The organism is Streptomyces monashensis (assembly GCF_001866665.1).
Taxonomy (GTDB): domain Bacteria; phylum Actinomycetota; class Actinomycetes; order Streptomycetales; family Streptomycetaceae; genus Streptomyces; species Streptomyces monashensis.
This window is the reverse complement of the sequence record NZ_MLYO01000093.1, coordinates 1-41,679: the sequence shown is the minus strand read 5'-3', so window position 1 is coordinate 41,679 and position 41,679 is coordinate 1. Positions and strand designations below refer to the sequence as shown.

The following is a 41,679-nucleotide window of genomic DNA, read 5'->3' as shown; positions in this document are numbered from 1 at the left end:
GGGTGGGGGCGAGCCCGTCGGCCAGGGCGGGGACGGCGGGGGTCTGTTCGTGGGCCGTGGTGACGGGGGTCCGGGCGGCGGGGGTGGCGGCGGCGGGGACGGCGAGGCCCGCCGTGCACAGCAGTCCGGCGCCGAGGGCCCCGAGCAGTCTTCGGCGGGCGGTGCGGGTCGTGCGGGTGTGAGGGTGACGCATCGTGGACGTTCCTCCGACTCGCGAACGGTGGCTGACGGCCGGGCGACGCCCGGCCGTCAGTGTGGGTCAGCCATGCGCGTTTACGGTAGGACCTGTCGGAGTGTGTTGGAAGAGGCGAGCCTGGACTGTTCGATATCCCGTCAAAAGCCTTGACAGCTGGGCTGCTTCACCCTGTGAGCCCGCTGAGTGTTCGGATGTGTTGGCTTCGCTCGGCTCATGCGTCGTCGCCGACGCGGCCCCAGCCGGGCAGCGGAGGCTGGGGCCAGGCGGGCGGCCGGGGCAGGAGGTGCGCCGGTGCGCCGGCGGTCGAGGTGTCGGCGATCAGAGCGTCGATGGGCAGGGCGTCGGCGGGCAGAGTGCCGGTGGTCAGGGCTTCGGCGGGCAGCCGTCCGGCGAGCCAGCCGAGAATCCGGTGTCCGGCCGTCGTGACCGAGGGCCCCTCGGCCGCCAGGGTCCAGCGCCGGCCCAGATCCGCGGCCTCCACCGAGGCGAGCGCGAAGCCCTGCGCCCGCAGTGTGCCGAGGGTGTCGTCCAGCGCCCAGGAGACGTACGCGCGGGGCCACTGCTCGGTGCCGTAGCCGGTGCCGAGGTCCAGGTGGTGGGTCTCCAACTCCCGCAGGCAGCGCAGCAGCAGATACCAGGCCGGGTGCCGCCAGCCGGCCAGCGCGGCGACCAGGTGGTCCCAGGCGGGGGCGGGCATCGCGCGCGCCTGCGCCGTGAACCGGTCCAGGCTCTCCCGCAGCAGGGCCGTGAGCCGGCCGGCGGGCAGGGCCGCGTCCCGCTCCAGCGCGGCGGCCAGTGCCGCCCGGTCCGCGCGGGGGCCCGGTGCGTGGCCGGTGCGCGCGAGCCTGAGCAGCCGGACGTAGGCGTCGGCACTGTGGGCGACATGGGCGAGCACATGGCCGCGCGTCCACCCGGGCAGCTCGGACGGGGCACGCAGCGCGGCGTCGGAGAGCGCGCCTGCGGACCGTACGAGCCGGTCGGCCGAGCGCGCCACGAGGCCGAGGGGGTCGTCGTCGGAGCCGGTGGCCGGGAAACCGCTCACCTGCACGCGCATGCGACCTCGATCCGTCCGGTGGTGGGGTGTTGGGTCGAAGAAGGTGATCGTCGACGCTCCGGCCCGGAGGATATCCGGTTCATGATCGGCGGGGCCACGGAATTTTCCGGCCGGGGTGCCCACCCGGCCGGGACGCCCACGCACCGGACGGCGATCGGCCTGATGAACGGAAAGCGCGCGGTCCGCGTGACCCCCGGCCGCCTTTCCAGTTGGTCAGCGCATGAAGAAGCGCAGCATCCTCGCCCTCGCCACCCTGGCCACCGGATTCGTCGTGGCCGCCGTCACTCCGTCCCACGCGGCGGACAACGGGCCGCTCGACGAGCTCGGCATGCAGGACACCGCCCACTCGACCGGCGACCTCTTCAGCCAGGACGGTCTCGCCCCCAGCGGCAGGCAGTCCGGCGCCCAGGCCTTCGACCACGCCTTCGAACGGGTCCTCCCGCAGGAATCCGCGCAGGACATGGGACAGGGCCTCGGGCAGAACTAGGGGGTCTCGTCCGGATCACCCCCAGGGGCCGGCGGTCTCCGCGGGCGTGCCGGTGTTCCCCCGCAGGGGGCACCGGCGTTCCTGTGCGGGCGCCCTCACCGGGGCGGGGTTTCCGTGGCAGGGTGTTGCGGGCAAGCCACAGGGGGCCAACAGAAGAGGGGGAGTCCGTGACCGTCGTCTGGATCAACGGCGCGTTCGGTGCGGGGAAGACCACCACCGCACGGGAACTGATCGAGCTGATCCCGAACAGCACGCTCTTCGACCCCGAGGTCGTCGCCGGGTCGCTCACGCACCTGCTGCCGCCCAAGCGCCTCGCCGAGGTCGGTGACTTCCAGGACCTGCCGATCTGGCGCCGGCTGGTCGTCGACACGGCCGCCGCGATGCTCGCCGAGCTGGGCGGGACCCTGGTGGTGCCCATGACCCTGCTCCGCCAGGAGTACCGTGACGAGATCTTCGGCGGCCTCGCCACCCGCAGGATCCCCGTGCACCATCTGCTCCTCGCCCCGGCCGAAACGATCCTGCGCGAGCGGATAGCCGGCCGGGAGATCCCGCCGGACCTGCCCGACGGAGAGATACGGATACGGCAGTGGGCGTACGACCACATCGAGCCCTACCGCGCCGCCCTCGCCTCCTGGCTCACCGCCGACGCCCACCTCGTGGACACGGGCGACCTCACCCCGTACGAGACCGCCGCCCGCATCGCCGACGCCGTCTGCGGAGGGACCGCACCCCCCTGCGACATCGTGCAGACCCCCGAGCCGACCGCCGAGACGCTCGCCGCCGGGGTGCTGCTCTTCGACGAGCACGACCGGGTGCTGCTCGTCGACCCCACCTACAAGCCGGGCTGGGAGTTCCCCGGCGGGGTGGTCGAGCGCGGTGAGGCGCCGGCCCGCGCCGGGATGCGGGAGGTCGCCGAGGAGACCGGGATAGAGCTGCGGGAGGTGCCCCGGCTGCTCGTCGTGGACTGGGAGCGGCCCGCACCGCCCGGCTTCGGCGGGCTGCGGCTGTTGTTCGACGGCGGCAGACTGGAGCCCGCCGAGGCGTCCCGCGTGCTGCTGCCGGGCCCGGAGCTGCGCGCCTGGCGCTTCGCCGGCGAGCAGGAGGCCGCAGCGATGCTCCCGCCGGTCCGCTACGAGCGACTGCGCTGGGCGCTGCGGGCCCGCGAACGGGGAACCGCACTGTATCTGGAGGGCGGAGTGCCGGTCGGCTGACCGCCGACTCGTGCGGACCGGTACCGGTCGGGGCCCGCACCGGTACCGATCGCCCGTACCCGCCGCCCTCCCTCCAGGCCGAGCAACCCGACCGACCACGGGCGCACCCCGCCGACCACCACCAGCCCGCACAAGTCGACCGCCCGAACCAGCCAACGGCCATGACCGCCTCACCCATGTGCCCGGCTGGGCCGGCCGGGCCGCGTCGGCCGACGGTGGGCGCGGGCCGTACCCCGTGCTCAGCGGGCGTCCACCACCCGGCGCAGCGCGGTGGCCGCGCCCCCGACGGCCGGGTCTCCATGGCCAAAACACATGACGTCCGCGTCCAGTTCGGCCAATCGGTCGAGGGAGCCGAGGAGTTGAGGGAGGTCGAGGTTGCCGACGCCCGGCATCACCGCGCCGTCGACGGGGGAGGCCGCCACCGTGTCCCCGGTGAACAGCACGCCCTCGGCGGGCAGGAACAGGGCGATGCTGCCGTCCGTGTGGCCGGGGACATGGACGACCTGAGCTCCACCGCCGAAGTCGAGCACATCCCCGTCGGACACCGTGCTGACCGAGGCCGGCGGCACCGGTTCGCCCGTGGGCAGGCGCTTGACGGCCTCGGCGTGGATCGGTAGCTCCCAGTCCTCGAACCGGGGCGGCGGGCCGGGGAGTTCACCCCGGATGACCGGGGCCTCCAGATGGTGCGCGAGCACCTCGGCACCGCTCAGCGCCGCGAACTCGCCCGCCCCGCCGACGTGATCCTCGTGGAAATGGGTCAGCACGATCCGCCGTACGTCCCGGGGTGCGTGGCCCAGGGACGTGATCGCGTCGGCGATCGTCCGGCCGGCGCCGAGCACGCCCGCGTCGACGAGTGTCAACGCGTCGTCGTCGCGCCAGAGATAGGCCTGGCCGACGGGAAAGCGCAGCATGTGCAGTCGGGGGAGCAGTTCGATGACGTCCATCTCCCGACCGTAGGCAGCGCCCCCGCCCGGAGGCGAGGGCGCTCTGCCACCGGCAGAAGGGGCGGACGGCAGGCCCCGAAGGGTCAGCCGGCGTAGTTGCGCAGGAACAGCGCCTCGGCGACCGACAGCCGCTCCAGCTCCTCGGGGGAGACGCTCTCGTTGACCGCGTGGATCTGCGCCTCCGGCTCGCTCAGGCCGATCAGCAGGATCTCCGCCTCGGGGTACAGCCCGGCCAGCGTGTTGCACAGCGGGATGGAGCCGCCCTGCCCGGCGTACTGCATGGACTCGCCGGGGTAGGCCACGGCCATCGCGTCGGCCATCGCCTGGTACGCCGGGCTGGTGGTGTCGGCGCGGAAGGGCTGGCCCTGGCCGATCTGCTCGATGCCGACCCGGGCGCCCCACGGGGTGTGCGCCTCGATGTGCGCCTGGAGCAGCTTGGTCGCCTCGGCGGCGTCCACGCCCGGCGGCACCCGCAGGCTGATCAGGGCCCGGGCCGTGGACTGCACCGAGGGGGTGGCGCCGACGACCGGCGGGCAGTCGATGCCGAGGACGCTGACCGCCGGGCGGGCCCACAGCCGGTCGGCGACGGCGCCGCCGCCGGTCAGTCCGACACCGTCGAGCACCCGGGCGTCGGAGCGGAACTGCTCCTCGGTGTACTCCAGGCCGTCCCACGTGGCCGAGGCGTCGAGACCGTCGACGGTGGTCGAGCCGTCCGCGGCGCGTAGCGAGTCCAGCACCCGGATCAGCGCGGCCAGCGCGTCCGGGGCGGCACCGCCGAACTGGCCCGAGTGCAGGTTGCCCTGCAGGGTGTCGATCTGCACCCGGACCAGGGTCATCCCGCGCAGGATGGTCGTCACGGTGGGCAGGCCGACCCGGAAGTTGCCCGCGTCGCCGATCACGATCGTGTCCGCCGTGAGCAGCTCGGGGTGCTGCTCGGCGTACCGCTCCAGGCCGCCGGTGCCCTGCTCCTCCGAGCCCTCGACGATCACCTTCACGTTCACCGGGACGCCGCCGTTCGCCTTCAGGGCGCGCAGCGCGAGCAGGTGCATGATGAAGCCGCCCTTGCAGTCGGCGCTCCCGCGGCCGTACCAGCGGCCGTCGCGCTCGGTCAGCTCGAACGGCGGGGTGGTCCAGCCGGCCTCGTCCAGCGGCGGCTGCACGTCGTAGTGGGCGTAGAGCAGAACCGTTTTCGCACCCTCGGGACCCGGCAGGTAGCCGTAGACCGACTGCGTGCCGTCCGGGGTGTCCAGCAGGGCCACGTCGACGAAGCCCTCGGCGGTGAGCGCCTCGGTGATCCAGCGCGCGGCGGCCTCGCTCTCGCTCTTCGGGAACTGCGCGAAGTCGGCCACCGACCGGAAGGCGACGAGCTCGGTCAGCTCCGCCCTCGCCCGGGGCATCAGCGAGGCGACGGTCTCGGCGACCGGATTCGACTTCATGGGCACGCTCCTCGTGGGTGCGACGTTGAACTGGGTGAGTACCCCGATACTCCCACAGTGGCCTGCGGCGACGACCGCCGTAGGATGCGGGGGAGACTACGGCAGCGGCTGGATCGGAGCAGTAGACCATCGTGAGCGGCGAGAACTCTTCGGCGGACGACGTGCAGCAGGTGTGGGACGTCGTCGTGGTGGGCGCGGGACCCGCGGGGGCCTCGGCCGCCTACGCGGCCGCGGTCGCGGGACGGCGCGTGCTGTTGCTGGAGAAAGCCGAGTTGCCGCGCTACAAAACCTGCGGCGGCGGCATCATCGGCCCCTCGCGCGACGCGCTGCCCCCCGGCTTCGAGCTGCCCCTCCGTGACCGGGTGCACGCGGTCACCTTCTCCCACAACGGCCGTTTCGCCCGCACCCGCCGTTCCAAGCAGATGCTGTTCGGCCTGATCAACCGCCCGGAGTTCGACCAGCAGCTGGTCGAGCACGCCCAGAAGGCGGGCGCCGAGCTGCGTACGGGCGTCACGGTGCAGCGCGTGGAGCAGCACGGCTCAGCGGTCCCCGACCGGCGCACGGTCGCCGTCCTGCTCCAGGGCGGCGAGACGGTGCTGGCCCGCGCGGTCGTCGGTGCCGACGGCAGCGCGAGCCGGATAGGGGCCCATGTCGGCGTGAAGCCGGCCCAGGTGGACCTCGGTCTGGAGGCGGAGATCCCGGTTCCGGAGTCCGTCGCCGAGGACTGGAAGGGCCGGGTCCTCATCGACTGGGGCCCGATGCCGGGCAGTTACGGCTGGGTGTTCCCGAAGGGCGACACCCTGACGGTCGGCGTGATCTCCGCACGCGGCGAAGGCGCCGCCACGAAGCGGTACTTGGAGGACTTCATCGCCCGGCTCGGCCTGGCCGGCTTCGAGCCGACCATCTCCTCCGGGCATCTGACCCGCTGCCGCGCGGACGACTCGCCGCTGTCCCGGGGCCGGGTGCTGGTCTGCGGTGACGCGGCCGGTCTGCTGGAGCCGTGGACGCGCGAGGGCATCTCGTTCGCGCTGCGCTCGGGCCGGCTCGCGGGGGAGTGGGCGGTGCGCATCGCCGAGGCGCACGACGCGGTCGACACCCGCCGCCAGGCCCTGAACTACGCGTTCGCGGTCAAGGCCGGACTCGGTGTCGAGATGAGCGTCGGCAAGCGGCTGCTGACCGCGTTCGAGAAGCGTCCCGGCCTCTTCCACGCGGCCCTCACCGGCTTCCGCCCCGCCTGGCGGGCGTTCCGGGAGATCACCCAGGGCAGGACCTCGGTCGCCGAGATCGTCCGCTCCCGTCCGATCGCCCAGCGCGCCCTGACCGCGCTGGACCGGGAGCAGAGCGCCCCGGCGGAGGATCCGGTCAGTTCGTGACCGTGATGCGGAAGACGGGGTGGTCGGGGGCGATACGGCGCAGGTCCTCGTCCGGGGAGTCGGGGCCGACGCCGTTGAAGAAGACCCCGACCTCCGCCTTCCAGCGCTTGAGGTAGGCGCGCAGCAGCGGGACCTTGTCGTCGTCCGCGACCTCGGTGGCGGTGAAGACGTCCACGCTGCTGCCGAGCCTCAGCTCGCCCCCGCCGGCCGCCCGCATGTTGCGGGTCCACTGGACATGGCCGCGCGGGGCGAGCAGGTACTGCTGCCCGTCCACCGTCAGCAGGTTCACCGGGGTCGTACGCCACTGCCCGCTCTTGCGTCCGCGCACCGCGAGGACCCGGGAACCCCAGATGCTGATGCCGCGCCCGGTGAGCCAGGCCACCGCCCGGTTGAAGACGTTGACGGTGAACCAGCCCGGCTTCTTGACGTGTGACGACATGGTGACCCCTACGGCTTGGGAGAGCGGTGCTCTCGCTTGACTTCAGTGTGGGCGAGGTCGACACGAGAATGCAAGAGCACTGCTCTCTTTTGTGTGCACTGCTCTCTCTCGTGGCAGACTGATGGCATGAGCACCCCACAGGGCGCCCGCGCACGGGCCAGGGCCGAGGTCACCGCCGCCATCAAGGAGGCGGCCCGCAGACAGCTCGCGGACGAGGGCGCGGCGAAGCTCTCGCTGCGGGCCGTCGCCCGCGAACTCGGCATGGTCTCCTCGGCCCTGTACCGCTACTTCCCCAGCCGCGACGAGCTGCTGACCGCCCTGATCATCGACGCCTACGACTCCCTCGGCGAGAACGCGGAGCGGGCGCGCGACGCGGCGCACGGTGCCGCGCCCGTGGCACGCTGGACCGCCGTGTGCGAGGCGGTACGCGGCTGGGCGCTCGCGCATCCGCACGAGTACGCGCTGATCTACGGCTCGCCCGTGCCCGGCTACGCCGCCCCCGAGACCACCGTCCCGGCCGCCTCCCGCGTCGGCCTGGTCCTCATCGGCATCATCCGCGCCGCCCACGAGGGCCCCGGCCTCGCCGGCCCGACCGTGCCCGCCTCCCTGCGCCCCGAGGCCGAGCGCATGGCCGCGGACCTCGCCCCCGACCTGCCCCCCGAGGTCGCCGTGGCGATGGTGGCGGCCTGGTCCCAGCTGTTCGGGCTGGTGAGCTTCGAGCTGTTCGGCCAGTTCCGCAACGTGGTCGAGGACCGGGAGGGCTTCTTCCGGCACACGGTCACGCAGCTGGCGCACGGGGTGGGGCTGCGGTAGGAGCCGTGCCCCGTGGTGATCACTCGTACTCCCCGGGGAGTACGAGTGATCACCACGCCCGGCTGACGTCCGGCACCGCCGCCGGCGTCTAGCGTGGCGGGCATGGAAGAGCAGCGCGCCCCCTCGCCGCGGTGGCGGTACGGGCCCCCGTGGTCGCGGTACGACCCTTCGTGGCGCGACGTCCCGGACGACCCGGAGCCGCACCGGGGTCGGGCCTGGCCCTGGCGCTCGACCGCGCTGTTCACCGTGTTCGTGCTGGTCGGCAGCAACTTCGCCGCGCACGGCCAGCCGCACCGGGTGCCGCTCGACCCCTACGCGCGCGTGCTGCTGCTCGCCGCCTCGCTCCTGCTGCTGTGGCGGCACCGCCACCCGGTGGCCGTGGCCTTCGGCACGGCGGCGGTGACCCTCGGCTATCTGGCCGCGGGCTACCCCTACGGGCCGGTCTATCTGACGGTCGCGGTGGCCTGCTTCAGCGCGGTCGTGGCCGGGCACCGGCGTGCCGCCTGGGCGTCCGTGGGGCTGCTGTGGGCCGGGCACGCCCTGGTCGCGCTCTGGCTCTACCGCTGGCTGCCGCCCCCGGGGGACAAGGGCGCGGGCGTCATCCAGGAGATCGGCATCGCCGCCTGGGTGCTGGCGGTCTTCGCCGTGGCCGAACTGGCCCGGGTACGGCGCGAACAGTGGGCCCGGGAGCGGGCGGACCGGGCGCAGGCGGCCCGACGGCGCGCGGACGAGGAACGGCTGCGCATCGCCCGCGAACTGCACGACGTCCTCGCGCACAGCATCTCCGTCATCAACGTCCAGGCCGGCATGGGCCTCGCGCTGCTCGACAGCGACCCCGAGCAGGCGCGGACCGCGCTCACCACCATCAAGGCCGCCAGCAAGGAGGCCCTCGGCGAGGTGCGCCAGGTGCTCGACACCCTGCGCGCCCCCGGCGCCGCCCCGCGCACGCCCGCCCCGGGCCTGGACCGGCTGCCGGAACTGGTGGAACAGGCGGCCGCGGCCGGGCTGACCGTCGAGGTCGAGGGCGCCCCGCCCCGGCTGCCGGCGGGGGCCGACCTGGCCGCCTTCCGCATCGTCCAGGAGGCGCTGACCAACGTCGTACGGCACTCCGGATCGCGGGACGCGCGCGTGGCGTTCGCCCATGACGGCGACGCGCTGCGGCTGCGGGTCGACGACGACGGACCCGCGACCGGCGCCGACGCCGGGGGCAGCGGGAACGGGCTGGCCGGCATGCGGGAGCGGGCGGCCGCGCTGGGTGGCACCATCGAGGCGGGCCCGCGCCCCGACGGCGGCTTCCGGGTGCTCGCCGTACTGCCGTCGCACCTCAGGGAGGACCAGTGATCCGGGTACTGCTCGCCGACGACCAGTCGCTCGTGCGGGCCGGCTTCAGAGCGCTGCTCGACGCGCAGCCCGACATCGAGGTGGCCGGCGAGGCGGCCGACGGCGAGGAGGCGCTGCGCCTGGTGCGCGAACGGGCGCCGGACGTCGTCCTGATGGACATCCGCATGCCCCGGCTCGACGGCCTGGCCGCGACCCGGCGCATCACCGGCGACGCGGATCTCAGGGACGTGAAGGTGGTCATGCTCACCACCTTCGAGCTCGACGAGTACGTCTTCGAGGCCATCCGCTGCGGTGCCTCCGGCTTCCTGGTGAAGGACACCGAACCGGACGAACTCGTGCGCGCCGTACGGGCGGTGGTCGACGGCGACGCGTTGCTGTCACCCGGTGTCACCCGGCGCCTGATCGCCGAGTTCGCGGCCCGCTCCAAGGAGCCCGCGGCGGCCGACGCCCTCGCCCGGCTCACCGAGCGGGAGCGGGAGGTGATGGCGCTGGTCGGCATCGGCCTGTCCAACGAGGAGATCGCCCGCCGGCTGGTGGTCAGCCCGCTGACGGCCAAGACCCATGTGAGCCGCGCGATGGTGAAGCTGGGCGCCCGCGACCGCGCCCAACTCGTCGTGCTGGCCTACGAGTCGGGGTTGGTACGGCCCGGCTGGCTGGGCTGAGCGCCCCGCCGGAAGCGCACCAGCACGCTCACCACGCGGGTCAGGAAGACCACGGGCGCGACCACGAGACCGGTCCACACCAGCGCCGTCCCGAACGCCCGGGGCAGATCGAAGAGCAGCGCCGGCCCCGCGACGGCCCCGAACAGCACCGCGGCCGCGAAGCCGGCGCTCACCAGCGCGTAGCCGATCTCGACCGTGGCCGCGTCCTGTTGGGCCTTGGTGCGGCGGCCCCGGTAGCTGTCCATCTGCCAAGTCTCATGGACCTGCACTCGGGGAGCAAACCAACTCCGGCCGGGTGAACGCCCCAAGGGGGTGCGGGGAACCGCGCGACCGGCCACGACGAAGCGGCCGGCGCCTGACGGACCCGTCCTGGCACCCCGCACAGCGCCCCCGTGGAGCGGTCAGTCACGGACCGCCACGCGCTCGGCTTCCGCCTCCCGCACAGCGGACGCGGACCGGGCGACCACGACGGACGGCCCGCTGCGACCGTCGCGCAGACCGGTGAGCGTGATCAGCAGGCCGGCCAGTGCGATGCCCATGACGACGAGGAAGCCGGGCCGGTAGCTGTCGAGGACGGCCTGCGGGGTGGCGTGTGCGGGGGCGCCCGCGGTGACCACGGCCGTCACCACCGCCAGGAACAGCGCGCCGCCCACCTGCACCGAGGTGTTGAGCAGACCGGAGACCATGCCCTGCTCGTGGTCCTCGACCCCGTTGGTGGCCTGGATGTTGAGCGAGGGGAAGACCAGCGCGCAGGCCGCGCCGATCAGCAGCATCGACGGCAGGACGACCGCCGCGTACACCGGGTCGAGATCGACGCGCAGGAACAGGGCGTACCCGAGGGCCATGAAGGCGAAGCCCAGCGCGATCAGCCGGGGCGTGCCGAACCGGTCGACGATCGCGCCGACCTTCGTGGACGACACCGCCACCAGCGCGCCGGCCGGCAGGAACGCGAGCGCGGTCTGCAGCGCGGACCAGCCGAGCAGGGACTGCATGTAGAGCGTCGTCAGGAACTGGAAGCCGACGTAGGAGCCGAAGAAGGCGATCGCGCCGAGCTGGGCGCGCACCTGGCTGCCCGAGCGCAGCACGCCCAGCCGGATCAGCGGACTCGGCGAGCGCCGCTCGACCAGGACGAACGCGATGAGCAGCACGGCGACGGCGAGGAAGGACAGCAGCGTACGGGCCGAGGCCCAGCCGGCCTCGGGGGCCTGGACGACGGTGTAGACCAGCAGCAGCATCGACGCGGTGCCGAGGACGGCGCCCGGGATGTCGTAGCCGGCGTGGTTCTCCTCGCGGGCGCTGCGCGGCAGCAGCTTGAGGCCCGCAGCCAGCGCGATCAGGGCGATCGGCGCGGGCAGCAGCATGGTGAAGCGCCAGCTGGCCTCGGTGAGCAGGCCGGAGAGCACCAGGCCCATGGAGAAGCCGGTGGCGGCGCAGGTGGTGTAGATGGACAGGGCCCGGTTGCGCAGCGGGCCCTCCGGGAATGTCGTGGTGATGATCGACAGTCCGGCCGGCGCGGTGAAGGCCGCGCTGAGGCCCTTGACGAAGCGGCTGGCGATCAGCAGCGGACCGGAGTCCACGAGCCCGCCGAGCAGCGAGGCGAGCGCGAAGACGCCGAGCGCGACGAGGAACACCTGGCGCCGGCCGAGCAGGTCGGCGGTGCGTCCGCCGAGGAGGAGCAGGCCCCCGTAGCCCAGGATGTAGCCGCTGACGATCCATTGCAGCGTCGACGTGGACAGATGCAGGTCGGAGCCGATGGACGGGAGCGCGACTCCGACCATCGACACGTCGAGCGCGTCGAGGAACATCGCCGCGCAGAGCACCAGCAGGGTGCCCCACAGACGAGGAGTCCAGCGGACGGCCGGGGACGGGGCCGCGGGGTGGGTGAGCGGAGAGGTCATGCCGAAACACTACATGCGCATGCATCGAATGCAAATGCATTTAATTACGGTGCAACAATCTTGATTCTCTGCTACGGTGCGCCCATGGCGGCGAACAAGGCCGAGCAGGCGCTCGTGGAGCAGTGGCGGGACATCCTGGCCCTGCATGCCCGCACCCAGTGCGAGCTGGACCGGACGCTGCACGAACACGGCCTGTGCGCCAGCGACTTCGAGGTGCTCGACCTGCTGGCCGAGGGGGTGGCGGCCGACGGCGGCTGCGCCTACCGCGTGCAGGAGATCTCCGAGCGGGTCCACCTCAGTCAGAGCGCGCTGTCCCGGCTGATCGGCCGCCTGGAGAAGGAGGGCCTGGTCGACCGCGCGATGTGCGCCGAGGACCGGCGCGGGGTCCGGGTGGCCCTGACGGGCAAGGGGCGCGCGCTGCACGGCCAGGTGCGGCCCGTGCAGCGCGCGGTGCTGGCCCGGATGCTCACCGACGCCGAATGACGTCGGGGCAGGGGGAGTCCAGGGTGTGTCAGACGCCGCCCTTCTCCCGCCACAGCTCGGCCAGCGCGTGATCGCCGCGCACACTCGGCACGGGCTTGCGGTTCCACAGGGCCAGGTACAACTCGTCGGCGGGTCCGGACAGTTCGGCTTCGGCCTCGCCGACCTCACCGGCCTCGTCCACTTCGCCGGCCGTGTTGCGCACGGTCACCGCCGGCTCGGCCGACAGCCGCATGGTCCACACGGTGTCCGCGCCGTCCGTCCCGTCCGCCCCCGCGTGCAGCGCGCGCACCCGCAGGACGCGCGGCTCCTCGGTGCGCAGCCGGCTCCGGGAGCGGGCGTGGAAGCCGCGCAGCAGCTCGTCGATGCCGTCGACCGCGAAGTCCCGGGCGACCGGGGAGGCCGTACCGCCGCGCGCCGCCTCCGCGTCGTACCGGTGGACGGTCGTCTCGTGTGCCTGCCGGCGGGCCCAGAACGCCAGCGGTGAGGGGCTGGGCGCCGGAAGGAACGTCCAGCACACCAGGTCGGCGGGTGCGGCGGCCAGGGCGTCGACCAGCAGGCGGTGGCTGTCCCGGTACCAGGCCACCAGCTCGGCGCCGTCCAGCTCCGGCAGGTCGCCGAACGGACGCCGTGCGTCGCCCCCTTCGGTGAGGTAGCCGGCGGCCCAGCGATGCACGGCGCCGGTGTGCCGCAGCAGGTCACGTACCTGCCACTCCGGGCAGGTGGGCACCTTGGCGTCGGTCCCCGCGGCGTCGGCGGCCGCGGCGAGCAGTCGGCCCTCGCGGTCCAGGGTCTGAAGGAATTCGGCAGTCTCCATGGGGCGAGTGTGCCGGATGGAGCCTGCTCGAAGGCCCGCCCCTTTTCGCTCTTCCGCCGGGTGGCCGAGGCGCGTCAGCGCCCCATGGTCCGCTGCGTCGTGACTCCGATGAGCGCGGCGACGGCGGCCAGCGCCGCCACGCTCGTGAGCGCGGTCGGCAGGGAGAACCAGTCGGCCATGAAGCCGATCGAGGGCGGTCCGAGCAGCATGCCGCCGTAGCCGAGCGTCGAGGCGACGGCGACCCCGGACGGACCGGTCAGCGCGCCCGCCCGTTCCACGGCGACCGGGAAGAGGTTGGCGAGCCCGAGCCCGGTGACGGCGAAGCCGATCAGCGCCGCCCCCACGGAGGGCGCGAGGGAGCCGAGCAGCATGCCCGCCGCCGCGACGGTGCCGCCGGCGATCACGGTACGCGCGCGGCCGAGACGTTCCAGCAGCGTGGTCCCGGTCGCCCGGCCGATGGTCATGGCCAGCGCGAAACACGAGTACCCCGCCGCCGCCACGCCCGACGAGGCCGCCAGGTCCTGGTGGAGATGGAGCGCGCCCCAGTCGGCCATGGCGCCCTCGCCGTAGGCCGTGCACAGCGCGATCAGCCCGAAGACGAGGACCAGGCCGCGGTGGCCGCCGCGCTGCGCACTGCCGGCCCGCGGCTTCTGGTGCGGCGCCGGGCCGGTCCGGGCCGGCGCGGCCGGCTCCTGCCGCAGCAGGGTCCGGCCGGCGAGGGCGGTGACGAGCAGCCCCGTGACGGTGAGGCCGAACAGATGCCGGGTGGGCGAGAGGGCACCGGCGAGCAGTCCGCCGAGGCCCGCGCCGATCATGCCGCCGAGGCTGAACGCGGCATGGAACGTGGGCATGATGGGCCGCCGCAGCGCGGTCACCAGATCGACGGCGGCGCTGTTGAAGGCAACGTTGATCCCGCCGTAGGCGGCGCCGAAGACCAGCAGTACGGCGCCGAGCGCGGGCGCGGAGTGGGTGAGCGGGGGCAGGGCGACGCTGAGGGAGAGCAGAACGGCGCAGCCCACGGTGACCGGATGGCTGCCGTAGCGCCGGCACAGGCGTCCGGTGAGGGTCATCGTGATCACCGCACCGGCGGAGACACCGAGGAGCGCCAGGCCCAGAGCACTGGCCGAGGCGTGGGTCTGCTCCTTGATGTCGGGAATCCGGACGACCCACCCGGCGAAGATGAAGCCGTCCAGTGCGAAGAAGGCGGTCAGAGCGATCCGGAGCCGGGTGAGACCGGTACTGCTGCCCGGCACCACGCTGTGCGATCGGGTTTTGTTTATTAGCGGCACAAAGTCAGGTTAGGGGGAGCGTGAGGGGAGAGGCAAGGCCGGTTCCGGTGCCCGTGCGGACCGACGGGCCGAGCGCATTCACATCCCGAGACAACCGGAAACGCGTCATCACCCGCCTCGGCGGCGAGGGCCTCCCCGTGCCGTACGGGCTGCCCCGGCCGCGTGTGACCGGATCCGGCCTGTGTGTGACGTGAACGATATGCCCCTGACCTGCGCCGACTTGTGTGCCCTCAGGTCGGCCGGTCCGTCAACCCCGCGCGCCGCGTGCCCCGTTCGGGGCGGCCGGAACCTTTCCTTGCGCGGCCCCCTGCTGGATACAGGTCGGTTAATGCTTGCTCACGAGCTGGTTGCCGAGGGGTGAGCGGTCCATGATGGGCCCATGACGTTGGCCTCGCGCGCGCTCGCGCAACTGGCGACCTGGCCCGACCTGAGCCAGGCGGTCCCGAGCTGCGGCCTGGGAGAGGCGGTGAGTTCGGTCCAGGGCGAGATCGCCCACTTCCACTCGGACCGTGATGTCGATCTACGGCTGACCGACCGGGCCATCCGGCGCTTCGCGAAGGACCTGAGGGACTCGGGGGCGATCAGGATCGTGCCCGGCTCTCAGTGGGTGACCCTGCGCCTCGACGCCGCGAGCGACGTCGACCTGCTGCTGACCCTGGTGAGCGTGGCCCTCCAGGCCCAGCAGGCCTGGCCCGACCCGGCCGACCGACCACCGACCGGGTGCAACGACCAGCGGGGGGCGGGGTTCGTGAAGGCCGACCTCGGTCGGTTCTGAGGCGGGCGGGTCCGACGCGGTCCGTTCTGGAGCGGTCGGTGCGGAAGTACCCGTCGGCACGGGAGCAGTTGCACGGAAGCGGCCGGATCCGAAGTGGTCGGACCCGAGGCGGTGGTGGCCGAAGGGGGCAGGCCTGAAGCAGCCGGTTCCGGTGCGGTGGTCTCGCAAGGGCCGGCTCCGAGGACGCCGGATCCGGCGCGGCCGTGCCGGCGGCCTCCCGAGGTGGCCGGTTCCGAGGCGGTCCGGTCCGGTGTGGCCGGATCCGGCGCGGGCGGAGCCGAGTCCGCTGGTGGCGGGCGCCGGTTGGGTACGGGCCGGCGGGGTGTGCCGGCCCGGTGTGGGCCGATGCCGTACGCGCGGGTGCTGCGCGGGGCGGGGTGGCGGCTGGGATCGGTGTGGGTCGTCGCGCGCGGGCCGGTCATGCCCGGGCCGGTCGGCCGTCGTGCCGACGGGGCGTCGGGCGGGCGTCACACCGCCAGGACCCGGACCCCCGCCTCCTCGAAGAGGCGTACCGTCTCCTGTGCTACCGCCGTGTCCGTCACGAGTGTGTGCACCAGCTCCGCTCCGCAGATCCGGGCGAAGGCGCGCCGGCCCAGTTTGCTGGAGTCGGCGGCGACCACCACCCGCTCCGCGCGCTCGCACAGCAGCCGGTTGATTGCGGCCTCCGCCTCGTCGTGCGCCGCCGCGCCGTGCGCGACGTCGAAGGCGACGACGCCGAGTACGGCCACGTCGAGCGTGATCTGTCCGAGCACCCCGTCCGCGAGCGGGCCGATGAGCTCGTACGACTGCGGGCGTGCGACCCCGCCCGTCACCACGATCTTGAACTGGGGCCGTACGGCGAGCTCGTTGGCGATGTTGAGCGCGTTGGTGACGACGGTCAGCGCCGGCGAGCCGCTGGACAGGTCGCCGCGCACGGCCAGGGCGCGGGCCACCTCCGTGGTGGTCGTGCCGCCCGTGAGCCCCACCGCCTCGCCCGGCGCCAGCAGATCGGCCACGGCCTTCGCGATGCGCTGCTTCTCGGAGGCGCGCCGGGCGGTCTTGTAGCGCAGCGGGAGCTCGTACGACACCCCGTGCACCACCGCTCCGCCCCGGGTGCGCACCAGCATCTGCTGCTCGGCGAGCTGGTCGAAGTCCCGGCGGATCGTCGCCGCCGACACCTCCAGCTCCGCCGCCGCCTCCTCGACCTCCAGCCGGCCGCGCTCCACGAGCAGTTCCAGCAGCGCCTTCCAGCGGGCGTCCCGGGACATCCGCAGCCTCCTTCTCCGTGTTCCCGGTGACCCTAGCGCACGGCCCTCTGAGCGTGGATGCTTGATCGTGCTCGAAAGTGCGCTATATCTTGCAGGAACAATCAGCGAGGGAAGGGTGTGGGCATGACCCATGTCGAGGACGAGCTGAACAGCCAGCCGGAGTGCTGGGCGCGGGCCGCCGAGGGGGCGCAGCGGTACAAGGCGGCGCTGCCGGAGTCCGGGGAGCGGGTCGCGATCGTGGGGTGCGGGACCTCGTACTTCATGGCGCAGGCGGTGGCCGGGCTGCGGGAGGGCGCCGGGCAGGGCGAGACCGACGCGTTCGCCGCCTCCGAGTTCCCGCACGGTCGGTCGTACGACCGGGTCGTCGCCCTCACCCGCTCCGGTACGACGACCGAAGTGCTGGAGCTGCTCGGTGCGTTGAAGGGGCGGACGCGGACCACCGCCGTCACCGCCGACCCCGCCACCCCCGTCATGTCCGCCGCCGACGACCTCGTCGTCCTGGACTTCGCCGACGAGCGCTCCGTCGTCCAGACCCGGTTCGCCACCACGGCCCTCACCCTCCTGCGCGCCCATCTCGGCCTGCACGCCGACTCCGTCGTCGCCGACGCGCGCACGGCCCTCACCACTCCTCTTCCCGAACAGCTCGTCGCCTGCACCCAGTTCACGTTCCTCGGGCGCGGCTGGACCGTCGGGCTCGCGAACGAGGCCGGGCTGAAGATGCGCGAGGCCTCGCTGTCCTGGACCGAGGCCTATCCGGCGATGGAGTACCGGCACGGCCCGATCAGCATCACCAGTGGGGGCAGAGCCGCCTGGATGCTCGGCGAGGCACCCGAGGGACTTGCCCGACAGGTCGGCGCCACCGGTGGGTTGTGGATCGAGGGCGAGCTCGACCCGCTGGCCGAACTCGTCCGGGTCCAGCGCCTCGCGGTCGCCGTCGCCGCCGCGCACGGCCTCGACCCCGACCGGCCGCGCCACCTCACCCGCTCGGTGATCCTCGCTCCCTGAGCGCCTGTCCGACGCCCGGCCGGCCCGCGCACTCTTCCCGCAGTCCCCCCTCGACCACCGGCTGATCCCGGGCCGGGACCCGCCGGCCACGGGCCCGGAGCCGCCGATCTCCGGCGGCTCCCGGACCACTCTCATCCGGCGTCCGGCCGCGTCCCCGTCACCTCGGACCGCCACTTCCGGCCGCCCCCTGCGACCAGGACCCGACCGTCCCGCTCACCCACGCTCCTCAGCCCTCGGCCCCCGGCCACCCCCGGTCCGCGTTTGGGAAGGACACCCGAAGTGCCCCTCGTGAACACAGGCGAGCTGATCACCTCCGCTTCCACGGCCCGCTCCGCCGTCGCCGCCTTCAACGTCATCACCCTGGAACACGTCGAAGCCGTCATCGCCGGCGCCGAATCGGCCCAGTCTCCCGTCGTCCTCCAAGTCAGCGAGAACGCCGTCAAGTTCCGCTACGGACGCCTGCTGCCGCTGGCCCACGCCGCCGTCGCCGCCGCCGAACGGGCCGCCGTACCCGTCGCGTTGCACCTGGACCACGTGCAGAGCGACGACCTGCTGCGGCAGGCACCGGGCGCGGGGTTCGGTTCGGTGATGTACGACGCGGCCCGGCTGCCGTACGCCGACAACCTCTCCGCCACCCGGGCCGCCGCCGACTGGGCGCATTCCCAAGGGCTCTGGATCGAGGCCGAGTTGGGGCAGGTCGGCGGCAAGGACGGCAGACCTCCGCTGGACGCCCACGCGCCCGGCGCGCGCACCGATCCCGACCAGGCCCGTGACTTCGTGACCGGCACCGGCGTCGACGCGCTCGCCGTCGCCGTCGGCAGCGTGCACGCGATGACCACCCGTACGGCCCGCCTCGACCACGCCCTGCTGAAGCAGCTGTCCGCGGCGCTCGCCGTCCCGCTCGTCCTGCACGGCTCCTCCGGCGTACCGGACGACGGCCTGGTCGAGGCGGTCGCGGGCGGTATCGCCAAGGTCAACGTCGGCACGGCGCTCAACGTGGCGATGACCGGGGCGATCCGGGAGTTCCTCGCCGCCCACCCCGAGGCCGTCGACTCACGGAAGTACCTGAGCGTGGGGAGGGAGGCGATGGCGGACGAGGTGCGCCGGATCATCGGAGTGCTGAGCCGGACGTCGGCCTGACCGTACGCGGTGTCCCGTCAGTCCTTCCTGACCGCCCGCAACACCACGAACTTCGGGTCGGAGGCGACCAGTTCGCAGTTGCCGAACAACCGTTTCAGCTTCACGTGGTACCCGAGATGGCGGTTGCCGATCACCCACAGCTCGCCGCCCGGCCGCAGCGCGCGCTTCGCGCCGGTGAACATGCGCCATGCCGTCGCGTCGGTCGTCGCCTGGTGGGAGTGGAACGGCGGGTTGTTCAGGACGAGGTCCACGCTGCCCGGGGCCACCCCGGCGAGCCCGTCGCCGACCCGGAACTCCGCGTGCCCGGGTACGCCGTTGGCCTTGTACGTCGCCTCCGCCGAGGCCACCGCCTGGAACGACTCGTCGACGAACAGCACCTCGGCCGACGGGTCCGCCAGCGCGACCGCCGTACCGACGACGCCGTTGCCGCAGCCGAGGTCCACCACGCGGGCGGCGCCCGGGCCGGGCAGATGCCGCAGGAGGAAACGCGTGCCGATGTCGAGCCGGTCGGCGCAGAAGACGCCGGCGTGGTTGACGACCGTGCGCCCGGAGGCCGGCCCGATGCCGTCCGGGAGGGCGTAGGCGTACGGCCACGGGTTCGCGGGCCGCCGCAGTGCCGGGTCCGGGGTGCAGAAGATCAGCCGGGCCTTCTGGTGCGCCGGCGAGGTGCGGGTCGGGCCGAGGACCCGCTCGAAGAGCTGGAGCGTGGAGGTGTGGATCTCCTTCACCATGCCGGTGCCGACGACGACCGTGCCCGCGTGCACGGCGGGCGCCAGCCGCAGCAGCTGGTCCTCCAGCAGCGCGAGGCTCTTCGGCACCCGCACCAGCAGCACGTCCACGTGCTCCGGCGGCGGGTCCTGGGTGGTGAGCAGCTGGACGGCACCCGGCTCCACGCCGGCCCGCGCCAGATTCGCCCGGGTCGCCTCCTGGCTGAGGAAGGAGTCGGTGATCTGCGTCGGGTGGTGCGCGGCGAGCGCCGTGGCCAGCGCGCCCCAGCGGTCCCCGACCACCACGACCGCGCCGGTGAGCGGCACCTTCTCCTCGGCCAGGTGACGCAGCAGGTACGCGTCGGACGCGTCCCAGGCACGCAGCCGGTCGCGGGGATCCTCGGGGAAGCGGGTCAGCTCGACCTCGCCCCACGGTGTCGTCATACGCTCGCTCATCGTGCCCCCAGGCTAGCGGAGCCGCAGATCAGGGGCGGTGCGGCGGGCCTGCGTCATGATGGAGCGTGTGGACGCGGAGCTGTTTCCCAGGGAGCGTGCGGGAGTCGCGCCGGGCGCCGTGCACGCCCCGGGCTGGCTGGACGACGAGGGGCAGCGGCACCTGCTCGCCGCCTGCCGTGACTGGGCCCGGCCCCCGGCCGGACTGCGCACGGTCCGCACACCCGGCGGCGGCACGATGACCGCCCGGCAGGTCTGCCTGGGCTGGCACTGGTACCCGTACGCCTATGCCCGCACGGCCATCGACGGCGACGGCGCCCCGGTCAAGCCCTTCCCGGCCTGGCTCGGCGAGCTGGGCCGCCGCGCGGTCGCCGACACCCTCGGCCCGGCGGCGGTCCCCTCGGCTTCGTACGACATTGCGCTGATCAACTTCTATGACGGCGAGGCCCGCATGGGCATGCACCGCGACGCCGACGAGCGCGCAGACGCGCCGGTGGTCTCGCTGAGCCTCGGCGACACGTGTGTGTTCCGCTTCGGGAACACCGGGACGCGCGCCCGGCCGTACACCGACGTGGAGCTGCGCAGCGGCGATCTGTTCGTCTTCGGCGGGCCGTCCCGGCGGGCCTACCACGGGGTGCCGCGCGTACGTCCCGGTACGGCACCGCCCCGGCTGGGGCTCCGCGGACGGCTGAACATCACCCTGCGGGTGAGCGGGTTGTAGCGGGCGGCCCGGACCCGTGATCGCGGATCATGGGAGACTCGCCCTCATGAGCGGCAAGGCGGACCCCCGGACGGCGGGGGAGAGGACGACCTCGAGGGCGCGACTGGACCGAGGGCGCGGCGCGCTCGGGCCCGCGCTGGAGCTCGTGCACACCGGGCGGGCACCGACCCGTGCCGTGCTCACCGCCGAACTCGGGGTCACCCGGGCGACGGCGGGAGCGGTGGCCGCCGAGCTGGAGGCGCTCGGGCTGATCCGGGTGGACGCCCGGCCGGGTGCGGCCGCCGGCTCCCAGGGGCGGCCCTCGCACCGGCTGGAGCTGGCCGAGGACGGGCCGGTGGCGCTGGCGGCCCAGGTCCACGCCGACGGGTTCCGGGCCGCGCTGGTCGGCCTCGGCGGACGGATCGTGGCGACCGCGCCGGGCTGTGAGACCGTCGACGCCGACCCGGCGAAGGTGCTCGGCTCGGTGGTGGAGGCGGGCGCCGAGCTGCTGCGCACGACGGGCCGCCGCTGCGTCGGCGCCGGGCTCGCCGTACCGTCGGCCGTCGCCGAACCCGACGGACTGGCCCTCAACCCGCTGCATCTGGCCTGGCCGGTCGGCGCCCCCGTCCGCCGGATCTTCGCCGAGTGCGTGCGCGCCGCCGGCCTCACCGGCCCCGCGTTCGCGGGCAACGACGTCAACCTCGCGGCGCTCGCCGAACACCGGCACGGCGCCGGCCGGGGCGCCCGGGACCTGCTGTGCGTGGCCACCGGACACCGGGGCGTCGGCGGCGCCCTGGTCCTCGACGGCCGTCTGCACACCGGCAGTTCGGGCCTGGCGCTGGAGGTCGGCCACCTCACGGTCAACCCGGAGGGCCGCCCCTGTCACTGCGGCAGCCGTGGCTGTCTCGACGTCGAGGCGGACCCGCTGGCGCTGTTGATCGAGGCGGGCCGCGAGCCGGGTCCCGAGGTGTCCCTGCTCCAGCAGGCCAACGACCTGCTGCGCACGCGGTACGACGACCCGTCCGTCCGTACGGCCGCCGAGGCGCTCGTCGACCGCCTGGGCCTCGGTCTCGCCGGGCTCGTCAACATCCTCAACCCCGACCGCATCATCCTCGGCGGCCTGCACCGCACCCTGCTGGACGCCGACCCCGGCCGGCTGCGCGCGGTCGTCGCGGACCGCAGCCTGTGGGGCCAGAGCGGCGGCGTGCCGATCCTGCCGTGCACGCTGGACCACAACAGCCTGGTCGGCGCGGCCGAACTGGCCTGGCAGCCGGTCCTGGACGATCCGCTGGCGGCACTGCGGTGACCGCGCACGGCGCCCCGGCCGTGGAACTCCTGCCCGCCGCCCGCCTGCGCCTGGTCGAGACGGCTCTGCCGGCCCTGTCGGGGCCGCACCGCTCGGCGATGGACGAGGTGTGGCAGAAGGCGGTCCGGGCGAACCCGGCCCTCTTCGACGGCCCGGCGGCAGCGCTCGTCGGGGTGGACCGCGACGGCGCGGACGGCCTGGTGCTGACCTGGGCGCGGGCCACCTACCGGTACCGCGCGCTGCGGCACGTGCCCGGCGCGCCCGCGCTCTCGTCCCTGTTCGTGGCCGTGCTCCAGCCCGCCGACGACGGCCGTCTGATGGTGGGCCGGATGTCTCCCCCGACCGCCGCTCCCGGCCGCTGGCAGCTGCCCGGCGGAACCGTCGAACCCCCGGACGGAACCGGCGAGTTGGATCTCGCCGCGCTGTGCGCCCACGCAGCCCGCGAACTGGCCGAGGAGACCGGCTCCGACACCCCGCCCGAGGCCCTCACCCGGTGGCTGGCCACCCGGGGCGAGCGCGGCAGCGTCGGCGTGCTGTTCCTCGCCCCACCGCGTCCCGCACAGGAGCTGTACGACCGGTACGCCGAGCTGGTGGCGGCGGAGACCGCCCGCGGTGACGACCCCGAGTTCGACCGGATCGAGCTGGTCGGCCCGGCACCGGACCTGTCCGGGCTCCCTGGCCCGCACGTCGACTACCTGCACCCGGTCCTGTGCCACTACGCCGACAACTGAGCCGCACCGCACCGCCGTAGGGGCCGACGCGCCCTGCACGCCACCACCGCTCACCGTCCGTCGATCCCGAACGCCCGCCCCGGATGCTCCGTGAGGATCCGCTCCACCAGCTCCGCGCCCAACTCCGCCACCAGCCGCGGTCGCACCCTGCGCAGCAGGTACGGCATGCCGGGCCCGCCGTCGACCGAACGGGCGCCGGCGAGCACGGTGTCGCAGCCGAGCAGCAGCCGGTCGGCGAAACCGGCCTCCGCCAGGGCGCGCACCGCATCCGGCATGCGCCAATCGGTGGCGTGGTGGGCGCGGGACGGTCCGTCGAAGGCCAGCCAGCAGCCGGAGCCGGCGGCCTCCCGCTGCACCACCGGGTCGGGAGAGCGGTTCAGATGCCCGAGGATCACCCGATCGCCCGGCACGTCCAACTCCCCGCACAGCAGCTCCAGTACGTCCAGCGCGCCGGTGCCCATCTCCAGGTGCACGGCGATGGGCGCACCGGTGGCACGGCTCGCCTCGGCCGCCGCCGTCATCGTCCAGCGGGTGTGCGCGTCGAGCGCGTGGAAGCCGCCCGCCACCTTGATCAGCCCGGCCCGGACCCCGGTCGCAGCGATGCCCTCGGTCAGCTCGGACACGAACACCTCGGCCAGCCGGCCGCGCAGCCCGGCGAGCAACTCGGGTGTGTAATGGGCGGCTTGGTGCAGGCCGGTGGCACACAGCAGCGTCACCCCGGTGGCCCGGGACAGCTCGGGCAGGTCCGCCGCCCGGCGTCCCATGCCGTACGGCGTCCACTGCACGACGGCCGCCCCGCCCGCCGCCCGGAACGCCGCCAGCTCGGCCCGGGCCGCGGCGGTGTCGTTCAGCTCCTGGCCCGGGAACTTCGGGCTGCTCAGGAAGAGATGGTCGTGCGCGTCGCACACGCCCAGCTCCTCGGGCGCGATGTCGCCGAGAACCGTACGGACGAACCTCACCACTGCCGCCCCCGCGGGAGCCGGTCCCGGCCGGGCGCGGACAGGTGCAGCACCTGGAAGACGTCCCCCTCGGCCTTCGGGGAGTCGTGCTCCCAGAGCGAGAAGTGCACCAGCTCCCACGCGCGCGTGTCCACGGCCGCCGCCGCCAGCACCGCGCCGTCCTCGGCGGCCAGCCGCTGCGTCTCGGCGAGGGCATCCTCCACCGTCCCGGCCAACTCCACGCCTTCCGCGACCGGTTGACGGCGCCGCACGGCGAGCGCCGCGCGCGTACCCGTCCCCTCGGCGCAGCCCAGCCCGGTCCACTGCCGTACGGTGGGCCTGCCGAAGTCGTTCACCAGCCCCTGGAAGGCGCCGCCCCACAGGAAGCGGTTCATGCCCTCGACCGTGTTCCACAGGTAGAACGGTGCGTACTGGTTCACCACGGAGCCGTACCGCCCGCGTTCGCGCAGCAGGTACGCCTTGAAGCCGAGGCCGTCCCAGTCGTCGAGCAGATGCCCGATCCGGGCGACCCGGGTACGGATGATCCCCGTGTCGTAGTCGGCGGGGAGCGTCAGCTCGTACTGCATGGCATGCATCGGATTCAGCGGTCCTTTCCGGTGGCCGGAGGAGTCAGCAGGGAGAGCAGGCCGCGCACGCCCGCGTCGAACGCGGCGGGGGAGCCCGAGGCGCGGGCGAGGACGTAGCCGCCCTGGACCGTCGCGAGGACGGCTGCGCCGATCTCCTCACCGTCCAGTCCGGGCGCGAACTGCCCCTGCCGCTTGCCCTCTTCGACGAGCTCGGCGATCCGCTGCCGGATGAACGCGATCGTCTCGTCCACCGGCGCGCGCAGCTCCTCGCTGGCGATCACGTCCGGATCCATCGTGAGACGGCCGACCGGGCAGCCGCGCAGCACGTCCCGCTCGCGCAGCAGATACGCCTCGATGCGCTCGTACGGCGTGCCCGGCCCGGCGAGGACGCGCTCGGCCGTGGCGCGCAGGTCGTCGGCGGTCCGCCGGATCGCCGCCAGGGCGAGATCGGGCTTGCCCTTGAAGTGGTGGTACATGCTGCCCTGGCCCGCGCCCGCGCGCTCCAGGATCGCCTTCGGGCTCGTGCCCACGTAACCGCGCTCCCACAGCAGTTCGCGCGTGGACTCGATCAGTCGCTCCGGGGTGCTCATGCATCCACTGTACATACTAGTAGTTACAATCCGCCAGTCCCCAAGGAGCGCCCGTCCCCGCGGAGCATCGGTCCCCAGGGAGCAGGCGCGCCCCCGGCCTCGTACTCCCCGGGGGGTATGCGTTGTGCCGCCGGCCGCACGACGACCCGGACCCCCTGCCGGAGGGAGTCTCGTGTCAGTCCCCGAAGTCCGGGGACGACATGACGACAAGGGAGATGACCCGAGATGCAGACCCTGGCGAGCTGGCACGGCGGGCCCGGCCCGTGGATCCTGTTCTTCCCGCTGATCTGGGCGGCCGTCGTGATCGGCGCCGTCACGCTCCTGCGCCGCACCGTGTGGCGCGGTCGCGGTCCCTGGCAGCGGCCCGTCGACGGCGGCCGCCCGGCCGGGGACTCCCCGCTCGCGGTCCTGGGCCGCCGCTTCGCCTCCGGCGAGATCGACGAGGACGAGTACTGGCGCCGCCTGTCCGTCCTGGACGAGCAGTTCGGCCGCACGGGCAAGGGCGGCCCGGCATGACCACGACGACCGCACTGCGGCGGGCCGCGGCCGGGGTGACGGACGCGGTGAAGGTGTACGGTGGCGGCGACACCGCCGTACGCGCGCTCGACGGCGTCACCGTGGACTTCCCCGCCGGACGCTTCACGGCGATCATGGGCCCCTCCGGCTCCGGCAAGTCCACGCTCATGCACTGCGCGGCCGGCCTCGACACCCTCACCTCCGGCACCGCCCGCATCGGCGACACCGACCTGGGCGCGCTGGACGACCGCCGGCTGACCCTGCTGCGGCGCGACCGGATCGGGTTCGTCTTCCAGGCGTTCAACCTGGTGCCGACCCTGACCGTCGCCGAGAACATCACCCTCCCGCTGGACCTGGCCGGCCGGCGCGGCGACCCGGCGTGGACCGACGCGCTCGTGGACGTCGTCGGGCTGCGCGACCGACTGCACCACCGGCCGTCCGAACTCTCCGGCGGCCAGCAGCAACGCGTCGCCGTGGCCCGGGCGTTCGCCGGCCGGCCCGACGTCGTCTTCGCCGACGAGCCCACCGGCAACCTCGACTCCCGGTCCGGCGCCGAGGTCCTCGGCCTGCTCGGCCGGGCCGTGCGGGAGATGGACCGCACGGTCGTCATGGTCACGCACGACCCGGTGGCCGCCGCGCACGCCGACGAGGTGCTCTTCCTCGCCGACGGCCGCCTGGTCGACCGTATGGCAGCGCCCACCGCCGACCGCGTCCTGGACCGCATGAAGGCCTTCGAGGTGCGGTCGTGAACGCCTCGCTCCGGCTGAGCCGCGCCTCGCTGCGCGCGCACCGACGCCGCTTCGCCGGCACCTTCCTCGCCGTGTTCCTCGGTGTGGCGTTCCTGGCCGGCACCCTCGTCATGGGCGACACGCTCAGGGCGAGCTTCGGCACCATGTTCGGCGAGGCCACCGCCGGCACGGACGCCGTGGTGCGCGGCGCCGACGCCATCACCGCCCCCGGCCAGGGCCAGGGCGTACGGCAGCCCGTCCAGACCTCGCTGGTGCGCACCGTCGAACGGGTGCCCGGCGTGGCCGCCGCCGCCCCGGACATCGAGGGGCGCGGCCAACTCGTGGGCGCCGACGGCAGACCCGTCGGCGGTCAGGGGCCGCCCACCCTCGCCGGGAACTGGATCACCGACCCGCGGCTCAACCCGTACCGGCTCGCCGAGGGCCGCGCCCCCGCCCGGTCCGGCGAGGTCGTGGTGAACCGGGGCGCGGCGAAGAAGGCGGGCCTGAGGATCGGCGACACCACGACCCTGCGCACCCCCGACCCGGTGCGCGTGATCGTCGTGGGCCTCGCCACCTTCGACGGCCAGGACGGCATGGCCCAGGTGACCTTCACCGGCATGACCCAGGCGGATGCCGAGCGGTACCTCACCGCCCGGCCGGGACAGGCGGCGGCCATCGACGTGCGGGCGGCGCCCGGAGTCGGTCAGAGCGAGCTCGTGCGGCGACTGAATCCCGTACTGCCCAAGGGAGTCGAGGTCATCACCGGACAGCAGTCGGCGCGCGAGAACACCGACATGATCTCCGGCCAGTTCCTGACCCTCTTCACCACCTTCCTGCTCGTGTTCTCCGGCGTCGCCCTGCTCGTCGCCACCTTCTCCATCCACAACACGTTCGCGATCGTGGTCGCCCAACGCACCCGCGACAACGCCTTGTTGCGCGCTCTGGGCGCCGCCCGCCGGCAGGTGACCGCCCTCGCCCTCGCCGAGGCGCTCGCGGTCGCGCTCACCGCCTCGCTCGCCGGGCTCGCGGGCGGCATCGGCATCGCCGCCGGGCTGCAGGCACTCTTCCCCGCGATCGGATTCCCGTTCCCCGACGGCGAGTTGGTGATCAAGATCCTGTCGATGGCCCTGCCGTTCACGGTCGGCGTGGTGGTCTGTCTGGCCTCCGCGCTGCTGCCCGCCCTGCGCGCCGGACGCACCGCGCCGCTGGCCGCGCTGCGCGAGACGGACGTCGACACCTCGGGCGCCTCCCGCCCGCGCGCGGTCACCGGCGCCACCCTGGGCGCGCTCGCGCTCGCGGCGACCCTCGGCGGCGTCCTCGTCACCCCGTCCGTATGGCTCGCGGGACTCGGCGCACTGCTCGCCCTGGCGGCCTTCGTCGTCCTCGGGCCGGTCGCCGCGACCACCGTCGTACGCCTGCTCGGCCGTCCGCTGGACCGGCTGCGCGGGGTCACCGGCGGCCTGGCCCGGCGCAACGCGCTGCGCAGCCCGAAGCGGACGGCCGCCACCGCGAGCGCGCTGATGATCGGCGTGGCCGTGGTGTCCCTGTTCACCGTCTTCGGCGCCTCGCTGAAGGCCACCATGGACCAGACGGTGTCCCGCTCCTTCGCGGGCGACGTCGCCGTCAGCAACCCCTCCTTCGGCGCGGGCGGCAGCGGACTCAGCCCCCGGCTCGCCCCGGCGCTGAACCGGCTGCCCCAGGTGGACACCGCCGTCGGACTCGGCCGCGGGGTCGCCGAAGTCGACGGCAGGGGAAGGGCGTTGACCGTCACCGACCCGGCCGCGCTCGCCCGCACCTTCGACCTCGGCACGGTCATCGGTTCGCTGCGCGACCTCGGCACCGACGGCATCGCCCTCACCCGGGCGGAGGCCGACCGGCAGCATCTGCGCACCGGCGACAGCGCCCGTCTGACCTTCACCGACGGCACGCGCGAGACCTTCACCGTCCGGGCCGTGTACGGCCGGTCCGAACTCGCCGGCGACTACGTCATCACCCGGGCCGCCTGGGCCCCGCACCGCACCCAGGACTCCGACACGCTGATCGCGGTCACCTTCAAGCACGGGGTGGACGCCGACGCGGGCAAGGCGGCGGTCAAGCGGGTCGCGGCACGCTACGGCAACCCGCAGGTGCAGACCCGCGGCGAGTACGCGCAGTCCTCGGCGGGCGGGATCGACATGATGCTCACCCTCGTCTACGCCCTGCTCGCCCTCGCGGTGCTCATCGCCCTGCTCGGCATCGCCAACACCCTGACCCTCGCGCTGCACGAACGCACCCGGGAACTGGGACTGTTGCGGGCCGTCGGGCAGACCCGCACCCAGCTACGGGCCATGGTCCGCTGGGAGTCGGTCCTGGTCGCCGCGTTCGGCACGGTCGGCGGACTCGGCCTCGGCACCTTCCTCGGCTGGGTGCTGGTCAAGGCCTCCGACGGCGCGAGCGACACCGCCTTCGCCTTCGCCCTGCCCCCCACCCGGCTCGCCGTGGTGACCCTCGTCGGACTCACCGCCGGCGCCCTCGCGGGCCTGCGCCCGGCCCGGCGAGCGGCCAACCTGGACGTCCTGCGGGCGATCGCGACGCAGTGACCGCCCTGGGGAGTGTGCGGGGTCTGTTGTGCCCGGCCGCGTCGGATCCGCGGCCGGGCACGGTCCGTTCCGGCCCGGTCCGGTGGGGGGCGACCGCCGGCGTCTCGGGCGCGCCGGGCCGCCACGACGGCCCGCGTCGATTCCCGTGACCGGGCAGGGTTTTCATGGTCCGGTGGGCGGGCGGGTTGTTCGGATCCCGGTGGTGCGCGGTCTGTTGAGCCCGGCTGTGTCGGTTCCGCAGGCCGGGCAGGGTCCGTTTCGGCCCGGTAGGCGGGCACGGTTGTCCGAGTTCCGGGGGTGCGGGAACCGCTGCGATCGCCTGTGCCGGATCTGTCGGCCGGGTTCGGCCCGACCTGGTTCGGCGGGCGGGCACGGTTGTCCGCGTTCCGGGGGTGTGGAAGCCGCTGTGATCGGCTGCGTCGGATTTGCGGCCGGGCAGGGTCCGACCTGACTCGGCGAGTCCGCGCGGCCGTCGGGGTCCCGCGGTGCGGGAACCGCTGCGGCCGACCGCGTCGAAGCGGCCGGCCGAGCCGGGTCCGGTCCGGCCCGACAGGCAGTCGCGGTCGTCCGTGTCCGTAAGCGGTCTCACCGCCCGGTCAGCCGGGAACGGCTGACCGGGCGGGAGCCTGTGCCCCGGGCCCGGCGGAGGCGTGTGCCACCGCGGGAACGGGAGTCGGGGTCGGGGCCGGATCGGGCGCAGGGGCCACGCTCGCCACACCGACGGTGGCACCCACGGGCGTTCCGGTGGGCACGACCGTTGCCGCGGTCACCACAGCCCCGGCCGCCACAGGAGTACCGGCAGTGGTCGGCGAAGCCACCACCGTGACCGGTACCGCGGCCACCACGGGCACGGGTACCGGCGTCGTCCGGACCGGTTGCGCGGCCCGTGCCGGGCGGCGCGGGGTCTTCGCCGGATGCGTCCGGGCCTCCTCCGGGGCGGGCAGCGTGAACCACACGACCTTGCCGTTCTCGCCGTCCGGCCGCGCGCCCCAGCTGTCGCTCACCGCGGCCACCATCGCCAGCCCCCGGCCGCAGGTGGCCAGCGGCCCGGCGTCCGGCGCGTCCGCGGCCGTGTCGGCCGGCACCGGCAGCCGCGGGTCGCTGTCGCGCACCGAGACCGTGAGCCGGTCCGCCAGCAACTCCAGCTCGACGGTGCACGTCTTGTCGGGCCTGGCGTGCCGGTGGACGTTGCTCAGCAGCTCCGTCACACCGAGTGCGGCCCGGTCTATCAACGGGTCCATATGCCAGTAGCGCAACTGCGCAGATACGATTCTGCGGACCTGGCCGATCCGCGACGGCAGGGCTTGGAGCTCCACCGTGCAGTGCCTGCTCGGATGACTGATCACGGCTCGCGACTCCCCGGTGTAGAGGTCCGAAGGGACCGGAAGAACACGGAGAACAACGGATCCAGCAGGGTGCTTGCGTCCAAACGTCCGCCTGCTGTCATGGCCGGCGGGCTGGTTCGCAGCGTTATCGCCGGTAAACCCAGAGTGACGTGTGTGAACAGCGTGACAGGGCGGATGCGCTCCCGCAACTCGCCGCGGCGCAACGCTGCTCGGAGTGTGAGCGCCGGGTTCCCCACCCGGCGGCCGTACGGCGCTCAGCCGCCGCGGCCCGCGGCCCGGCGCACCGCCTCGATGAACCGGCGGGCCGCGGGCGGCCCGGGCTCGCCGGGAGCGGGGTCGTGCTCGCCCAGCGTCAGCAGGTACCGCTGGCCGTTGAGGTCGGCCAGTGCCCGGTCGTCCGCGGCGAACCACGGTTTCGACGCCCGCACCGCCTGCACCGGCGCGCTGTCGATCTCGCTGCCGTAGCTGTTGAGCAACTCCAGCCTGCCGTCGTTGATCCGGACCTGCCCGGCACGCGTGAGCGAACGCAGCCGCTTGCCGATCCGCACGCCCGTGGCCGTGAACTCCGGCTCCGCCATCGCTTGCAGCCCCCTTGCGCGTGTGCTTCCGCGACCCAGCGGGACGATAGGTCCCGTTGCGTGCAGTCTGCCCCGAGGCGGCCGAGAGCACCAGTACACGCGGGGCGTGTGCGACGACCGCCCGGAGCACTCCCGCCACGCGCCCCCGGCCGCCGCGCCCGCCCGTGCCCCAGGGCCGCTTTGGGCCGCTCAAAGATGCGTTTATGCAGGTGGGAAGCGGTGTCAAAGATGCCTATGCTCAAGGTGTCGGCCGCGTCAGGCGCTGTCGGCGCCCAGCGTAAGGAGCACCGCCGTGAGCACCACCCCCCAGATCCGGACCGGCGCCACCCTCGACGTGGACCGCAGCGACCCCGCCTACCGCGACTGGCTGAAAGAAGCCGTACGCAAGGTCCAGGCCGACGCCAACCGCTCGGCGGACACGCACCTGCTCCGCTTCCCGCTGCCCGAGCGGTGGGGCATCGACCTCTACCTCAAGGACGAGTCGACGCACCCCACCGGGAGCCTCAAGCACCGCCTCGCCCGTTCCCTGTTCCTCTACGGTCTCTGCAATGGCTGGATCCGTCCCGATCGCCCGGTGATCGAGGCGTCCAGCGGCTCGACGGCCGTGTCGGAGGCCTACTTCGCCAAGCTGATCGGCGTGCCCTTCATCGCGGTCATGCCGCGCACGACCAGCGCCGAGAAGTGCCGCCTGATCGAGTTCCATGGCGGACGGTGCCACTTCGTGGACGACTCACGGAGGATGTACGAGGAGTCGGCCCGGCTCGCGGTGGAGACCGGCGGCCACTACATGGACCAGTTCACCTACGCCGAGCGGGCCACCGACTGGCGCGGCAACAACAACATCGCCGAATCCATCTTCCGCCAGCTGGAGTTGGAACGGTTCCCGGAGCCGGCCTGGATCGTCGCGACGGCGGGCACCGGCGGCACCTCCGCCACCCTCGCCCGCTACGTCCACTACATGCAGTACGACACCCGCGTCTGCGTCGCCGACCCGGACAACTCCTGTTTCTTCGAGGGCTGGACGGCCGGCGATGCCGACGTCACCTGCGACTGCGGCTCCCGGATCGAGGGCATCGGCCGGCCGCGCATGGAACCGAGCTTCGTGCCCGGCGCGATCGACCGGATGATGAAGGTGCCGGACGCGGCGAGCGTCGCCGCCGTACGCGCCCTGGAGCGGGCCATCGGCCGCAAGGCGGGCGGCTCCACGGGGACCGGGCTGTGGAGCGCGCTGAAGATCGTCTCCGAGATGGTGGCCGAGGGCCGCACCGGCAGCGTCGTCACCCTGCTGTGCGACCCGGGCGACCGCTACCTCGACAAGTACTACTCCGACGCCTGGCTCGCGGAGCAGGGCCTCGACATCACGCCGTACTCGGCAGCGATCGACACCCTCCTGACGACGGGCGCCTGGCCGCACTGAGCACCCGGCCGGTCCGGTGCCTCGGGCGGTCAGTGCAGGCGTCGGTCGAGCGCGGCGACCGCCGTGCGGAAGGAGCGGCCGACCCCGGGGCGGGCCAGCCCGCATGCCAGTCGGAAGGGCGTCGTGCCGTCGAGGGCGAAGGTCATCCGCACGCGGGTCCCCGCACCGGCCGGAGCCAGCCGCCACTCCTCGATCCAGGCGCGGGCGCCCGGCGTGTTCGTCACGTCGACGCGATAGGCGTACACCTCGGGCCCCTTCGCCGCGAGCACCGTCTCCCGGAAACGGATGCCGCCGCGCAGCCGCACCTCGCGCCCGCCCTCGGTCGGCCGGGCGGAGGCGATGGCCGAGAACCACTGTGGCCAGCCGGGCACATCCTCGGCGAGGGCGTGGAAGACGGCCTCCGGAGGGGCGGCCATGTCCCGTGCGAACACGAGCCGTACCGGCGCGTTGTCGACGAACTCCGGCCCGACCGGGCGCAGACGGTGCGGCATGACGCGAACCCCCTCGTGACGTCCGAACTCCCGCCCCGAAGCAGGGCAGTTGAAGGAGCCAGCCTAGTTGACGGCCCGTCAGATGTCCTCGACTGCCTCGACTTCGCTCTCGCTCTCGCCCGCCACGATCAGCCGCGGCAGATGCTCCGAGATCTCCGTACGCGCCTCGGCCGGCAGCCCCGCGTCGGTGACGAGCGTGTCCACCTGCTCCAGCGTGGCGAACGAACTGAGGCCCACCGTGCCCCACTTGGTGTGGTCGGCGACCACCACCACCCGGCGCGCGGAGTGCACCAGACGCCGGTTGGTCTCGGCCTCCGCGAGGTTCGGCGTGGACAGCCCCGCCTCGACCGATATGCCGTGCACACCGAGGAACAGCAGATCGAAGTGGAGAGCGGCGATGGCCTGGTCGGCGACCGGCCCCACCAGCGAGTCCGACGGAGTGCGCACCCCGCCCGTCAGCACCACCGTGGCCGCGCCCTGGCGCTGACCCGAGGTGCGCTGCGCCGCGTGGAAGACGTCCGCGACCCGCACCGAGTTCGTCACGACGGTGAGGTCGGGCACCTCCAGCAGATGCTGCGCGAGCGCGTACGTCGTCGTACCGCCGGACAGGGCGATCGCCGCGCCCGGGCTGACCAGCCGGGCCGCCGTCCGCGCGATGTCCTCCTTGGCGGTCAGCTCCAGACCCGACTTGGCCTCGAACCCCGGCTCATGGGTGCTGGCCTCGACCACCGGCACCGCCCCGCCGTGCACCTTCTCCAGCATGCCCTGACGGGCGAGGGAGTCCAGGTCCCGGCGCACGGTCATGTCCGACACCCCGAGCTTGCGGGTCAGCTCGTTGACCCGCACACCGCCCCGGCGCCGGACCTCGTCCAGGATCAGGGCGCGGCGCTGCTCCGCGAGGAGGTTCTGATTCTCACTCACGTACGCACCGGTCCTTTCGCCGCCAACCGTCCGACACGCCCGCCGCACCGGCTCCGACCAGGAGAATACGGAGCACCGAAGGTGCGCGGGCATCCCATCCTTTCACGGCTCGGCAGGGGTCGCGCCACCCGCCTGTCACGACGCGCACATGCCACCCGTGTCACAGGTGTGCCGTCCCGATGTCACACGGATCGGGGAGATTGCGTGACGAGCGGTACACGGCACCGGCCCAGCGGAGATCCTGAAGCCCGCATCGACTCAGACCCTTCGGGCGTGGGCACGGGAGTGCGACGACAGTGGAACGCGCGCAGAACCGCTCCACGGGGCGGCAGACCAACCGGCCCGGCGAGCCGGGCACCGACCGGGCGCACCGGCCCGCCGCGGGGCAGCCCGCTCCGGCTGACCGGGGGGCCGCGCCGCGGGCCGAGCTGGAACTGCTGGTGCACGGGGTCGGCGGCACCACACCCGAGAAGATGCTCGGCGACCCGCGCACGGTCCGGGTCACCGGCGACGACACCGCCGCCGTGTTCCGGCGCGCGGTGGACACCGAACCCGGGAAGGTGCCGCGCGGCGAGCCGGTGCGGGAGGCGTACGTCTGGTGCAACCTGACCTCCGGCGACAGCAGCCGTGCCCTGTGGCTGTTACTGCTGCCGTTCATGGTGGTCAACCTCGCCCACTGGATGCGCCCCGCCGCGACGGACCGGCCGCGCGCCGTCCGCCTGTACGGCCTCCTCGTGCGCCTCACCGCGCTCACCCTCACCGTGCTGCTGGTGGCCGCCGCCTGCGAGGTGGCCCTGGACCTGGTCGCCTGGCAGTGCGCGGGCGCGCCCGCGTGCGCCCGCCGCCACACCTGGCTGACGTTCTCCGGCGTCGCGGCGTCCGTCGCGGACGGCGGCTGGTGGAGCCTGCCCGGCCGCCGGCTCGCCCTCGCGGCGCTGGTGCCGGTCGCGCTGACCGGGCTGCTCTGGTACCTCTCGCGCCGCACCTGGAGCGCGTACGAGTCGCACCGCCCGATGTCCCGCGAACCGGAGCCGGAGACCGACGGCAGCGCGCTGGCGATGCCCGGCTTCTGGTACGGGCGCCGGCTCGTGGCCCGGCTGCGCGCCGCGCACACCGCGGCCGGCCTGCTGACCGTGGCCGCCGCCGTGGCGACCCCGGCGACCCGCTTCGACCACCGGCCCGGCGGTTCGGCGGCCCTGAACGTGCTGAGCTGGCTGCTGACCGCGGCCCTGCTGGCCGGCGCGGCAGCGGCGGTGGGCGTGGTCTGCCGCCGGGGCCGCAGCGAGAACACCCTCGATCAGGCACTCGACCGGCATCTCGTCCGCCGACTGCCGCTCGGCGCGCTCGCCCTGCTACTGCTCACCGCGCTCTACGCCGGCTGGTCCCGGCCCGGCTGGCACTCCACCGGGCGGCTGCCGGGCGACCCGGCCTTCGGCACGCTCATGCTGGCCCAAGGGCTGCTGGTGATCGCGCTCGCCGTCGTCGCCCGGGACCTTCACCGCCGCGCACCCGACCGGCGCGCCGGGATGCGCGGCCTCGGCGGTCCGGCCGTCGCGCTGCTCGCATGCTCCCTGGGCGGCGTGATGTCCGGCGGCGTCGCCCAGCGCGTCGCGGGCTGGCTGGACGGCACCGGCGCCCTGCCCGCCGGGCCGCCCGTCCTGCTGACCTGGCAGGCGTCCACGATCCCGCCGGTCCTCGCGGTCCTGCTGCTCCTCGGGATCCGGCTCGGACTGGGCACCGCCCGGCTCGCCCGCGCCGAACGCGCCCGCATCCGCCACGAGCACCCCGGCGAACCCGAGGACCCCGGCCGCACCCGCACCATCGCCCAGGTCCGGGCCATGGCCACCCTCACCGACCGCGCGCCCCTCGTCGTCGCCGTCCTCACCGCCACCACCCTCGTGCTCGGCGCCCTGGCCCTGGCGGGCGCCATGACCACCGGCACGACGCCCGACGGCGCCGCGCACCGCACCGCCGACGTGCTGCGGGCGGCGGCCGGGACCTCGCAGGCTCTGGGCTCCTGGCTGGTCGGGTTCGGCTTCCTGCTCTTCGTGACCTGGGGCCGGCGCGCCTACAAGGACGCCTCGGCACGGCGCACCATCGGCATCCTGTGGGACGTCGGCACCTTCTGGCCGCGCGCCGCCCACCCCTTCGCGCCCCCGTGCTACGCCGAGCGGGCCGTGCCCGATCTGACCTGGCGGATGGCGACCTGGACGCAGCGCACCGGCGGCCGCCTGGTCCTCTCCGGCCACTCCCAGGGCAGCGTCCTGGCCGCGGCCGCCGCCTGGCAGCTGACCCCGTCGACCCGCAAACGGATCGCCCTGCTGACCTACGGCTCCCCGCTGGAGCGTCTCTACGGCCGTTGGTTCCCCGCCCACTTCGGGCCGCCCGCGCTCGCCGCCCTGCACCGCGACGTCGCCTGCTGGCGCAACCTCTACCGCCGGACCGACCCCATCGGCGGCCCCGTCCGCATCCCCGACGACACCAGCCCCGAGGTCGACCACGGCCCGCTGCGGGACCCCCTCGCCTACGGCCGCACCGCGCAGCATCCGCTCCCGGCACCCATCCTCGGCCACTCCGACTACCAGGCGGACCCCGACTTCGAACGCGAACGCACCTGCCTGCTGGCCCGGTTGCGTCCGGAGGTGCCGGTTCAGCGCCCGGAGCCGCGACCGGATCCGCGAGACTCCGCGGGCGGGGTCGGCTAGACCGGATGCCGGGACCTGCCGGTGCCGCCCGGGGCTCACGGCAGCGCGGGCAGGTCCTCCGCGTACAGCAGGGTCAGGTCGTCGGTGCTCGGGTCGGCGAGCTGGGCGACGCGGCTCGCGTGCCGCTCCACCATCGCCTCGAACGTCTGCCGGGCGGTGCGGCCGTTGCCGAACGCCGGGCCCTTCGGGATCGCCGTGAAGTACTTCAGCAGCGCCTCGGACGTGCCCGACGCCAGCCGGTACTCGTGCTCGTCGGCCTGCTGCCCCACGATCCGCAGCAGTTCCTCGGGGCCGTAGTCGCCGAAGGTGATGGTGCGGGAGAAGCGGGAGGCGACACCGGGGTTGACGGACAGGAACCGCTCCATCTCCGCCGTGTACCCGGCGACGATCACCACCACCGCGTCCCGCTGGTCCTCCATCAGCTTCACCAGGGTGTCGATGGCCTCCTTGCCGAAGTCCCGGCCGGCGTCCTGCGGCGACAGAGCGTAGGCCTCGTCGATGAACAGCACGCCGCCGTGCGCCCGTTGGAAGGCCTCCTGGGTGCGGATGGCCGTGGAGCCGATGTGCTCGCCGACCAGGTCGACCCGGGACACCTCCACCAGGTGCCCCTTCTCCAGTACGCCGAGCGAGGCGAGGATCTCGCCGTAGAGCCGGGCGACCGTCGTCTTTCCGGTGCCGGGGGAGCCGGTGAACACCAGATGCCGCTTGACCGAGGCCGCCTTCAGGCCCGCCCGCTGCCGGCGCCGGCCCACCTCGATCATGTCGGTCAGCGCCCGCACCTCGCGCTTGACGCTCTCCAGGCCGACCAGCGTGTCGAGTTCCCCGAGCACGTCCTTCGAGGTGCGCGCCGACGCGGCCGGCTCCGCGGTGTCGACCACCGGCTCCTGCTCCGTGGTGCGCTGTCCCGGGATCGAGCCGAGCAGGCCGGCGGTGTGCGTCGCCGTCTGTACGGCGGTCTCGCGCGCCGCCGACGGCCGCAGGCCCCCGCTCTCGTCGCTGGTGCAGTCCTCCACGACCGGGCCCGTCCCGGAACCGGCGTCCGGGCCGTTGTCGGCGAACTCGTAACCGCCGCGCGCGCAACGCTCCGTACGGCACTTGCGCAGGGTCGCCCGGCAGCCGTCGATCACATGGAAGCCGTAGCCGCTGCTGCCGCTGACCCGGCAGGTGAGGAAGCTGCCGCGACCGCCCGCGGAGACGTAGAAACCGGCCTCGGCGGGGGAGTCGACCGTGCAGCGCTCGACGGTGGGGTCGGCGCCCTTGGTGACGATCACGCCGGTCTGGGTGCCGTCCAGGGTGCAGTTGTTCAGCGTGCCGCCGCTGCCGTGGTCGCGGAACCAGGCGCCGGTGGCCGCCTCCCGGATACGGCAGTCGTCGAGCTGCGCGGTCGCCCCGTCGCTCACCGACACCGCCGTGTTGCGCACCTGGGACAGGTCGCTGTCCACGACGTCCGCGCGCGAGCCGCGGTCCAGCACGAACAGCGCGTCCGGCACGTCGTGCACCCGGCAGGAGTCGAGGACGGCCGTGGCGCCGTCACTCACCCACACCGCCGGGTAGTCGCCCGTGCTGTCGAAGATCTCGCACTGGTTGGCGTCCACCCGGGTGCCCGGGTCCCACACCGACAGGCCGTTGCGCCCGAACTGACGGACCGTCGTGCGGGTCAGCGTCAGCACGGAGCGGGAGCGCAGGTCGACCGCGTTCTCCGGGATGTCGTGGATACGGCAGTCGGCGAGGGTGAGCACCGCGTCCGTGTCCAGCGTGACGCCGTCGGCGGTGGTGCGGTGCACGTCGCAGTCGGTCAGATGGGCGCTGGCGCGCTGGCTCACCTGTACACCGGAACCGCGGACCTCGTAGATCTCACAACCCAGCGCCTCCAGGGAGGAGTTCTCCCCAGTCGCCGTCAGCCCGGTGCCGGAGGCGTGGTGCACACGGCAGCGCACAAGGCGCGGATGGGCGCCGCCGCGGACGGCCACGCCCGCCTGCCCGGCCGCCACGACCTCGCACTCCTCGAACACCCCGCTGCCGCCGTCGAGCACGGCGATGCCGATGCCCGCGGGGTTGTCCACCGTGCAGCGGCGCACGGTCGGGCGGGCGCCGCCGCGCACCTCGATGCCGGCGGCGGAGCGCGTGACGATCCGCACGTCCATCAGCTCGGGCGTGCCCTCCTCGACCAGCAGCGCCGGTGCCGCCGCGTCCTGGCCCTCCACGTGCAGGTCCTGCACCACGGCCGAGGCCCGCACCGTCAGCGGCACTCCCGCCTCGGGCGCGATCCGCACCGATCCGGGGGAGCCGTCGGGGCCGCGAAGCGTCACGGACCGCTGCACGACGAGGTTCTCCCGGTAGGTGCCGGGGGCGATGGTGAGGACGTCGCCGTCGGCGGCGGCCTCCAGGGCGGCGGCGAGAGATGCGTACTCACCCGTGCGGCGCCGCCACCGCGACGTACCGGTGTGCGTCACCTGGACCGTGCCCTGTGCCATGGCGTTGCCGTGCCCCCACCTCGTCGTACTGATGACTCGATCCCACGCGGGACCGTGCCGCCGGTGACGGGAGCGCGACGGCGCCCGGCCCGGGGGCCGGTGCGCGTGCGCGCTCTTCGAAAACCTGCGCGTCCCTGCGGTTCGCTCATCCGCGGGTTGTCGCCGAAAGCGTTTCGGCCGGTCCACCGTAGCGTGTGCGTGCGTGGTGGGCTGACCAGAGCCGTCAGGCCGTCAGCTGCCGGTGCCCGCCTTGCCCCAGTCCGGGCCGGCCCGGTCCCAGGCCTGGTCCCAGCGCGCGTACCGCCGGCGGATCATGCGCCATACGGCCAGGCGCCGGACGCCCTCGACCAGGCCGGCGATCAGCAGGGCCGCGCCGAATCCGGCCAGCACCGCGTGCGTCGTCGCGGTGGGGGAGTCCAGCGGACGCGTGGTTATTCGGCCCCGCGGGTCCGTCCAGACGGCGAAGTGGTCGCCCGTGTGCGGGGACTTGAGGTCCGCCAGGGCCGAGCCGTACTGCCGGGTGCCGTCCGGAGCGGTCCAGTCGGCGAGGACGCGGTGGCGGGACTCGCGCACCGCGACGGCGTCGGGATCCGTCTCCAGCGGGGTGTCCTTGAGGGGGCGCACCACCGTGGCGGTGACGAGGTGGCGCGTGTGCTGCTGCTCGCGCACCGACCGCTGAAGCGCGTCCTGGGCGACGGCACCGACCAGACCACCCGTCACGGGTGCGGCCACGGCGATCAGTACCAGCGCCACGAGCGCCACCCACGCCTCGGCCAGATCGGTCGGTCGGCACAGCGGGTTGCGCCGCCAGCGCCACAGCCCCCTGATGGCCCGCATGTCCCCACCCCCTTCCGCTCCGTCATAACCCCCGGAGCGGGCGTGCATCCGTGCCCCGGAGCAAGAGAGAGCGACGTCACGTCCGCCGCGGACGGTGCCGAGCGCGGCTTCTCACGCGTTTCTCATGCACTCTCAACGACCGTGCCCTCCTTTGGGTTCCCGTCCGTGTCCGGCCGTTGTCGCGTGTCACTCCAGCACCCGCACCGGGTCCCCGACCCTGATCGTGCCCGGCGTGAGGGGCACCAGGTTCTGCCCGAAGACCAGCATCGAGCCGGCCCTGCGATGCCGCGCCAGGGTGAGCAGGGGCTCGCGGCCGCGTACGGCGGTGTCCTGGTCGGTCGTGGTGACGACGCACCGTCCGCTCGGCTTCGCGACGCGCAGGACCACGTCGCCGACGCAGACGCGGGACCAGTGGTCCTCTGCCCAGGCCTCGGTGCCCGCGACGACGAGGTTGGGCCGGAAGCGGTTCATCGGCAGCGGACCCTCATGGCCGTGAGTGCCCTCTGCTATCAGGGAGTTGAGGGCGTGGAGGGAGGCCGCGGTGGTGACCAGCAGGGGATAGCCGTCGGCGAAGCTGACCGTCTCCCCGGGCAGGGCGTACGCGGGGTCGACCGGGCGGCGGGTGGCCGGGTCGTCCATGTGCACCAGGCGGACGTCCGCCTCCAGAAAGGCGCTGCACCAGGCATGCGCGGGCGGTCCGGCCGGGACGGCCTCCACCTTCGTGCCGAAGACGCTGATCGGCACGGTCTCGCCCGGCTCGGGCACGGTCACCGCCAACGGCGCGCGACCGGGCGCGGACAGCAGGACTCCGCCGCCGGGCAGCAGCTCGGCGGCGGCCAGCGCGAGGCGCGGCTGCTCGCGCTGGGTGACGACCTTTCCCCCGTCGTCGATCAGTGTCCAGCGCCGGTCTCCGGCCAGGCCCCAGGGCTCCACCACAGCTTCCTGGGGCGCGAATCCCCGGAACGCCTTGACCGGATGGACGTGGATCGACTGCACTTCGGCGTGTCCCATGACGCCATCGTGCCAGGCGGCACCGACAGCGAGGGAGCGCCGGTCAGTAGCCGCGGTACTGCTGGTTGTTGTACGGGTCCTGGTAGGGAGCCGGCGCGGGCCGCGGCGAAGCGGGGCGCATGGCCTCGTACCCCGTGCCGCCCGCCATCGGGCGCTGCGGCTGCGGGGCCTGCGGACCGGGGTAACCGCGCGGGGCGCTCGCCTGCTGCGGGATGTACGCCGTGGGCGCCTGCTGGAGCGGCGCGGGCTGCGGCGTCTGCGGGTAGCCGTAGGCAGGCGGCTGCGGGGAGGGGGCCGCCGGGAGGGCGGGCAGTGCCGACGGCAGGGCGGGCAGGCTGCTGCCCATGTCGTAGGCGGCGGGGACCCGGATCGGGGCGATCTGCGGGGTGCCCCGCTCGGCGACGAGGGAGTCGTAGATCGGGGTGTCCGGGAAGGAGGCGGAGTAGTAGCCGCCACCATAAGTGGAGCGGGGGGAGGTCATGGCACATAAGTTAAGCCCACGATGTGCTCGTTGGGGAGACCGATAAGAGGGTTCTTTTCTGTGTCGGCAGTGACCTGGGATCCCCAATCCGAGCGAACTTGGCAAAATGGGGCACCGACCCGCGTTTGAATCATGTAAAGGGAGGCTTTCTGCGGGGTTACCGGCGGTCGGCCAGCGATCTTCCCGTGCTGTTCAGAGGAGTTCGCCCGCCCCGGGAATAGGTTGTGCGGGTAGGGATGGCCGGACGGCCGGGGGTGCCCGGGAGCCGACACGGATTGGGGTGGGACATGTCAATGCCGAAAGGGTCGAACGCGCCGGTGCCGACCACGGCCCTGCGCGTCGAATTGGGCTGGCGCTCCGGCCCCGGAGTGCCCGACGCCGACGCCTCGGCGCTGCTCCTCGCCGCCGGACGGGTCCGCTCCGACGGGGACTTCGTCTTCTACAACCAGCCCGCGCACCCCTCCGGCGCCGTACGCCACGAGGGCAAACGGACGGTCGGCGGGCAGGTCACCGACACTCTTTCCGTCGACCTCGCGCGCGTGGAGGGAGCGATCGAGCGGATCGTCCTCGCCGCCTCCGCCGACGGCGGCACGTTCGCACAGGTCCCCGGCCTCTACATCGAGGTGACCGACGGCGCGACCGGCTCCGTCGTCGTCCGCTTCGACAGCCCCGGCGCGACCTCGGAGACGGCCTTCGTGCTCGGCGAGTTCTACCGCCGCCAGGGCGGCTGGAAGTTCCGCGCCGTCGCCCAGGGCTACAGCAGTGGACTCGAAGGCCTGGCAACGGACTTCGGGATCACCGTGGAGGGACCGCAGCACGCCGCACCGCCCACGATGACGATGCCGTCGGCACCCGCGATGCCCCCCGTACCGCCCTCGCTCCCGACCGTGCCGCCCCCGCCGCCCCCCACGGCACCCACGGTCGCCCCACCGCCCCCCGCGCCGGTCCGCCTGTCCAAGGTCACGCTCACCAAGGC

General features: G+C 73.7%; 39 protein-coding genes and 2 pseudogenes. 19 read left to right on the top strand and 22 right to left on the bottom strand.

What is annotated here, in order from left to right:
• A pseudogene (locus BIV23_RS49320) lies at positions 1 to 193 on the bottom strand (hypothetical protein); the annotation flags it as partial.
• A 214-nt stretch (positions 194 to 407) separates the two neighbouring features.
• Positions 408 to 1,250, bottom strand: a complete 843-nt coding sequence (locus BIV23_RS41405; RefSeq protein WP_071386169.1) for a maleylpyruvate isomerase family mycothiol-dependent enzyme — start codon at positions 1,248 to 1,250, stop codon at positions 408 to 410.
• A gap of 220 nt (positions 1,251 to 1,470) precedes the next feature.
• Between BIV23_RS41405 and BIV23_RS41400 the strand changes: the two genes are divergently transcribed.
• Together BIV23_RS41400 and BIV23_RS41395 are read left to right on the top strand one after the other, a co-directional pair.
• On the top strand, positions 1,471 to 1,737 hold the full coding sequence (locus BIV23_RS41400) for a hypothetical protein (protein ID WP_071386168.1): 267 nt from the start codon (positions 1,471 to 1,473) through the stop codon (positions 1,735 to 1,737).
• A gap of 167 nt (positions 1,738 to 1,904) precedes the next feature.
• On the top strand, positions 1,905 to 2,948 hold the full coding sequence (locus tag BIV23_RS41395) for an NUDIX hydrolase (protein ID WP_071386167.1): 1,044 nt from the start codon (positions 1,905 to 1,907) through the stop codon (positions 2,946 to 2,948).
• Positions 2,949 to 3,187: 239 nt separating this feature from the next.
• On the opposite strand, the gene BIV23_RS41390 is transcribed toward BIV23_RS41395, so the two are convergent.
• Together BIV23_RS41390 and BIV23_RS41385 are read right to left on the bottom strand one after the other, a co-directional pair.
• Positions 3,188 to 3,892, bottom strand: coding sequence for an MBL fold metallo-hydrolase (locus tag BIV23_RS41390; RefSeq protein ID WP_071386166.1), 705 nt, complete (start codon positions 3,890 to 3,892; stop codon positions 3,188 to 3,190).
• 83 nt (positions 3,893 to 3,975) lie between these two features.
• The gene (locus BIV23_RS41385; protein WP_071386165.1) at positions 3,976 to 5,328 is read right to left on the bottom strand and encodes a dipeptidase; all 1,353 of its coding nucleotides are present in this window, start codon (positions 5,326 to 5,328) and stop codon (positions 3,976 to 3,978) included.
• Positions 5,329 to 5,459: 131 nt separating this feature from the next.
• On the opposite strand from BIV23_RS41385, the gene BIV23_RS41380 reads away from it, so the two are divergent.
• Entirely contained in the window at positions 5,460 to 6,701 is a 1,242-nt protein-coding gene (locus BIV23_RS41380; protein WP_071386164.1) for a geranylgeranyl reductase family protein, read from the top strand.
• Here BIV23_RS41380 and BIV23_RS41375 read toward each other — a convergent pair.
• Complete coding sequence (locus BIV23_RS41375; RefSeq protein ID WP_071386163.1) at positions 6,691 to 7,140, bottom strand: nitroreductase family deazaflavin-dependent oxidoreductase; 450 nt, start codon at positions 7,138 to 7,140, stop codon at positions 6,691 to 6,693. The genes BIV23_RS41380 and BIV23_RS41375 overlap by 11 nt on opposite strands.
• Positions 7,141 to 7,266: 126 nt before the next feature.
• Between BIV23_RS41375 and BIV23_RS41370 the strand changes: the two genes are divergently transcribed.
• From BIV23_RS41370 to BIV23_RS41360, 3 genes are all read left to right on the top strand, one after another.
• The gene (locus BIV23_RS41370; protein ID WP_071386162.1) at positions 7,267 to 7,953 is read left to right on the top strand and encodes a TetR/AcrR family transcriptional regulator; all 687 of its coding nucleotides are present in this window, start codon (positions 7,267 to 7,269) and stop codon (positions 7,951 to 7,953) included.
• A gap of 102 nt (positions 7,954 to 8,055) precedes the next feature.
• Complete coding sequence (locus BIV23_RS41365; protein WP_177240229.1) at positions 8,056 to 9,294, top strand: sensor histidine kinase; 1,239 nt, start codon at positions 8,056 to 8,058, stop codon at positions 9,292 to 9,294.
• Entirely contained in the window at positions 9,291 to 9,956 is a 666-nt protein-coding gene (locus BIV23_RS41360) for a response regulator transcription factor (RefSeq protein WP_071386160.1), read from the top strand. Before BIV23_RS41365 ends, BIV23_RS41360 begins: the two co-directional genes overlap by 4 nt.
• Here BIV23_RS41360 and BIV23_RS41355 read toward each other — a convergent pair.
• A complete protein-coding gene (locus BIV23_RS41355; RefSeq protein WP_071386159.1) occupies positions 9,917 to 10,201 on the bottom strand; it encodes a DUF6332 family protein in 285 nt (94 codons plus the stop codon). The genes BIV23_RS41360 and BIV23_RS41355 overlap by 40 nt on opposite strands.
• A 156-nt stretch (positions 10,202 to 10,357) precedes the next feature.
• On the bottom strand, positions 10,358 to 11,854 hold the full coding sequence (locus BIV23_RS41350; RefSeq protein WP_071386158.1) for an MFS transporter: 1,497 nt from the start codon (positions 11,852 to 11,854) through the stop codon (positions 10,358 to 10,360).
• Between the two features lie 84 nt (positions 11,855 to 11,938).
• On the opposite strand from BIV23_RS41350, the gene BIV23_RS41345 reads away from it, so the two are divergent.
• A complete protein-coding gene (locus BIV23_RS41345) occupies positions 11,939 to 12,337 on the top strand; it encodes a MarR family winged helix-turn-helix transcriptional regulator (protein ID WP_071386157.1) in 399 nt (132 codons plus the stop codon).
• Positions 12,338 to 12,365: 28 nt separating this feature from the next.
• On the opposite strand, the gene BIV23_RS41340 is transcribed toward BIV23_RS41345, so the two are convergent.
• Both BIV23_RS41340 and BIV23_RS41335 read right to left on the bottom strand, forming a co-directional pair.
• The gene (locus BIV23_RS41340) at positions 12,366 to 13,151 is read right to left on the bottom strand and encodes a maleylpyruvate isomerase family mycothiol-dependent enzyme (RefSeq protein WP_071386156.1); all 786 of its coding nucleotides are present in this window, start codon (positions 13,149 to 13,151) and stop codon (positions 12,366 to 12,368) included.
• Between the two features lie 74 nt (positions 13,152 to 13,225).
• A complete protein-coding gene (locus BIV23_RS41335; protein ID WP_071386173.1) occupies positions 13,226 to 14,404 on the bottom strand; it encodes an MFS transporter in 1,179 nt (392 codons plus the stop codon).
• 415 nt (positions 14,405 to 14,819) lie between these two features.
• On the opposite strand from BIV23_RS41335, the gene BIV23_RS41330 reads away from it, so the two are divergent.
• Positions 14,820 to 15,215, top strand: a complete 396-nt coding sequence (locus BIV23_RS41330) for a luciferase domain-containing protein (RefSeq protein WP_177240228.1) — start codon at positions 14,820 to 14,822, stop codon at positions 15,213 to 15,215.
• Positions 15,216 to 15,682: 467 nt separating this feature from the next.
• On the opposite strand, the gene BIV23_RS41325 is transcribed toward BIV23_RS41330, so the two are convergent.
• Positions 15,683 to 16,462 (bottom strand): DeoR/GlpR family DNA-binding transcription regulator, encoded by a 780-nt coding sequence (locus tag BIV23_RS41325; RefSeq protein WP_071386155.1) that lies wholly within the window; start codon positions 16,460 to 16,462, stop codon positions 15,683 to 15,685.
• Positions 16,463 to 16,585: 123 nt separating this feature from the next.
• On the opposite strand from BIV23_RS41325, the gene BIV23_RS41320 reads away from it, so the two are divergent.
• Both BIV23_RS41320 and BIV23_RS41315 read left to right on the top strand, forming a co-directional pair.
• Positions 16,586 to 17,467 (top strand): SIS domain-containing protein, encoded by an 882-nt coding sequence (locus BIV23_RS41320; RefSeq protein WP_071386154.1) that lies wholly within the window; start codon positions 16,586 to 16,588, stop codon positions 17,465 to 17,467.
• Positions 17,468 to 17,746: 279 nt separating this feature from the next.
• Complete coding sequence (locus BIV23_RS41315; RefSeq protein WP_071386153.1) at positions 17,747 to 18,607, top strand: class II fructose-bisphosphate aldolase; 861 nt, start codon at positions 17,747 to 17,749, stop codon at positions 18,605 to 18,607.
• Positions 18,608 to 18,624: 17 nt separating this feature from the next.
• Here the strand turns inward: BIV23_RS41315 and BIV23_RS41310 are convergent, their stop codons facing one another.
• Positions 18,625 to 19,758 carry a methyltransferase gene (locus BIV23_RS41310; protein WP_071386152.1) on the bottom strand — a complete coding sequence of 378 codons (1,134 nt, stop codon included), beginning with the start codon at positions 19,756 to 19,758 and terminating at the stop codon, positions 18,625 to 18,627.
• A 79-nt stretch (positions 19,759 to 19,837) separates the two neighbouring features.
• Between BIV23_RS41310 and BIV23_RS41305 the strand changes: the two genes are divergently transcribed.
• From BIV23_RS41305 to BIV23_RS41295, 3 genes are read left to right on the top strand one after another with little or no spacing between them, the layout of a single operon-like run.
• Positions 19,838 to 20,488, top strand: coding sequence for an alpha-ketoglutarate-dependent dioxygenase AlkB family protein (locus BIV23_RS41305; protein ID WP_071386171.1), 651 nt, complete (start codon positions 19,838 to 19,840; stop codon positions 20,486 to 20,488).
• Positions 20,489 to 20,534: 46 nt separating this feature from the next.
• Entirely contained in the window at positions 20,535 to 21,773 is a 1,239-nt protein-coding gene (locus BIV23_RS41300) for an ROK family protein (protein ID WP_071386151.1), read from the top strand.
• Positions 21,770 to 22,504 carry an NUDIX hydrolase gene (locus tag BIV23_RS41295; RefSeq protein WP_245790899.1) on the top strand — a complete coding sequence of 245 codons (735 nt, stop codon included), beginning with the start codon at positions 21,770 to 21,772 and terminating at the stop codon, positions 22,502 to 22,504. Before BIV23_RS41300 ends, BIV23_RS41295 begins: the two co-directional genes overlap by 4 nt.
• 50 nt (positions 22,505 to 22,554) lie before the next feature.
• On the opposite strand, the gene BIV23_RS41290 is transcribed toward BIV23_RS41295, so the two are convergent.
• The 3 genes from BIV23_RS41290 to BIV23_RS41280 are packed head-to-tail and all read right to left on the bottom strand — an operon-like array spanning position 22,555 to position 24,634.
• Positions 22,555 to 23,466 (bottom strand): phosphotriesterase family protein, encoded by a 912-nt coding sequence (locus BIV23_RS41290; RefSeq protein WP_071386150.1) that lies wholly within the window; start codon positions 23,464 to 23,466, stop codon positions 22,555 to 22,557.
• Positions 23,460 to 24,038 carry a DUF4865 family protein gene (locus tag BIV23_RS41285; RefSeq protein ID WP_071386149.1) on the bottom strand — a complete coding sequence of 193 codons (579 nt, stop codon included), beginning with the start codon at positions 24,036 to 24,038 and terminating at the stop codon, positions 23,460 to 23,462. Before BIV23_RS41285 ends, BIV23_RS41290 begins: the two co-directional genes overlap by 7 nt.
• A 5-nt stretch (positions 24,039 to 24,043) precedes the next feature.
• Positions 24,044 to 24,634 (bottom strand): TetR/AcrR family transcriptional regulator, encoded by a 591-nt coding sequence (locus BIV23_RS41280; RefSeq protein ID WP_071386148.1) that lies wholly within the window; start codon positions 24,632 to 24,634, stop codon positions 24,044 to 24,046.
• A 210-nt stretch (positions 24,635 to 24,844) separates the two neighbouring features.
• Between BIV23_RS41280 and BIV23_RS41275 the strand changes: the two genes are divergently transcribed.
• The 3 genes from BIV23_RS41275 to BIV23_RS41265 are packed head-to-tail and all read left to right on the top strand — an operon-like array spanning position 24,845 to position 28,442.
• The gene (locus tag BIV23_RS41275; RefSeq protein WP_071386147.1) at positions 24,845 to 25,135 is read left to right on the top strand and encodes an SHOCT domain-containing protein; all 291 of its coding nucleotides are present in this window, start codon (positions 24,845 to 24,847) and stop codon (positions 25,133 to 25,135) included.
• The gene (locus tag BIV23_RS41270) at positions 25,132 to 25,884 is read left to right on the top strand and encodes an ABC transporter ATP-binding protein (protein ID WP_071386146.1); all 753 of its coding nucleotides are present in this window, start codon (positions 25,132 to 25,134) and stop codon (positions 25,882 to 25,884) included. Before BIV23_RS41275 ends, BIV23_RS41270 begins: the two co-directional genes overlap by 4 nt.
• On the top strand, positions 25,881 to 28,442 hold the full coding sequence (locus BIV23_RS41265; protein ID WP_071386145.1) for an ABC transporter permease: 2,562 nt from the start codon (positions 25,881 to 25,883) through the stop codon (positions 28,440 to 28,442). Before BIV23_RS41270 ends, BIV23_RS41265 begins: the two co-directional genes overlap by 4 nt.
• Positions 28,443 to 29,314: 872 nt before the next feature.
• Here the strand turns inward: BIV23_RS41265 and BIV23_RS52850 are convergent.
• Positions 29,315 to 29,788, bottom strand: a pseudogene (locus tag BIV23_RS52850) (ATP-binding protein); the annotation flags it as partial.
• Positions 29,789 to 30,042: 254 nt separating this feature from the next.
• On the bottom strand, positions 30,043 to 30,366 hold the full coding sequence (locus BIV23_RS41255; protein ID WP_071374519.1) for a hypothetical protein: 324 nt from the start codon (positions 30,364 to 30,366) through the stop codon (positions 30,043 to 30,045).
• Positions 30,367 to 30,658: 292 nt separating this feature from the next.
• Here BIV23_RS41255 and cds1 point away from each other — a divergent pair, with 292 nt between their 5' ends.
• Complete coding sequence (gene cds1 / locus BIV23_RS41250; protein WP_071386143.1) at positions 30,659 to 31,783, top strand: L-cysteine desulfhydrase Cds1; 1,125 nt, start codon at positions 30,659 to 30,661, stop codon at positions 31,781 to 31,783.
• 29 nt (positions 31,784 to 31,812) lie between these two features.
• Here the strand turns inward: cds1 and BIV23_RS41245 are convergent, their stop codons facing one another.
• Together BIV23_RS41245 and BIV23_RS41240 are read right to left on the bottom strand one after the other, a co-directional pair.
• Positions 31,813 to 32,274, bottom strand: a complete 462-nt coding sequence (locus BIV23_RS41245) for an SRPBCC family protein (RefSeq protein ID WP_071386142.1) — start codon at positions 32,272 to 32,274, stop codon at positions 31,813 to 31,815.
• Positions 32,275 to 32,352: 78 nt separating this feature from the next.
• Positions 32,353 to 33,195 carry a DeoR/GlpR family DNA-binding transcription regulator gene (locus BIV23_RS41240; RefSeq protein WP_071386141.1) on the bottom strand — a complete coding sequence of 281 codons (843 nt, stop codon included), beginning with the start codon at positions 33,193 to 33,195 and terminating at the stop codon, positions 32,353 to 32,355.
• 296 nt (positions 33,196 to 33,491) lie between these two features.
• Between BIV23_RS41240 and BIV23_RS41235 the strand changes: the two genes are divergently transcribed.
• Complete coding sequence (locus tag BIV23_RS41235) at positions 33,492 to 35,900, top strand: hypothetical protein (protein WP_071386140.1); 2,409 nt, start codon at positions 33,492 to 33,494, stop codon at positions 35,898 to 35,900.
• A 35-nt stretch (positions 35,901 to 35,935) separates the two neighbouring features.
• Here BIV23_RS41235 and BIV23_RS41230 read toward each other — a convergent pair whose 3' ends face one another.
• From BIV23_RS41230 to BIV23_RS41215, 4 genes are all read right to left on the bottom strand, one after another.
• Positions 35,936 to 38,374, bottom strand: coding sequence for a right-handed parallel beta-helix repeat-containing protein (locus BIV23_RS41230; protein ID WP_071386139.1), 2,439 nt, complete (start codon positions 38,372 to 38,374; stop codon positions 35,936 to 35,938).
• Between the two features lie 231 nt (positions 38,375 to 38,605).
• Complete coding sequence (locus BIV23_RS41225) at positions 38,606 to 39,211, bottom strand: Rv1733c family protein (protein ID WP_071386138.1); 606 nt, start codon at positions 39,209 to 39,211, stop codon at positions 38,606 to 38,608.
• A 186-nt stretch (positions 39,212 to 39,397) separates the two neighbouring features.
• A complete protein-coding gene (locus tag BIV23_RS41220) occupies positions 39,398 to 40,222 on the bottom strand; it encodes an MOSC domain-containing protein (RefSeq protein WP_071386137.1) in 825 nt (274 codons plus the stop codon).
• Positions 40,223 to 40,265: 43 nt separating this feature from the next.
• The gene (locus tag BIV23_RS41215; protein ID WP_071386136.1) at positions 40,266 to 40,703 is read right to left on the bottom strand and encodes a DUF6643 family protein; all 438 of its coding nucleotides are present in this window, start codon (positions 40,701 to 40,703) and stop codon (positions 40,266 to 40,268) included.
• Positions 40,704 to 40,990: 287 nt separating this feature from the next.
• Here BIV23_RS41215 and BIV23_RS41210 point away from each other — a divergent pair.
• The coding region (locus tag BIV23_RS41210) for a TerD family protein (RefSeq protein WP_177240227.1) at positions 40,991 to 41,679 on the top strand (689 nt) is incomplete at its 3' end.

Bases quoted from the DNA above. Each gene is read 5' to 3' on its own strand.
- BIV23_RS41405 (WP_071386169.1), bottom strand. From the start codon at position 1,250: ATGCGCGTGCAGGTGAGCGGTTTCCCGGCCACCGGCTCCGACGACGAC.
- BIV23_RS41400 (WP_071386168.1), top strand. From the start codon at position 1,471: ATGAAGAAGCGCAGCATCCTCGCCCTCGCCACCCTGGCCACCGGATTC.
- BIV23_RS41390 (WP_071386166.1), bottom strand. From the start codon at position 3,892: ATGGACGTCATCGAACTGCTCCCCCGACTGCACATGCTGCGCTTTCCC.
- BIV23_RS41385 (WP_071386165.1), bottom strand. From the start codon at position 5,328: ATGAAGTCGAATCCGGTCGCCGAGACCGTCGCCTCGCTGATGCCCCGG.
- BIV23_RS41375 (WP_071386163.1), bottom strand. From the start codon at position 7,140: ATGTCGTCACACGTCAAGAAGCCGGGCTGGTTCACCGTCAACGTCTTC.
- BIV23_RS41370 (WP_071386162.1), top strand. From the start codon at position 7,267: ATGAGCACCCCACAGGGCGCCCGCGCACGGGCCAGGGCCGAGGTCACC.
- BIV23_RS41365 (WP_177240229.1), top strand. From the start codon at position 8,056: ATGGAAGAGCAGCGCGCCCCCTCGCCGCGGTGGCGGTACGGGCCCCCG.
- BIV23_RS41355 (WP_071386159.1), bottom strand. From the start codon at position 10,201: ATGGACAGCTACCGGGGCCGCCGCACCAAGGCCCAACAGGACGCGGCC.
- BIV23_RS41350 (WP_071386158.1), bottom strand. From the start codon at position 11,854: ATGACCTCTCCGCTCACCCACCCCGCGGCCCCGTCCCCGGCCGTCCGC.
- BIV23_RS41345 (WP_071386157.1), top strand. From the start codon at position 11,939: ATGGCGGCGAACAAGGCCGAGCAGGCGCTCGTGGAGCAGTGGCGGGAC.
- BIV23_RS41340 (WP_071386156.1), bottom strand. From the start codon at position 13,151: ATGGAGACTGCCGAATTCCTTCAGACCCTGGACCGCGAGGGCCGACTG.
- BIV23_RS41330 (WP_177240228.1), top strand. From the start codon at position 14,820: ATGACGTTGGCCTCGCGCGCGCTCGCGCAACTGGCGACCTGGCCCGAC.
- BIV23_RS41325 (WP_071386155.1), bottom strand. From the start codon at position 16,462: ATGTCCCGGGACGCCCGCTGGAAGGCGCTGCTGGAACTGCTCGTGGAG.
- BIV23_RS41320 (WP_071386154.1), top strand. From the start codon at position 16,586: ATGACCCATGTCGAGGACGAGCTGAACAGCCAGCCGGAGTGCTGGGCG.
- BIV23_RS41310 (WP_071386152.1), bottom strand. From the start codon at position 19,758: ATGACGACACCGTGGGGCGAGGTCGAGCTGACCCGCTTCCCCGAGGAT.
- BIV23_RS41300 (WP_071386151.1), top strand. From the start codon at position 20,535: ATGAGCGGCAAGGCGGACCCCCGGACGGCGGGGGAGAGGACGACCTCG.
- BIV23_RS41285 (WP_071386149.1), bottom strand. From the start codon at position 24,038: ATGCATGCCATGCAGTACGAGCTGACGCTCCCCGCCGACTACGACACG.
- BIV23_RS41280 (WP_071386148.1), bottom strand. From the start codon at position 24,634: ATGTACAGTGGATGCATGAGCACCCCGGAGCGACTGATCGAGTCCACG.
- BIV23_RS41275 (WP_071386147.1), top strand. From the start codon at position 24,845: ATGCAGACCCTGGCGAGCTGGCACGGCGGGCCCGGCCCGTGGATCCTG.
- BIV23_RS41270 (WP_071386146.1), top strand. From the start codon at position 25,132: ATGACCACGACGACCGCACTGCGGCGGGCCGCGGCCGGGGTGACGGAC.
- BIV23_RS41255 (WP_071374519.1), bottom strand. From the start codon at position 30,366: ATGGCGGAGCCGGAGTTCACGGCCACGGGCGTGCGGATCGGCAAGCGG.
- BIV23_RS41245 (WP_071386142.1), bottom strand. From the start codon at position 32,274: ATGCCGCACCGTCTGCGCCCGGTCGGGCCGGAGTTCGTCGACAACGCG.
- BIV23_RS41230 (WP_071386139.1), bottom strand. From the start codon at position 38,374: ATGGCACAGGGCACGGTCCAGGTGACGCACACCGGTACGTCGCGGTGG.
- BIV23_RS41225 (WP_071386138.1), bottom strand. From the start codon at position 39,211: ATGCGGGCCATCAGGGGGCTGTGGCGCTGGCGGCGCAACCCGCTGTGC.
- BIV23_RS41220 (WP_071386137.1), bottom strand. From the start codon at position 40,222: ATGGGACACGCCGAAGTGCAGTCGATCCACGTCCATCCGGTCAAGGCG.
- BIV23_RS41215 (WP_071386136.1), bottom strand. From the start codon at position 40,703: ATGACCTCCCCCCGCTCCACTTATGGTGGCGGCTACTACTCCGCCTCC.